Here is a 54281-nt window from a genome sequence, read left to right on the forward strand (position 1 = left end):
AATCCGCATCGCTACCAGCGACAATTTCTGGGCGATGGGCGATACCGGCCCTTGCGGTCCCTGCTCGGAGATTTTTTTCGACCATGGTGATCACATTCCAGGTGGCCCTCCCGGCAGTCCCGATGAGGACGGCGACCGCTTCATCGAGATCTGGAATCTCGTCTTCATGCAGTTCGAGCAACTGACGAAGACCGAGCGCGTGGAGCTTCCCCGCCCGTCCATCGACACCGGCATGGGGCTGGAGCGTGTCGCCGCCGTCATGCAGGGCGTTCACGACAACTACGACATCGACCTGTTCAAGGCGCTGATCCGTGCCTCGGAAGAGGCGACCGGCGTGAAGGCCGAAGGCGCCAACCGCGCCAGCCACCGCGTCATTGCCGATCATCTGCGCGCGTCCAGCTTTCTCATCGCCGATGGCGTCCTGCCGTCGAACGAAGGGCGCGGTTATGTGCTTCGCCGCATCATGCGCCGCGCCATGCGCCATGCGCAATTGCTGGGGGCTGCCGATCCGCTGATGTGGCGGCTGGTGCCGGCGCTGGTGCGCGAAATGGGCCAGGCCTATCCCGAATTGGTGCGCGGCGAGGCGCTGATTGCCGAGACGCTGAAGCTTGAAGAGAAGCGCTTTCGCAAGACGTTGGCGCGCGGCCTTGGCCTGCTCAACGAGGCGACCGAGGGCATGTCCAGCGGCGGCCGTCTCAACGGCGAGACGGCGTTCAAGCTCTACGACACCTATGGCTTCCCGCTTGATCTCACTCAGGATGCGTTGCGCCAGCGCGGCGTTTCCGTCGACATCGAAGGCTTTGACGCCGCCATGGCGCGCCAGAAGGCCGAGGCGCGGGCGCACTGGTCCGGCTCCGGCGAGGCGGCGACGGAGGCCGTCTGGTTCGGCGCGCGTGAAAAGGCCGGCGCGACCGAATTCCTGGGCTACGCCACCGAGCAGGCCGAAGGCATCGTCGAGGCGCTGGTCAAGGACGGCGCTGTCGTCGATAGCGCGGTCACGGGCGACGCGATCGCCGTCGTCGTCAACCAGACACCGTTCTACGGCGAGTCCGGCGGGCAGATGGGCGATGCCGGCACTATCTCCGGCGAGGGTTTCGTCATCGAGATCACCGACACGCAGAAGAAGGGCGACGGCCTGTTCGTGCATTTCGGCAAGGTCGCCAAGGGCACGGTCAAGACCGGCGCTGCGGTCGAACTCAAGGTCGATCATGCCCGCCGTACACTGCTGCGCGCCAACCATTCAGCCACGCATCTGGTCCACGAGGCGTTGCGCGAGGTGCTCGGCACCCATGTCGCGCAAAAGGGCTCGCTGGTAGCACCCGAGCGGCTGCGCTTCGATTTTTCCCATCCAAAGCCGATTTCCGCTGAGGAACTGGAGCGGGTCGAGGCCATGGCCAACGCCATCGTTGTCCAAAACAGTCCTGTCACCACCCGTTTGATGAGCGTGGACGACGCCATCGCCGAGGGTGCGATGGCGCTGTTCGGCGAAAAATACGGCGACGAGGTCCGCGCCGTGTCGATGGGCACGGCGATTCTCGGCGAAAAGGCGGGAAAGCCCTATTCAGTGGAACTGTGCGGCGGCACCCATGTCGGCGCGACCGGCGATATCGGCCTGATCCGGCTGGTGTCGGAGGGGGCGGTGGCGGCCGGCGTGCGGCGCATAGAAGCGATGACGGGTGACGCCGCGCGAAAGCACCTGGACGAGCAGGACAAGCGGCTCAAGTCGGCGGCCTCGGTGCTGAAGGTCGCGCCTTCCGATGTTCCGGCCCGCGTCGAAGCGTTGCTCGACGAGCGCAAGAAGCTTGAAAAGGAACTGACGGAAGCGCGCAAGAAGCTCGCGCTTGGCGGCGGCTCGACCGCCGACGGCGCGAGCGAGAACGAAATCGTCGCCGGCGTCGGCTTTCTGGGCAAGGCGGTCAGCGGCGTTTCGCCCAAGGACCTGAAGCCGTTGGCGGATGCCGGCAAGCAGGCGCTCGGCTCCGGCGTGGTCGTGTTCGTCGGTGCCGGCGAAGACAACAAGGCGAGCGTCGTCGTGGCCGTCACGGACGATTTGACCGACCGCTTCAGCGCGGTCGATCTGGTGCGCGCCGCTTCCGCAGCGCTTGGCGGGCAGGGCGGCGGTGGCCGGCCGGACATGGCGCAGGCAGGCGGCCCGGACGCCTCCAAGGCCGGTGAGGCAATCGCGGCGGTCAGGGCAGCGCTTCAGGCGGCCTGAGTCAAACGGGTCAGGTTTTGGCGGATCAGGTTTTGGGTTCGGTGGCTGCGTAGGTCGGCAGTTCGCTCAAGCGCTGCCACCAGTCGGTAATAGCCGGGTGCTCGGCGACGAGCGCCCTGCCTTCTGGCGCTTTTAGAAAATAGCCGATGATCGGGCCGGCGTGCAGGTCGGCCAAGGTGACATGGTCGCCGAGGAGCCACGACCCCGGACGTTTCAACTGCGATAGAACCTTCAGGACCGTAGCGGCAGTGCGCAGCCCGGCGGCGATCAGAGCTTCATCGGGTTTCGGCTTTTCCAGTCTTTCGACGGCTACGTCCCAGACCATCGCGCGGTAGGCATAGGCGTCGAGCAGGCCGATGATCTGGTTCATGACCGCGCGGTCGCGCGCGCTCGACGGCTGCAAGGCAGGCCCGGCAAAAGCTTCGTCGACATAGTGGCTGACGGCGCTGGTTTCGAAAAATTTCAGGCCGTCATGCTCGAAAGCTGGAATGCGGCCGAAAGGATGGATCTCGAGATACCATCCAGGCGGCCCATCGGCTGCAAAGACGTCGACCGGAACGAGGTCGTAGCCGACGCCCTTCTGTTCAAGGGCAAGCCTGACGATCCGTACATAGACGCTGTAGTCTGCGCCGAATACGACAGGCTTGCTCATTGGAGTTCTGGGGAGTTCTGGCTTACGCCATCGCCTTCTGCAGGTTCTCGTCGATCTTGTCGAGGAAGCCGGTGGTCGACAGCCAGGGCTGGTCGGGGCCGATCAGCAGCGACAGATCCTTGGTCATGAAACCTGATTCCACCGTCTGGATGCAGACCCTTTCCAGCGTTTCGGAAAAGCGCTTCAGATCGGCGTTACCGTCCAGCTTGGCGCGGTGCGCCAGGCCACGCGTCCACGCGAAGATCGAGGCGATGGAGTTGGTCGAGGTTTCCTGGCCCTTCTGGTGCTGTCGGTAGTGGCGGGTAACGGTGCCGTGCGCGGCCTCGGCTTCCACCGTCTTGCCGTCCGGCGTCATCAGCACGGAGGTCATCAGGCCGAGCGAGCCAAACCCTTGCGCCACCGTGTCGGACTGCACGTCACCGTCATAGTTCTTGCAGGCCCAGACATAGCCGCCCGACCATTTCAGCGCGGATGCCACCATGTCGTCGATCAGGCGGTGTTCGTAGGTAATCTTCTTTTCCTTGAACGCATCCGCGAATTCCTGATCGAAAACCTCCTGGAAAATGTCCTTGAAGCGGCCGTCATAGACTTTCAGGATCGTGTTCTTGGTCGAGAGATAGACCGGATAGCCGCGCAGCAGGCCGTAGTTCAGCGAGGCGCGGGCGAATTCGCGGATCGATTCGTCCTGGTTGTACATGGCCATGGCGACGCCTGAACCCGGCGCGTCGTACACTTCGTGCTCGATGGTCTGGCCGTCTTCGCCGACGAACTTGATCGACAGCTTGCCCTTGCCAGGAAAGCGGAAATCGGTGGCCTTGTACTGGTCGCCGAAGGCATGGCGGCCGACGATGATCGGCTTGGTCCAGCCGGGAACCAGGCGGGGCACGTTCTTCATGATGATCGGCTCGCGGAAAATGGTGCCGCCCAGAATGTTGCGGATGGTGCCGTTCGGCGACTTCCACATCTTCTTGAGCTTGAATTCCTCGACGCGCTGCTCGTCGGGCGTGATCGTGGCGCATTTCACGCCGACGCCGTGCTTCTGGATGGCGTGGGCGGCGTCGATGGTGACCTGGTCGTTGGTGGCGTCGCGATGCTCGACACCGAGATCGTAGTAGTCGATGGTCAGGTCGAGATAGGGGTGGATCAACTTGTCCTTGATGAACTGCCAGATGATGCGGGTCATCTCGTCGCCGTCGAGTTCGACGACCGGGTTCGCCACCTTAATCTTCGCCATGGAATAATTGCCTCGCTGCAGGAATGAAACGGCGTCGTCCAGATTGGCTTCGGCCGGGATGCGGTTCGTATAGCAAAGGGTTCCAGCAGGCGCAAACGCTGGAAACGCAGCTTCTGGGCCATCTCGGTCGAGGCCGGCCGGTGCCGCCTTTCTGGTTGTTCGACGGCATCGGGAGACATGGCTGGCGGCGCCTTTTGCGCGCCGGTGCTAGCGAAAGCTTCATTTTCGCGGCGAAATATGGCAGGGACGCTGAAATGCCGCAAATTGCAGTTCATTGACCATCATGGCCCCCATCGCAAATCCTGCCCCAACGCCGCACCCCGGTTCGGCCATCACCCCGGCGATTGTCCTTGTCGAGCCGCAGCTTGGCGAAAATATCGGCATGGTGGCGCGCGCCATGGCCAATTTCGGCCTGTCCGAGCTTCGCCTCGTCAATCCGCGCGACGGCTGGCCTAGCGACAAGGCGCTTGCCGCCGCCAGCAACGCCAACCATGTCATCGAAGCCACGCGGGTGTTCGACAGCCTGGAAACCGCGATTGCCGACCTGCAATTCATCTTTGCAACGACCGCCCGCCAGCGCGACGGCTTCAAGGAAGTGCGCGGGCCGGTCGAGGCGGGCCGGATGCTGCGGACGCGCAGCGTGTCGGGCCAGCGCATCGGCATCCTGTTCGGGCGCGAGCGCTTCGGCCTGTACAACGAGGAAGTGGCGCTGGCCGACGAGATCGTCACCTTTCCCGTCGATCCGAATTTTGCCTCGCTCAACATCGCCCAGGCGGTGCTGCTGATGTCTTATGAATGGATGAAATCCGGTCTGGAGCGGGAAACGGCGACCAACTTCGCCGCGCCTGAAATGGCGCCTGCCAGCAAGGAGCAGTTGCACGGCCTGTTCCGCCACCTGGAGGCGGCGCTCGATGCACGCGGCTACTTCCGGCCACTGCCCAAGAAGCCGAAGATGGTCGACAATCTGCGCTCGGTGCTGACGCGTCCCGGCTTTGCCGAGCCGGAATTGAAAGTGCTGCGCGGCGTCGTTGCCTCGCTCGACTATTTCTCGCCGAAGGAACCGCGCGGGGCCGGCTATCCGAAGCGCAAGGAAGAGGTCGACCGGCGCATGCGCAAGGGCGGTGGCGGCAGAAGCGACGCAGCCGGGAAGACTGGCGACGCAGCCGGGAACAACGGCGAGGCGGGCAATGACTGAGCGGCCGGTGCTGCTCTTCGATTCTGGCGTCGGCGGCCTCACCGTGCTGCGCGAAGCACGCGTGCTGATGCCCGAACGCCGCTTTGTTTATGTCGCCGACGACGCCGCGTTTCCCTATGGCGACTGGGAAGAGGGCGCGCTGCGGCAGCGGATTGTCAAGCTGGTGGGTGAATTGATCGCCGCTCACGACCCCGAACTGTTCGTTATCCCCTGCAATACGGCTTCCACGCTGGTGCTGGCCGACGTGCGCGAAGCCTATCCCGACACGCCGTTCGTCGGCACCGTTCCCGCAATCAAGCCGGCGGCCGAGCGCACGCGGTCCGGGCTGGTGTCGGTGCTGGCGACGCCGGGAACGGTCAAGCGCCAATATACGCGCGACCTGATTACGCAATGGGCGTCGAAATGCCATGTGCGCCTGGTCGGCAGCGGAAATCTGGCGCGTCTCGCGGAAGCCTATATGCGTGACGGTTTCGTCGACGAGGAACTCGTGCGCGGCGAAATAGCGCCTTGCTTCATCGAACAGGACGGGCGGCGCACGGACATCGTGGTGCTAGCCTGCACGCATTATCCGTTCCTGGTCAACCGCATGCGCAAGACCGCGCCCTGGCCGGTCGACTGGCTGGACCCGGCCGAAGCGATTGCGCGGCGCGCTCTGTCGCTGCTGGGCGGGCGCGGCAATACGAGCAACGCCCAGGTCGGCGAGGATATCGCCATCTTCACCTCGGGAGCGCCGGATTTCGCGACGTGCCGGCTCATTCAGGGGTTCGGGCTGAAGCCGGTCTGATTTTCTGCGGAACGGTGCGCTGGCCAGGGCGTTTCCTCCCTTCAACAGCAAGGGAGAAAACCCATGCCAGCCACTTCCAAGGCACAGCAGAAAGCCGCCGGAGCGGCCCTTTCGGCCAAGCGCGGCGAGACGAAGAAGAGCGAACTCAAGGGCGCATCGCGCGAAATGTACGATTCCATGAGCGAAAAGCAGTTGGAGGAGTTCGCCGAAACCAAGCGCAAGGGCTTGCCCGACAAGAAGGGTGACTGAAGGGCTTGATGCCCTGCCGTGTAGAATGCGGCAGGGCAATTTCAGGGTAATTTAGGAGGCGGCGGGTGCGGTGAACTTGCCCGCGTTCTCCGTCAGCCAATCTCCGAAGGTACGTGGCTTGCGCCCGGTTAGAGCTTCGAAGTCCTTGGAATCGCCATCCAGATGGCCCGCCTTTATGGCGGCGTCGAATGATCCGAGAACAGTCGCCACCGGGGCCGGGATGCCGGCACCGATCATGCCTTGGATCAGGCCTTCAAGCGGTACATGAACGACGCCCAGCGGCTTGCCTGTGGCCTTGCTGACAAGCGCTGCTATTTCGTCGGTCGTGTATGAACCCGACCCGGACAGGGTCAGCGTACGCTGTCCCTGAAAGCCATCGGCAAGAGCGGTCGCTGCGGCGAGCGCCTGATCTTCGCGCCAGATATGGGCGAGCTTGCCCTGGCCAGCCGCGCTGTACCATTGGCCGGACGCCAGCGCTTGCGGTATCGAATGAAACAGGTTCTCGAAATACCAGCTGTTGCGCAGCATGCTCCAGCCGGGGACGCCGCTTTGCGCGATGGCGGCTTCCGTGCCGGCATGGTCCGGGGCGAAGGTGACAAGCGACGTCTCGACGTTTGGCAGCGAGGTGTAGGCGATGTGGTCGACGCCGGCCTTGGCGGCGGCTTTCACAGCTGCCTTGTGCTGCTTGAGGCGGGTGCCTTCGGCATCCAACGCGTCGGTGCTGATGATCAGCAGGCGTTTTACGTCGGCAAAGGCCTGATCCAGCGAGGCGGCGTCGTTGAAATCGGCGGCACGGATGGCGACGCCGCGCGCCGCCCAGGCGGATAGCGTTTCCGGTTTCCGGCTCGCGGCGGCAATGCGGCCGGGCTCGATCTTCAGCGTCGTGATGAGATGGTGCAGAACGCTCTGGCCAAGATGGCCGGAGGCGCCGGTAACGAGAAAATCGGTCATTATGCGAATCCTGTTGACGGTGGTCTCAAAATGAGAGCAAGTTTACTATATGCACGTTGGTGCTCTGCCAAAAGAAGGCAGTTTTTGAGAACCAGGTTACTTCGAGGGAACCGCCATGAGCGAGCAGGCGCGGATAGCAAAAACCATCAAGGCAAGCGTTGCCATCGCCGATGGCCTGGCCAACTGTCCGATCCGGGATGTGCTCGACCAGATCGGCGACAAATGGAGCACGCTGTTCATCTCGCTGCTCGGCGAAAAGTCGCATCGTTTCGGCGAATTGCGCCGCGCCGTTCCCGATATCTCACAGCGCATGCTGACACAGACGCTGCGCGACCTGCAGCGCGACGGGCTTGTCAGCCGGCATGTATACCCGACCGTGCCGCCATCCGTGGAATACAGGCTGACGCCGCTCGGTCAGTCCCTGCTGGAGCCCTTGTCGCATTTGATCCGCTGGGCTGAGGTCCACCACTCCCACATAAAAGCGGCGCGTGGCGAGTTCGAACTGCAGAGCGCCTGAAAGCTCCGCGAGCGAATATAAGAAACACGAACATGCTTTCGGTTTCAAAAAAGACGACGCTCGAAAACGCCGCTTTTCTAAGCTGCCAAAGCTTTGAGCTTATCTTACCGGGTGGCAGCGCCGTACGTTGTAGCGGACGACTTGCTTGCGGTGGTGGCGCCAAACCACCTTCTTTCTCACGACCGTGCGGCAGACCTGACGGTGGTGACGCTTGCCTCGGTAATCTGGCCGATGGTGCTGCGACTGGTAGTGATCGCCGGGGCGAGCCATGGCCGGCGCGGCAGCGAGCGACGTGCCCGCCATCATCGCGACGCCGGCAAGAACCAGAAAGAATTTTCTCATATGTAGTCTCCTCGAATTAGCCGTGTATCGCGATAATGTTCGCAACCATCGCCGCGACCTGATTTAACGGCGGGGCACATGAATGGTTGCTGAACCGTTTTTCCGGAAACGGGAGCCGGAACTTGACACCGGCCACCCATCGGTCTATCCACCCGCCAACACCGGGCGGCGACGCTCGGTGCTTTCTTTTGACGTGTCCCGTGGGTTATTTTCCGCTTCGCGCGGAGAAAACCCTGTCAGGCTTCGAAAACGGAGCCAGAGGAGGGCGCGTTTCCTTCACCTGGACCATGAGGTTCCGGGTGCTATTTTTTGAAAAGGGAATGCGATGAGCAAGCGCGAATCCGCGAAATACAAGATCGATCGCCGTCTTGGCGAAAATATCTGGGGCCGCCCGAAGTCCCCGGTCAACAAGCGTGAATACGGCCCCGGCCAGCACGGCCAGCGCCGCAAGGGCAAGCTTTCCGATTTCGGCATTCAGCTGCGCGCCAAGCAGAAGCTGAAGGGTCACTATGGCGACATGTCGGAAAAGCAGTTCCGCAAGGCCTATGACGAAGCCAACCGCCGCAAGGGCGATACTTCCGAAAACCTGATCGGCCTGCTCGAATCGCGCCTGGACGCCGTCGTCTACCGCGCCAAGTTCGTTCCGACTATTTTTGCCGCGCGCCAGTTCGTCAACCATGGTCACGTCAACGTCAACGGCAAGCGCACCAACATCGGTTCGTACCGCTGCAAGGCGGGCGACGTCATCGAGGTCCGTGAGAAGTCCAAGCAGTTGACGATCGTGCTGGAAGCGGTCGGCCTGGCCGAGCGCGACGTGCCGGACTACATCGAAGTCGATCACAACAAGATGGTCGCGACCTACTCGCGCGTTCCCGTCCTGTCCGACGTGCCGTTCGCGGTGCAGATGGAACCGAACCTGGTCGTCGAATTCTATTCGCGCTGACCCTTCGTTTTAGTCCAGAATTCGAAAAGGCCGCCCTCGAGGCGGCCTTTTCTTTGGTTCGCAGGTTCGTTAAGCCGTACCGATGAAATTGTGGACCCCACGGAGCCCTGGCGCTCCATCATTTGCCGGCGATCCGTCATGAATATAATTGCTGAACCGCCAGTCGCCGACACGCTTGCCGAGGGTGGCTGCCACCCGATGTTTGCGCAAGCGCGCTCCTCGGTCGAGTTCAACAAGCTGCGCAAGCGACTACTGCGCCAGACGCGGCAGTCGCTCGAGGATTTTGCCATGGTCAAGCCCGGCGAGCGCTGGCTGGTGGCGCTGTCCGGCGGCAAGGATTCCTACGGCCTGATGGCGCTGCTGCTCGACCTCAAATGGCGCGGCCTGCTGCCGGTCGAACTTTTGGCCTGCAATCTGGATCAGGGCCAGCCGAATTTCCCGAAACACATCCTGCCGGATTATCTCGACGCCAATGGCATTGCCCATCGTATCGAGTACCAGGACACCTATTCCATCGTGACCGACAAGCTGCCGGAAAACAGCACCTATTGTTCGCTGTGTTCCAGGCTCCGGCGCGGCCATCTTTACCGGATCGCGCGCGAGGAGGGGTGTTCCGCGCTGGTTCTCGGCCATCATCGCGAAGACATTTTAGAAACCTTCTTCCTGAACCTGTTCCATGGCGGAAGGCTCGCCGCCATGCCGCCGAAACTCCTCAACGACGAAGGCGATGTGATGGTGCTGCGGCCGCTCAGCTATTGCGCGGAGGCTGATATGGCGAAATTCGCCAACGCCATGAATTTCCCGATCATCCCGTGCGATCTCTGCGGCAGCCAGGACGGCCTCCAGCGCAACCTCTTGAAGGCGATGCTCGACGACATCGAAAAGAAGATGCCGGGCCGCAAGGATACGATGATCCGCGCGCTCGCCAATGTGCGGCCCTCGCACCTGCTGGACAAAAGCCTGTTCGATTTCGCCGGGCTTGCGCTGCCCGGCTGATCGCATAGCCGGCGCTGTTAGACAGCCGGCCCCGTCATACCGCTGGATTATGCGGCTGGAACAGCTTGCCGCGCTCGGCGATGAACACCATCAGCAAGGCCACGATCGAGACGCCGCAGAAGCCGGCGGCCAGCGGCATGACCGTATCGTCGTACATCTGGCCGATGAAGGTTCCGATGATGCCGCCGCCAAAGGTCTGCGTGAAGCCAAGCACGGAGGAAGCCGTGCCGGCGACATGACCGAGCGGTTCCATGGCGAGTGCGTTGAAGTTCGAGCCGAGTAGGCCGAACAGCATCATATCCAGCGTGAACAGGGTGACGAATATCGCGAAGGGGATCGGCCCGACAAGCGACAACACAAACCACAAGGTGCTGACGGCGATGAAGCCGATCAGCGCGCCCTGGGACAGACGCCGCATGCCGATGGCGCCAACGAGCCGCGAATTGAGATAGTTGGATGCCGCCATCAGACTGGCGACGGCGGCGAAGACAACCGGAAACCACGCGCCCAGCCCATAAAGCTCGACATAGACCTGCTGCGCCGAATTGATGAAGCCGAACAGCGCCCCGAACGTCGCCATGCCGGCCAGCGTGTAGCAAAGCGCGGCACGGTTGGACAAGACGATAAGGAACCCGCCCGTTATCGCCGCCCGCGTAAAGGGGCGGCGATATTCCGGGTGCAAAGTCTCGGGCAGCCGCAAGAAGGCCCATGCCGTGACGACGAACGCTCCGACGCCCATGGCGACGAAGATCCAGTGCCATGACAGGAAGATCATGATGATCTGGCCGAGCCCCGGCGCGACAACGGGCACAGCCATGAACACCATGAACACCAGCGACATGATTTCCGCCATGCGCCGCCCGCCGAACGAGTCGCGGATGATGGAGACCGAGATGACGCGGGTGGCCGCTGCGCCGATGCCCTGCATGAACCGGCAGAGAAGAAGGGTGGCGAAATCCGGCGCGACCGAAGCCGCGATGGCCGAGACGATGTAGATGACGAGGCCGACCAGCAGCGGGCCGCGCCGCCCGAAACGGTCGGAGACAGGACCGAACGCCAGTTGCGCGATGCCGAACGAGAGAATGTAGGCCGTGATGATATACTGGCGATGGTTGGCGTTCTCGACACCGAGCGCCGCGCCCATCTGCTGGAGGCCGGGCAGCATGATGTCGATGGCCAGCGCGTTGAGCGCCATCAACGCTGCGCACAGCGCGATGAATTCCCAGCGCGGGATAGGCAGTATCATGTCCTGCTTCGGCGCGTGCGGTCGTTGATCCATGACGGGTCCGATCGTTCAAACGAAAATGCGCCGGTTGGCCGGCGCATCGTTGTCTGTTGTCCCCTGCAGGGGAAGCGAAGTGGCAATCGGGCGGGGCGGCCCGATCATGCAATGTTCAGGCGGCGCCTTTGACGCTGACGCCCTTTTCAACGAGGAACGACTGCAATTCGCCAGCCTGGAACATCTCGCGCACGATGTCGCAGCCGCCTACGAATTCGCCCTTTACATAGAGCTGCGGAATGGTCGGCCAGTTGGAGTATTCCTTGATGCCCTGCCGCAGTTCGGCCGAATCGAGCACGTTGACGCCCTTGTAGTCAGCTCCGATGTGGTCGAGAATCTGCACGACCTGGCCGGAAAAGCCGCATTGCGGGAAGCCGGGCGTACCCTTCATGAACAGCACCACGTCGCTGCTCTTCACTTCGCTGTTGATGTAATCGTTGATGGCGCTCATATCGAAATTCCCTTGTTATCCGGATTCAAGGTCCGAACCGCATTGTTGCCCCCTAGATAACATGCAGGCAGGGTATTTCCATAGTGTTTTGCCAATAGCTCGATCAAAATAGCTGAAGAGTCGGGCGATGCGGCGATTGGTGGCGGACGCGGGCAGGGTTTCCGCGATAGGTGATCATGCCGTTTTCTCCGGCATCGCGCCGCGCCGCCGGCCGTTGCTTTCGACCGCGAAAGAGGCGAGATAGCGAACGCGGCGCGTTTGGGAATCTTCGAGAAAATTCCGCGCATGCGGCGGTTCTGAGGCGCTTTTGCCGATACCCGAGACAAGAAGAGACGGATGCCCGAGATCAGGAAAAGGCCCGAGATCAGGAAAAGGGTTGTTTTGCATTTTCCGGGCTTCGAGCCGCTGGATGCCGAGGCGCATCGTAGCCGCTACGCGCGCTCGGCCATGCAAAGCGCCCAGGTTTGGAATTGCCGGATCGAGGCCGGACCGCTCGGTGGCGACAAGAATGCGCCGGCCTTTTCGGTCCAGGCGTCGGGGCCGGATTGGCGCACGGAAAGCCATGTCCATCTTTTCGATCACGATGGCCTGATCGCCACGCTGAAGGCCAGATCGCCGCTTGCCCGGCTGGCCGCGGGCTATCGCAGTGCCGTGCGGGTGGTCTGGCATGGCGGGTTGGTCGGCTATTTTCGCCACGCCTGGCGCTTCGGGCTGTTCTTCCTGTTTCCGTTCCTGTTCGTCGCAGCCGGCTTTGCCGCGCTCATGGGCGCCGCATCGCTGCCCGTCCTGTTCGGCTTGCCGGTGTGGAATTTCATCTGGAGCCTGCCTGCGGCCCTGCTGATATTCTTCAGGCTTTTCCTGCCCTGGGCTGAGCGTATGCACGCGCTGCACCAGTTCGACGATTGGGGGCTGGCGGTTTCGCTTGCCTGCATGGATGATGCAGCCGCAAACGCCCGGCTGGAAGAATGCGTTGCCGCCGCCCGCGCGGCCTTTCGAGAGGCGGCGGACGAATATCTGGTCACGTCGCACAGCATGGGATCATCCGTCGCCGTGCATGTCATCGGTGCGCTGCTGGAACGGGAGCCGGACATTCTCGCCGGCAAGACCGTCGTTTTCGCAACGCTCGGTGGCGCGGTCCTGCAATGTTCGGTGCTGAAACCCGCAAAAGTGTTGCGTCGCCGCGTCGGCGTCATCGCGCGCTGTCCCGATATTTTCTGGCTGGACGTGCAGTGCCTGACCGATGTGATCAACTTCTATCGGGCCAAGGTCGTGGAAGCGGCAGCCTTCGCGGAATTGCCGCAGGCGCGCATCCTGTTCATCCGCTTCAAGCACATGCTCACGCCCGAGCGCCATAACAGGATCAAGCGGGACTTCCTGCGCATGCACAGGCAGTATGTGCTGGGGCCGGACCGGCGCGCGGCCTACGATTTCAGCCTGATGACCGCAGGGCCGTTTCCTGCAAGCGATTTCGCCGGGTTCAGCCCTGATCGTATGGCGCCGCTTGGGCAGGACGGCGCCATCGGATCGGCCGCTCCGTAGCGGGTCAGTCGGGGTTAAGCTGTCAGTCCGGCGCGCTGGTCTGTAGCGCCAGCGCATGCAGCACGCCGCCCATATTGCCCTTCAACGCCTCATAGACCATCTGGTGCTGCTGCACGCGGCTCTTGCCGCGAAAGCTTTCCGCCACCACTTCCGCCGCATAATGCTCGCCATCGCCGGCAAGGTCGCGGATCGTCACCTGGGCGTCCGGAATGCCTTCCTTGATCATTTTTTCGATGTCGTGCGCGTCCATGGCCATGCTTTTTGTTCCTTGCTCAGGTTCCCATGAAGCGGGGGAACCATGATTCGTGAGCTGTGGTCAGTTCGCCGACAGGTATCGCACGCGCATTGCCGAGTTTCAATTCGCTGCCGCCGGACGTGCCGATTTGCGGAGCGGATATGCCCAGTTCCCGGGCCTGCGCCTGCAGCGCTTCGAAACGTGCGTCAGTCGCCGGGAAGGCCAGAGTCACCAGATAGCGGCCCTGATCCTCGCCGAAGAATTGCGGGATCGGATCGCCGTCGTTGAACTGGTCGACGACCGCGCCGATGCCCGACGCCATCGCCATTTCGGCAAGCGCCACGGCCAGCCCGCCATCGGACAGGTCGTGGACGGCGGTTGCCTGGCCGGAGCGGATCAGGCCGCGCACGAAATCGCCGGCCTTCTTCTCATGCGCGAGATCGACCGGCGGCGGCGGACCGTCGGCGCGACCATGAATGTCGCGCATATAGATCGACTGGCCGAGATGCGCACCCAACCAATCCGGCGCGCCGACGAGCAGGATCGTCTGGCCCTCGCCGGCAAAGCCGACGCGCGCCATATGCGCCCAGTCGTCGATGAGACCGACGCCGCCGATGGTTGGGGTCGGCAGGATGCCCTGACCGTTGGTCTCGTTGTAGAGCGAGACGTTGCCCGACACGATCGGGAAGTCGAGCGCGCGGCAGGCTTCGCCGATGCCTTTGATCGCGGCAACCAGTTGCCCCATGATTTCAGGCCGTTCCGGGTTGCCGAAATTCAAATTGTCGGTGGCCGCCAGCGGTAGCGCACCGGTCGCGGTCAGATTGCGCCAGCATTCGGCCACCGCCTGCTTGCCGCCTTCGAACGGATCGGCCTCGCAATAGCGCGGCGTCACATCGGAGGAGAACGCCAGCGCCTTGGTCTGATGGCCCTCGACGCGCACCACGCCGGCGTCGCCGCCGGGCAGTTGCAGCGAATTGCCCTGAATCAGCGTGTCATACTGCTCCCAAACCCAGCGCCGCGAGGAGAGGTCCGGTCCGTTCAGCATCTTCAGCAGCGCATCGGCGACATCGGCCTGCGGCACGTCGTCGGCGGCGAGCGGTGCCGGCTTCTTCGGTTCGACCCATGGTCGGTCGTATTCGGGGGCCTTGTCACCCAGATCCTTGATCGGCAAATTGGCGACTACCTCGCCCTGATGCGTGACGCGAAAACGCAGATCGTCGGTGGTCTTGCCGACGATGGCGAAATCCAGGCCCCATTTGACGAAGATGGCCTTGGCTTGCGCTTCCTTTTCAGGGCGCAGCACCATCAGCATGCGTTCCTGGCTTTCGGAAAGCATCATCTCGTAGGCGCTCATGCGTTCTTCGCGCACCGGCACGGTGTCGAGGTCAAGCAGGATACCGAGATCGCCCTTGGCGCCCATTTCCACCGCCGAGCAGGTCAGGCCGGCAGCGCCCATGTCCTGGATGGCGATGACCGCGCCCGACGCCATCAGTTCGAGGCTGGCTTCGAGCAGGCATTTTTCGGTGAAGGGATCGCCGACCTGAACGGTCGGGCGCTTCTCGTCGATCTTGTCGTCGAATTCGGCCGAAGCCATGGTCGCGCCGCCGACACCGTCGCGGCCGGTTTTGGCGCCGAGATAGACCACCGGCAGGCCGACGCCCTTTGCTTCCGACAGGAAGATGGCGTTGGTCTTGGCTAGGCCCGCCGCAAAGGCGTTGACCAAAATATTGCCGTTGTAGCGCGCATCGAAATTGACCTCGCCGCCGACCGTCGGCACGCCAAACGCGTTGCCGTAGCCGCCAACGCCGGAAACGACGCCCGCCACCAGATGTTTCGTCTTGGGATGATCGGGCGCACCAAAGCGCAGCGCGTTCATCGCCGCGATCGGCCGCGCGCCCATGGTGAACACATCGCGCAAGATGCCGCCGACGCCGGTCGCCGCCCCCTGATAGGGCTCGATATAGGACGGGTGATTGTGGCTCTCCATCTTGAAGACGACGCAGTCACCGTCGCCGATATCGACCACGCCGGCATTCTCGCCCGGCCCCTGGATGACCACGTCGCCGGTGGTGGGCAGCGTGCGCAGCCATTTCTTAGATGATTTGTAGGAACAGTGCTCGTTCCACATGGCCGAAAAAATGCCAAGCTCGGTGTAGGTCGGCTCGCGCCCGACCAGATCGAGGATGCGCTGGTATTCGTCGGGTTTCAGCCCGTGCGCGGCGATCAGTTCAGGGGTGATCGGGAGAGTATTGGAAATCGTCATCGCAAGGGTCGCGTCCAGCTTGTGTGTCCGCGTCCTCATAGCGTATGCGCCGGGCGGATACACCCCCGATGGCTGGAGAAATGACTGAAACCGACCCGCAGGGGCGTTTGTCCCGTCATGTATTCCGCTGCATCCAGACGCCGAAGCACGCCAGATAAAAATAGGCGAAAAACTCCACCACTTCTTCCGTGCCCATCACGCCGTACCTTTCGCTGATCTCCGCGCTGATGAGGAGCAGGGCCGAAATCCAGATCGGCCAGAACACATGGATTCTCTGGATCGAGAACACGGCGAAAAAGTGCCGTCGTCTGATGAACAGCGCGATGGCCGCGATGGTCAAGAATAGCCCTATGGTAACGTTTTTCCATTGCTGATCGGGAAAGCACATGCCGCCATCGTAGAATGAACTGTCGCAGCGTGGTGTTTCGCGCACGATCGCGCTCGCCAAAACCAGGGCGATTGGAATGCACATCGTGCCGATCGGGTCGTTGGAACGTGCCGCGCGAAAGACGAACAACGCTGCCGCCGACGTCAGTGCGACCATCTCAAGCGTCTCGACCGGGCCGTTCTCGCTGAAAACGGTGGCGATGAGTTCAGGGTAAGGCTGATACCACCATCCGATCAGCAATCCGACGCCGAACAGCATTGCCCCGGCGGTCAGCCACGGCACAGCTTTCGGATGAATGGTCTGTTTGGACGCCACTTGCAAACCCTAACCAGCAAACCCCGATACGGATTTGCACTCAACAGCGTTGATTCGGGAAGTCGGCAAACGCCTTTTACGCTGGTAAAGCTGTTGCGGGCCGGTGCGCCGAAAGCATCAGGCCCGTGCGGAAAGAGCTATACGGTCGCACCGCAGTCACTGCTGCCGCTCTGCCAGCGGGCGATGTCGGAGCCGATGCGCCCGCCCAGCGGCTCGCTCATCAAGGGGCCGAACACCTCGACGCGGCTCGAACTACCGGTAGCCTGCACCACGAGCAGCGGCTTTCCGCCATAATGCTTGGCCGGCACCAGCAGGAAGCGCGGCGTGCCGCCGAAATTGTTCAGTTCGTTGGCCATGCTGTAGGCCTTGAAGGCGGGGTCCTTCGAGGCGATCCAACATCGGTGCGCGGCAATCGCCACCTGTTCCATGGCTTTCAGCGATGCGCTTTTGCCCGAACTGGCCGCAGGCGTCTTGGTGCCCGACTGGCACGAGGCCAGCGCCAGGCCGGCAACAGCCAGGAGCGCGGCGCGGGCGATGGCTGAAAGTGTATTCATGCGTCCGTACCGTCTCTTGAAGGGATGAATAAGGGCGATGCGGTCAGGCGGCGATGCCAAGCGCGCTTTCAAACAGCGCGCGTCCGTCCGAACCGCCATGGGCCGCTTCGATCAGGTTTTCCGGATGCGGCATCAGGCCAAGCACGTTGCCGCGCGCATTGACGATGCCGGCAATGTCGTTGATCGAGCCATTGGGGTTGGTGCCTTCGGCATAGCGGAACACCACCTGGCCTTCGCCTTCGATGCGGGCAAGCGTCTCGGCATCAGTGAAATAATTGCCGTCGTGATGCGCGACCGGGCAGGAGATGACCTGGCCCGGCTGGTAGTTGCGGGTAAAGGCGGTGTTGGCGTTGGCGATTTGCAGCTTCACCTGCCGGCAGACGAATTTGAGCGAGGCGTTGCGCATTAGCGCTCCGGGCAGCAGGCCGGCTTCGACCAGGATCTGGAAGCCATTGCAGACGCCGATGACCATGACGCCCTTGGCCGCTTTTTCGGCGACGGCCTTGAGGACCGGCATGCGCGCCGCAATCGCGCCGCAGCGCAGATAGTCGCCATAGGAAAAGCCGCCGGGAATGGCGATGAGGTCGACATCGGGAATTTCCGTGTCGGTCTGCCACACGGTGAGCGGCGGCGTGCCGGAAATCTTGGTCAGCGCCGCGATCAGGTCGCGGTCGCGGTTGAGGCCAGGGAGGAGGACAACGGCTGATTTCACCTCAGGCGATCTCCACCGCGTAATTCTCGATCACCGTATTGGCCAGCAGCTTGTCGCACATGGCTTTCAGGTCGGCTTCGGCCTTGGCCTTGTCGGTGGCGGCAAGCTCGAGGTCGAACACCTTGCCCTGCCGGACCTGGCCGACGCCGTCGAAGCCGAGACCGGACAGGGCATGCTCGATCGCCTTGCCTTGCGGGTCCAGCACGCCATTCTTGAGGGTTACGGTGACGCGGGCTTTTATCACTTGACGCGGTGCTCCTGCATTTTACGCGCAAAAATTATCAGTGCGGCTTGCCTTTCGGGCCGTCGGTCGAGGCGACCAGCACCGGCCCGCTCGGGCGCGGCGGCTCGTTCTCGTTCATGATGCCGAGGCGGCGGGCCACTTCCTGATAGGCTTCGACCAGCCCGCCCATGTCGCGGCGGAAGCGGTCCTTGTCGAGCTTGTCCTGCGTCGCCACGTCCCACAACCGGGCGCTGTCGGGCGAAATCTCGTCGGCCACCACGATGCGCATCATGTCGCCCTCGAACAGGCGGCCGCATTCGATCTTGAAATCGACGAGCTGGATGCCGACGCCCATGAACAGGCCGGAAAGGAAGTCGTTGACGCGGATGGCCAACGCCATGATGTCGTCCAGTTCCTGCGGCGAGGCCCAGCCGAAGGCGGTGATGTGCTCTTCGGAGACCATCGGGTCGTCCAGCGCATCGGCCTTGTAGTAGAACTCGATGATCGAGCGCGGCAGCACGGTGCCTTCCTCGATGCCGAGGCGCTTGGCCAGCGAGCCGGCGGCAACGTTGCGCACCACGACTTCCAGCGGGATGATCTCGACTTCCTTGATCAGCTGCTCGCGCATGTTGAGCCGGCGGATGAAGTGGGTCGGGATGCCCATGCGGTTGAGATGGTTGAAGATGTGCTCTGAGATGCGGTTGTTGAGCACGCCCTTGCCGTCGACGATTTCGTGCTTCTTGGCATTGAAGGCGGTCGCATCGTCCTTGAAGAACTGGATAAGGGTTCCCGGTTCCGGCCCTTCATAGAGGATCTTGGCCTTGCCTTCATAAATGCGGCGGCGATTTTTCATATGAATTTTCTCTGAAATCTGAGCGGGCACTCGGCAATCTGCGTAGCGCCCTGCATGAACTAAGGCTGCGGCGGAAAGTTTCAATCCGGGGTCTATCGCAAACGCGCCGTTTGCTCAATCGGCAAATCCGCTCGACCACCGCTTTCACGGCTTCTTGCTGACGGAACATATTGACCGATCGTTGCCCTTTTGGTTTGTGCATAAGGTACACATATCTATCGTCATCGAATCGGCATTTTGACCCGGAGGGCCACCCCATGAGCAACATGAAAGACCGTCAGGAAGGGTTCGAGCGCAAGTTCGCGCTGGACGAGGAGCAGAAATTCCGCGCCGTAGCACGCCGCAACAAGTTGCTTGGCCTGTGGGCCGCCGAAAAGCTCGGCAAGAGCGGGGCCGATGCTGATGCCTATGCCAAGGAAGTGATCAATTCCGACTTCGAGGAAGCCGGCGACCATGACGTGTTTCGCAAGGTCCGCAAGGATTTCGATGCAGCCGGCGTCGAACAGTCCGACCATCAGATCCGCCGTACCATGGACGAACTGATGGCAACCGCTGCCGAGCAGGTCAAGAACAGCTAAGGCCGCATAAGGCGCAATCGCTGGACCAATCGACCGTCCGCTTCTCGCGGACGGTTTTCTTTGCCTTTCCAGCGGTTTCCGGGTGATGCTGGAATCGATGAGCGAGGAATTGTCATGCCCCTGAAGGCCCGTCTGTCTGCCGATGAAACGCTATGCACGGCCTGGTCGGGCGTGCCGGATGCCTTGACGGTCGAGATCGTCGCCAGGCAAGGCTTCGATGCGGTCACGCTCGACATGCAGCATGGCGGCCACGGCGAGGACAGCGTCTTGCGCTGCATCGCGCCCATCCAGGCGGCAGGCAAGCCGGCGCTGGTGCGCATTCCCGTCGGCCGCTTCGACATGGCCAGCCGCGCGCTCGATTTCGGTGCTGAGGCGGTGATTGCGCCGATGGTGAATTCGGTCGCCGATGCAAAAGCCTTCGCGACGGCGATGAAATATCCGCCGCTTGGGCAGCGTTCGTGGGGGCCGACCTACGCCTTCCCGCGCCACGGCAAGGGAAGCCAGGCCGAATGGCTGCATGAAAGCAACCAGCGCACGCTGGCCTTCGCCATGATCGAGACCCGCGCGGCGCTGGATGCGCTCGACGACATCCTCGACGTGCCCGGCATAGACGGGATTTTCGTCGGCCCCTCCGATTTCTCCATCGCCTGGACGAATGGCGGCCAGGTCGATTCGACGCTTGAGGACATGATGGGGGCGGTCCAGTCCATTGTCGAACGCACCCGCAAGGCCGACAAATACGCCGCGATCTACATCATGGACCCGGCGATTGCGGGACGCATGGTGAAGATGGGCTACCGGCTGCTTGCCTTCGGTTCCGAACACAGCCTGATCGCGGCCGGCGCAAAAAGCGCGCTCGCCAATGTGAGAGCGTCTATCGACGCGTAGTTCGTTGAGCGCGTGATGTTGCGCGCGTTTCGTCCAGCACCCCTCATCCGTCGCCTGCGGCGCCACCTTCTCCCACAAGGGGAGAAGGAATAGAATCGCGCGCCAGTCTTGCCTTCTCCCCTTGTGGGGCCGAAGGGCGGGCGAGGCCCGTGACTCGCCCAGGGTGGTGGATCGACGCGTAGCGGCGAGACGGATGAGGGGTGTTGGCTGAACCCTAAAGCTTGCTCAGAAAGCTGGCGAAGGTCATCGATCCTTCCGGCCATGGGCCGTGGCCGGAATCGGCGTTGATGTGGCCGGCTTCGCCCGCGTCGATCAGCAGCGATCCCCATGTTGAAGCAAGGTTTTCCGCTACGTCGAAGACGCAGAACGGATCGTTGCGGCTGGCGATCAGCATGGATGGAAACGGCAGTTTTTCGAGCGGATAGGGGCCGAAGGTCATCAAATGCTTCGGCCTAAGTTTCGGATTGGCGACATCGGGAACCGCCACCAGGAATGCGCCAGCGATCGGCTTCACGAATTCCGGAATGGCCTGGATCACCGCCGGTACGCCCAGCGAGTGGGCGATGAGGACGACTGGCTTTTCCGCGGCGTTCACCGCCTTCGCCACATTGGCCACCCAGTCCGCGCGCACCGGCTTCGACCATTCGGCCTGTTCCACGCGCCGCGCGCTCGACAACCTGCCTTCCCAGCGGGTCTGCCAGTGGTCGGGGCCGGAATTGGTATAGCCCGGCACGATGAGGATATCTGCGTCCTTGACTTTCATGCTTCGCATGTAGCGAGCCGCGCCGCCGCTTGCAACGGGCGAGGCACCAGCGTCGGTACGGAATTGTGAACACCATGTTCGATTTTTGCTGTCTTGTGTGAACGATGGCGATCACCGATCTTCAGGCAGACAAACGAGCGCTCGTTGCCAACGACGACAATGCGTTCGACACGACGAACAACCCCCGGCAGCGCCGGCTTTCCGATCACGGAAGCATAAGCGGGTGCCGCGCCAATGGAGCCTGACATGGACAAACTGCCTTTTGCCGCCACGACCCCGGTGAGCGTTTCACGCGTCGGCCTGAAAGCCCGCGACGCGGACGCGCTCGCCGCCTACTACCGCAGCGTCGTCGGTCTGCAGGAGCTTTCCCGCGACGCCGGGTCTATTACGCTGGGTGCGGCCAACCGGCCGTTGCTGGTCATTGAAAACGACCCCGCCGCCAAGCCGGACGATCCGCGCAGCGCCGGCCTGTTCCACACCGCGTTCCTGCTGCCGGAGCGTGCCGATCTCGGCCGCTGGATCAACCACGCCATCGCGGAAAAAATCCAGATCGAGGGCGCCTCGGACCATATCGTCAGCGAAGCGCTCTATTTGACCGACCCCGAAGGCAACGGCATCGAAATTTACGTCGACCGACCGCATGAAAGCTGGAAATGGACCGACGGGCAGGTCGCCATGGCGACCGACCGCATGGATATTCCGGGCGTCGTCGGCTCGGTCCCGGCCGGAGACGCCGGCTGGCAGGGCGCGCCTGAAAACACCGTGGTCGGCCATGTCCACCTGCGCGTCGGCGACTCGCGCGCGGCGGAAGCGTGGTGGCACGAGCAGTTCAACTTCGACACGGCGGCGAAATACGGCTCGCAGGCGGTGTTCCTGTCCTCGGGTGGTTATCATCACCACATCGGCGCCAACACCTGGCACAGCGCCGGCGCAGGACCGCGCGATGCAGGCCGAACCGGCCTGTCATGGGTCGAGATGCGCTCGGCCAACGCGACAAGCGCATCGACGTCCCAGGACCCTTGGGGGACGGTTATTCGCACGGTGCCGGACAAGGCGGCTTGAGGTTTTACTCAAGCTGAATTTCCTGAGCCGGTTTTGCTGCCTTTGATGCCGCGACGCTTCCACCAAATGCGACGGAGGCCTACGCTTCCCCGAACACCCGCTTGAAAATCGTATCGACATGCTTGGTGTGATAGCCGAGGTCGAATTTCTCGCGGATTTTGGCTTCGGGCAGGGCGGCCGTCACTTCCTTGTCGGCCAGCAGTTCCTCAAGGAAATCAGCGCCGTGCTCCCATACCTTCATGGCATTGCGCTGCACCAGCCGGTAGGAGTCCTCGCGGGAAACGCCGGCCTGAGTCAGCGCCAGCAGCACGCGCTGCGAATGCACGAGGCCGCGGAACTTGTTCATGTTCTTCAGCATGTTGTCGGGATAGACCAGCAGTTTGTCGATGACGCTGGTCATCCGCGCCAGCGCGAAATCGAGCGTCACCGTCGCGTCCGGCCCGATCATGCGTTCGACCGAGGAATGCGAAATGTCGCGCTCGTGCCACAGCGCCACGTTTTCCATGGCCGGCAGGGCGTAGGAGCGCACCATGCGGGCTAGGCCGGTCAGGTTTTCGGTCAGCACCGGGTTGCGCTTGTGCGGCATGGCCGACGAGCCTTTCTGGCCCGGCGCGAAATACTCTTCCGCTTCCAGCACCTCGGTACGTTGCAAATGGCGAACTTCGATGGAAAGCCGCTCGATGGAAGAGGCGATGACGCCGAGCGTGGCGAAGAACATGGCGTGGCGGTCGCGCGGGATCACCTGCGTCGACACCGGCTCCGGCTTCAGACCGAGTTTTGCAGCGACATGCTCCTCCACATAAGGGTCGATATTGGCGAAAGTGCCGACAGCCCCGGAAATCGCGCAGGTGGCGATGTCTTCGCGCGCGTGAACCAGCCGCTCGCGGGCGCGGGAAAACTCCGCATAGGCTTGCGCCAGTTTGACGCCGAAGGTGGTCGGTTCCGCGTGGATGCCGTGGCTGCGGCCGATAGTGACGGTGTCCTTGTGCTCGAAGGCGCGCCGCTTCAGCGCCGCCAGTAGGCCGTCGATATCGGCCAGCAGAAGGTCGGCGGCCCGCGTCATTTGCACGGCCAGGCAGGTGTCTAGCACGTCCGACGAGGTCATGCCCTGGTGGATGAAGCGCGAATCCGGCCCGACAAATTCGGCCAGATGCGTCAGGAAGGCGATGACGTCATGCTTGGTGACGCTTTCGATCTCGTCGATGCGGGCAACATCGAATACCGCGGCCCCGCCCTTCTCCCAGATCGTCCTTGCCGCTTCCTTGGGGATCACGCCGAGTTCGGCCAATGCGTCGCAGGCATGCGCCTCGATCTCGAACCAGATGCGGAAGCGCGTTTCCGGTGACCAGATGGCGACCATTTCGGGCCGCGAATAGCGAGGGATCATGGCGGGCGTGTCCTTGGTGGAGGGATCGTGGCCGCGTCCTATCAGAGGGGAGCAAAATGCTCAACGCGGCTGGCGCGCAAACCAGATGCCGGCCGCAAAAAGCGCGATGAAACCGACGGGGAAATACAGGCGAACGCCCAGGACAGCGAATTGAGCCGCTGCCGCCACGGCTGTGAATACCATCTCCAGGAACCAGACGAAGGAAAGGGCCGGCGCATGCCATTCGGCATAATAGAGGCGGTATTGCAGGGCATACAGGCCGCAGGTAATGGCCACGGTACAGACCAGCAGCGACAGGAATGCCGCCGCGAAGGCGGTTTCGCTGCCTCTGCCGGCAGAGATCAGCCGTGCAAAAAACAGGCCAGACGGGAAGGCGAGCGCCCCGCCTGCCGCAAACAACAGCGCAAGAAAGCGGATGTTCGCCAATGTCTGCCAGTCGTCCATCAGCAGGACGGTCAACGCGCTGGCGCCCATCGCGGCCGCCCATAGCACCGCGCCGAACAAGGCTGTGGAAAGCGAGGGCAGCGCCCGCCCTATCGCTGTTCGCAAGCGGCCGCGCCTGCCAGGCGCAAGGCGGGCTTCCCCGGCGGATCGAACTAGCGGTTCCACACTATTTCCATGCATCCAATTCCAGCATCATCCGTTGACTTGCGGAATTCCAACGGAGAACCATCATGACCGATACATCGAAAATCCGCGAGCGTATGGAAGTAATCGGCGCCGACGGCGTCCATGTCGGCACCGTGGACCATATCGAGGGCGACAGGATCAAGCTGACGCGGCAAGACAGCGGGCAGGGCAGTCACAAGGGCCATCACCACTATATTCCAGCCAGTCTGATCGCAGAAGTCGAGGGCGACAAGGTACGCCTTTCTGCCAATTCCGATGTCGTGGCGAACGAGTTCGAGGAAGAAAAATCCGACCGGACCTGATCGGCCGCGCTCACCGCGACGACCACACCGCAAACAAATCGTTTTCATCGGCCGTGGCGGAAAATACGCCGCGGCTGATGGCGCGCGCCATCGTGGCTCCGGCCTGCGCATAGAGGTCAATGGCATCGTTTTCCGATAGCACGATGCCGCTTTTGCCTGTCGCCAGCGCAAAGACCAGGTCGCCGTCGAACGGCGTGTGCGTTGGCCAGATGGCGCGCACGAACCCGTCATGGGCTGCCATGGCCAGCCGCTTGGCCGCCGCCTTGCTCAGCACGGCATCGGTGGCGATGACGGCAATCGTGGTGTTTGCGCCCGATTGCGTCCCGGACTGGGTGGTGTCCCAGAATCGCTTGTCGCGAAATTTCAGGATCACGTTTTTCGCATCGTCAGGCATGGGCGACGGGTAGGAAAGCCCGCCGAATTCGGTGCCGATCTCAAAGGGCGCGGCCCAGAAATGCCGTGTTTTGCCGACCGTGACCGAGCCGACCGGGTTGACCGCGACCAGCGCCCCGATGGTAACACCGCCGGCAAGCACACTCGAAGCCGAACCCAGCCCGCCCTTGAGGCCGGCCGTCAGCGCGCCGGTGCCGGCACCCGCTGTTCCGATAGCAAAATCCGTGCTTGCATTGCACGCGGCCTCATACCCCAATTCGCGATAGGGCGGGTAGCGGCCCCATTCCTTGTCGCCGCCATTCTTGAGGTCGAACAGGATCGCCGCCGGCACGATCGGCACGCGAAAGCCGCCGACCTCGAAACCTACTCCCCGCTCGCGCAACCGCGCCTGAGCGCCCGACGCGGCATCGAGCCCGAATGCCGAACCGCCCGACAGCACGACGGCATGGATTGCCTCGACCGTGTTGTGCGGCTCCAACAGATCGGTTTCGCGCGTGCCCGGCGCTCCGCCCAGCACCTGCACGCCGGCCGTGGCCGGTTCGTCGCACAAAATGACGGTGACGCCCGATTTCAGTCGTGGGTCGGAAGCGTTGCCGACCTGCAGGCCGGCAACGTCGGTGATGAGATTTCTGGGACCGGCCCGAATCATCAGTTTGCCTCCACCGGCACGAAGCGCGTCCCGTCGAAGCGGAACAGCCGATAGGGGTTCTGCGACAGGTCGCCTTTTTCATTAAAGCGGATCGGCCCGATGGCGGTCGAAAAGTCCTGGCTGCCCAGCAAATCGGTGATTCTTCTGGCCGAGCCTTGCGCCGCTGCATCCGCCGCCACGGCGATCTGCACCGCGGCATAAGCCGGCAGCACGTAGCCTTCCGGGATAATATCGGCGGCGGCGAACGCGTCCAGCACGGGTTTGTCGGCCATTTCCGCCCATTCGGGCGGCGCGATCATCAGCGTGCCGGGCGCATAGGGCAAATCGTCGTGGTCGGCGCGCAGCGCCTCCGCGCCGGCGAACACTATGTTGGCGTCAAGCTTGGCTGCGTCGCGGCCCATCACCGCCACATCGGAGCCGTCGCCGCCGACGAATACGCGCGTCGCGCCCGCTTTCTTCAACCGTCCGATCAACCCGATCTGGTTGTCCATCTGCGGTCGGAAATTATCCATGAACACCGGCTTCAGCGCGGCCTGTTCGGCCACGGCGCGCAGCGTTTCGGCCAGTTCGCGGCCATAGATGGTGCCGTCATCGACGATGGCGAACAGTTCGCCGCTCCAAAATTTTGTCAGGAGTGCGGCAGTGGCATTGCGCTCGTCGTCGCCACGAGGCCCGAGCCGGAACACCGGCCAGCCGGTTTTTTCACGCCCATCGGTCAGGCTGTCGGTGCGCACGCCGACGGTGACGACCGGTATGCCGGCGTCCTTCAGCACGGGCAGGGCCGCTTCGATGGCTTCCGTGCACAGGAAGCCGACGACGACGCCGACCTTGGCCGCAACGAATTTTTTGGCGGCGTCCGTTCCGCCATCCGCCGAGCAGGCGGTATCGGCAACGGTAAGCGAAGCGCCGTTCGCCTTGGCGGCCAGCGTCGCTCCGGCCACGACCTGTTGGCCAAGCGGCGCGGATGAACCGGAAATTGGAGCGGCCACGCCGATGGCGAGCGGCTCAGCCTGCGCGCCCGCTGTCAGCAAAAATCCGGCTATGACAGCCAATGTGGGGATCGTTAATCGCATCCGGGTGTAAAAACCCTTTTCGCACCGGTGTTCATCCGCCTCACCGCTTCATGCCGATAGCTGAATTCCGATCCAGCCCTAAAGGCTGGCTCGCCCTCGTGCAACACGGCAATGTTGCTTTACCATATGCGCAGTTTGCTTGCCGCCCGCGCCATCCGTCCATATATAGCGGTAGGGTTCGTGGCCTTGGGTAATCGTTAATGCTGAAAAAGAATGACATAGGGCCGCAGGCTTATCGCGACGCAATGAGCCTGTTTGCCGGCCACGTCCACATTGTGACGACCGATGGCCCGGCCGGAAAGCGCGGGACCACGGTGATCGCCGCCTGCTCGGTATCGGATGCGCCGCCGACCATCCTTGTCTGCCTGAACCGCGAGAATGCCAAAAACGAGTTGTTCGTGCAGAACGGTTGCTTCGCGCTCAACACCTTGTCCTCGCACCACAAGGCGCTGTCGGTCGGCTTTTCGGGCATTACCGGCCTGTCGATGGAAGAGCGCTTCGCGCTCGGCAAATGGGACACCATTTCGACCGGCGTGCCCACCCTGGCTGACGCACTTGTCGCGTTCGACTGCGAAGTGATCGACACCAAGGACCTGGCGACTCATCGTGTGCTTTTTGGCAAGGTGACAGGCCTGCGCACCGGGGATAACCTCAAGCCGCTGATCTATCATGGCCGGGACTATCACGTCCTGTAGGACGGCGTCCGGGAGAAGAAATGACCGAATCCAGACCGCGTGGCGTACCGCAGTCGATCGACGAGACACTCGCTCTTCTGACCGGCGCGGATTATGTGGCCGACCGCTCGCTGGCGACCGTTTTGTTCCTGTCGCTGCGCATGAAGCGGCCGCTGTTCCTCGAAGGCGAGGCGGGCGTCGGCAAGACCGAGATCGCCAAGGTGCTGGCGCAGGCGCTTGGCCGGCGTCTGATTCGGCTGCAATGCTATGAAGGTCTCGACATCTCGTCGGCGGTCTATGAGTGGAATTATGCCGCGCAGATGATCGAGATCCGCATGGAGGAGGCCTCCGGCAAGGTCGAACGCTCCGCCATGGAACGCAATGTCTTTTCCGAAAAATACCTGATTCGCCGCCCCGTGCTCGATGCGCTGACCGGCAAGGCGGGCGAGGCGCCGGTGTTCCTCATCGACGAACTCGACCGCACCGACGAGGCGTTCGAGGCGTTTTTGCTGGAAATCCTGTCCGATTTCCAGGTCACGGTGCCGGAACTGGGCACGATCAAGGCGGAAGAACCGCCCATCGTCATCATCACCACCAACCGCACCCGCGAAATCCACGACGCGCTCAAGCGGCGCTGCCTCTACCATTGGGTCGATTATCCCGACGCCCAGCGCGAACTGGAAATCGTGCGCACGAAGGTGCCGCAGGCCAACAGCCGACTTTCGGCCGAAGTGGTTTCCTTCGTGCAGCGCTTGCGCCAGATCGACCTGTTCAAGGTGCCCGGCGTTGCCGAAACCATCGACTGGGCCGGCGCGCTGACCGAACTCGACAAGATCGCGCTCGACCCCGAAACCGTTTCCGACACCATCGGCGTGCTCTTGAAATACCAGGACGACATCGCCCGCATCGGACAAGGCGAAGGCCGGCGCATCCTCGACGAGGTCAAGGCCGAGCTTGCAGCGGCGGAATAGGCGATGACCGGGCAGCATCTTGATCCGAAGCAAGCCGCCCCCGAAGGCCGCATCGCCGACAATATCGTTTATTTCGCCCGTGCGCTGCGCAAGGCGGGCATGCGGGTCGGCCCGGCCTCGGTCAAGGACGCCATCGAGGCGGTGCTGGCCGCCGGCATCGGCTCACGCGACGATTTTTACTGGACGTTGCACGCCGTTCTGGTTTCGCGCCACGAGGACCATGCCACCTTTGACGAGGCGTTTCGCCTGTACTGGAAGTCGCGAGAATTGATAGAAAAGATGCTGGCGATGTTTTCGCCAGTCGCTCCTGACAACCGCGAGCAGGTCAAGCCGCGCGCGGCGGAAAACCGCGTCAGTCAGGCGCTGTTCGAGGGCCATCAGAAGAATCAGCCCATTCGCGAAGTGCCCGAAATCGAGGTCGATGCGCGGCTGACTTTCTCCGGTAATGAGGTTTTGCGGGGCAAGGATTTCGCTCAGATGGATGCCGCCGAAATGGCGCAAGCCAGGAAGGCGATCTCGCAACTGCGCCTGCCGTTCGATCTGGTCGCGACGCGGCGTTTCAAGCCCGATCCGCATGGCCGCCGCATCGATCCGCGCGCCATGATGCGGGCGTCCGCGCGCACCGGCGGCGAACTGATCCTGCCGAAATTCCGCTCGGTGCGCGAGGTGCATCCGCCGCTGGTCGTGCTGGCCGATATTTCCGGCTCGATGAGCCAGTACACCCGCATCTTCCTGCATTTCCTGCATGCGCTGACCGAAAAGCGCCGGCGCGTCCATACCTTCGTCTTCGGCACACGGCTGACCAATTTGACCCGCCAGATGCGCCACCGCGATCCCGACGACGCGCTGGCCGATTGTTCCGCGACGGTCAAGGACTGGTCGGGCGGCACCCGCATCGGTGACACGCTTTACGAGTTCAACCGGCTGTGGTCGCGGCGCGTGCTGGGGCAGGGCGCGGTGGTTCTTCTCATTACCGACGGGCTGGAACGCGACGATGTCGATGGCCTGTCGGAGGAGACGGAGCGTCTGCACAAGTCTTGCCGGCGGCTGATCTGGCTCAACCCGCTGCTGCGTTTCGACGGGTTCGAGCCAAAGGCGCGCGGCGTGCGCGCCATGCTGCCGCATGTCGACGAGTTCCGTTCGGTGCATAATCTCGATGCGCTGGCCGATCTGTGCGCTTCACTGGACAAGAAATCGGTGCGCTCCGTCGATCCGCGCCGCTGGATGGATGCGAAGCGCGTCGCATAATTTTTGGAGTAGAAAAATATGGAAAACGCCCTGGATGAAGCCCGCGATCCGCTGGTGATCGCGGAAGGCTGGATGAACGCCGGCAAGCAGGTCGCCGTCGCCACCGTGGTGCAGACCTGGGGTTCCGCCCCACGCCCGGTCGGCTCCCATCTGGTCATCGACGCCGAAGGCAATTTCGAAGGCTCCGTCTCCGGCGGCTGCGTCGAGGGCGCGGTGGTGACGGAGGCGATGGAAGTGCTGGAAAGCGGCAAGCCGCGCATGCTGGAATTCGGCGTAGCCGACGAAACCGCCATCCAGGTCGGCTTGTCGTGCGGGGGAACGATCAAGGTTTATGTGGAGCGGGTGGGATGAGCAAAATGCGGGAGGGCGGACTGCAAATCGCGATATTCTGCGCTTCCGGTGCTCACGTACCCGAATGTACGCTCCGCTCCGGTTCTCGAATCTCCCGATTCTCGCCATGCCCTGACGTATTTTGAAATGGTGCCAAGATGGATATTTCCAAGCTGAAAACCCTCAACGCCGAGCGCCGATCCCGTCGCGCGGTCATGCTGGTTACCGACCTTGACGAGGGCAGCGACCGGATCGTGCACGAGGCCGACGCCATCGAAGGCGAGCTTGGCGAGGCCGTAAAAAAAGCGTTCCAGAGCGGCAAGTCGGGCACGGTCGAAGCCGGCGGCAAAAACTATTTCCTCAACGCCCATTTGCCGCATGCTCGCCTGGTCATCATCGGCGCGGTGCATATCAGCCAGGCGCTGGCGCCGATGGCCAAGATCGCCGGCTTTCCGGTCGAGATCATCGATCCGCGCACCGCCTTCGCCAGCCCGGAACGGTTTCCCGATATCACGCTGCATGCCGAATGGCCGCAGGATGTGCTGAAGCACAGGCCGCTCGACACCTTCACCGGACTGATTCTCGTTACGCACGATCCGAAGATCGACGATTTCGCGCTGAAGGCCGGGCTTGATGCCGGCTGCTTCTACATCGGTGCGCTTGGCAGCCGCAAGACGCACGCCAAGCGCGTCGAGCGCATGCTGGCGATGGGTGCCACGCCCGAACAGATCGAGCGCATCCACGCCCCGATCGGCCTCGATATCGGTGCGGCCAGCCCGGCTGAAATCGCGGTTGCCGTGCTGGCGCAGGCGATCCGGGCGCTGCGCACGCGCGGCCTCGACGGGCAGCGGCCGGCGAAGGGAGAGGCGGCATGAAATTCGGGCCGGTTGCCATCGGCGAGGCGGAAGGCTCGATCCTCGCGCATTCCACGGTTGCCGGCGAAAAGCGCTTCCGCAAGGCGCATCTGCTGACGGGCGAGGACGTTGAAGTCCTGCGCGCCGCGGGCTTTGACGAGATCATAGTCGCCGTCCTCGATGCCGACGACGTCGAGGAGAACGACGCCGCTGCCCACATTGCCGAGGCGTTGCGCTTTTCCGCGGCGACAGCCAAGCCGGCCGCCACCGGCCGCGTCAACATTTTTGCCGATGGCGACGGGGTCTTTACCGTCGACAGGGCGCTGGTCGATGCCGTCAACCGCGTCGATCCCGATGTGACGCTGGCGACGCTGGCCGAATTCGCGCCGGTGATCGCGGGCCAAATGGTGGCGACGGTCAAGATCATCCCCTTTGCCGTCGCAAGACCGGTCATCGACACTATCCTCGATTTGGCCGGCAGCCGGCAGGCTTTTGCCGTCCACGCCTACAAGCCATTCTCCGTTGGCATCGTGCAGACCATGCTGCCCAGCCTCAAGATGAGCGTGCTCGACAAGGCGCTGCGCGTGACCGAGGAGCGGCTGGCGCGCTCCGGCAGCACCGTTCTGGCCGAAATGCGCACGCCGCATGTCGCTGCCGACGTGGAAAAGGCCATCCGGGAACTCAGCCCCCAAAGCGACATGGTGCTGGTGTTCGGCGCTTCCGCCATGAGCGATCCCGACGACGACGTCATTCCCGCGGCCATCAAGGCCTCTGGCGGCCATGTCTATCGCTCGGGCATGCCGGTCGATCCGGGCAATCTGTTCGTGCTGGGCGAGCGCGACGGCAAGCCGGTGCTGGGCGCGCCGGGCTGTGCGCGCAGCCCCAAGGCCAACGGCTTCGACTGGGTGCTGGACCGCCTGATTTCCGGTATCGGCGTCACCGCCGACGATATTGCCGGCATGGGCGTCGGCGGGCTTTTGATGGAAATCCCGACCCGCCCGCAGCCGCGCGAACCGCTGCCGGTGCCGTTGCACCCGCAAGTGCCCGTGGTGCTGCTCGCCGCCGGGCGCTCCAGCCGCATGGGCGGGCCAAACAAGCTTCTGGCCTCTTTCGACGGCAAGCCGCTGATCCGCCGCGCAGCCGAATGCGCGCTGGCCTCGAAGGCATCGGGCACCATCGTCGTCACAGGCCACCAGCATGAGCGGGTGGAGGAAGCATTGGCCGGGCTGGACCTTTCTTTCGCCGACAATCCCGATTTCGCCAGCGGCCTGTCGTCGTCGCTGAAGACCGGCATCGCCAGGGTTTCGGGCGAGGCAGCGGGCGCCATGATCCTGCTTGGCGATATGCCGGGCGTCTCGACCGCCGACCTCGACCGGCTGATCGAGGCATTCCGCGCCGCTCAGGGCAAATCTGTGGTGCGCGCTACGCATGAAGGCCATCGCGGCAACCCGGTCATCCTGCCGCGCTCGCTGTTTGCGGCGGTTGCGCATCTGGAAGGCGACACCGGCGCGCGCCATCTGGTCGAGGCCGAAGGGCTGGACGTGATCGACGTGGAAATCGGCGCGGCGGCGGCGATCGACGTGGATACGCCCGACGCGCTCAGCCGCGCGGGTGGGGTGTTGCAGGGGTGATGGTGGTTTTGCCGAAGGTTTTCGCTCGACGAAGGATCGTGGCGGCGGCCATTTCTACGCTGCTGACCCTATCACCGGCACCCGCATCCGCCGAAACCTTGACCCTCAAACCCTACAAGGACGCCCTGTTCGCCTATCCGGCCGAATTGTCGAATGGCGACGGCGGCAAATATCGCGTCATCGACTACCGCGAATTGCGCGACATCAACGGGCGTGACCAGATACCTGAACGCCGGGCGCAGGCGAAATACGTCACGACCTCCGTCCGCTCGGTCCAGCAGGATCTCGTCCTCAACACCGATGCCGGCGCCATCCATCATGTCGCGGTTGGCAAGACCGCCGGTGCCGGCGTCATCGTGCTTTACCTGCACGGGCAGGGCGGCTCGCGAAAACAGGGCGTTGATGACTTCACCTTCGGCGGCAATTTCAACCGCATCAAGAACCTGATGGCGGCAAATAACGGCCTCTACCTGTCGCCCGATTTTTCCGATTTCGGCGACAAGGGCGCGGCGCAGGTGGCCGCCTTGATCGGCCACTACGCCGACCAATCGCCGGGCGCAAAAATCGTCGTCGCCTGCGGCTCGATGGGCGGCGCGCTATGCTGGAAGCTTGCCGGACGCAAGGATACCGGCAACCGCATCGGCGGGCTGATGCTGCTGGGTTCGCTATGGGACGAAGGCTTCTTCGCCAGCCCCGCCTTCAAGCGCAAGGTCCCGGTATTCTTCGGGCAGGGCAGCAAGGACCCGGTTTTCCCGGTCGAAAACCAGGAAGCCTTCTTTCGCTCGATCCTCGCCAGATCGAAAAATTATCCGGCGCGTTTCGTGCGCTTCGAGACCGGCACGCATGGCACGCCGATCCGCATGACCGACTGGCGCGAAACGCTCAACTGGATACTGTCGGCTGCTCCCTGAAGATCACGGCGCTGTATTGTAGTCGAGCACCGACTGCGGGTTGATCTCGCCGTCATAGGACGCATCGACATCGAATTGCACCAGCGAGAATTGACCGTGGCGGAACAGCCAGACGCCCGACGTTCCCGCATCGCCGGCGCCGCGCCATTTAGCGTGCGAGGTGATCGACTGGGTGCCATCGTCATAGCTTGAATTGACGAGTTGTTCGTCGGTCTGGTAACCGATGATGCTGACAGCCTCGACCTTTTCCTGGTTGTCGGCGTTTTCGTAGCGGACATCGAGTTCGGGCGTGGCGAATTGCACCTGCCGCAGTGCGTCGGCGTCGGGCGACAGATAGTAGACCGCGCTCTCATTATACGCGCCCGCCGAGCAGAAGAAGCGGAACAGCCGGGCCGCCTTTTCGCCGCCATCGGTGTCGGAATAGTGGATGACATGCTCTTCCGGTTCGCCGCGCGCCTCGCCGCCGGGAAGCGTCGGGTCGCATTGCGCGCCATAGCCGGCGGCGAAAAGCGCCTTGGCCTTTTCCAGCAACGCGTCGCTTTTTGGCGGCGGCGGTCCGTCGCCGCAGCTTGCCGGCACGGCCTGTTCGAAGGCTTCGGTGGAGGGTTTCAGTTCGCCCTTTTCGATATGGATGGGGTTGAAGGGCGGCTCCTGGATTTGCCCGTTCACCTGCCGCAGCGTGTAGCAACCGGCAAAGACCTTTTCGCTGCCGTCCGTGGTAACGGCGCGGATCGCCACCGGCACCGTGAAATAGACGCTGCCGGCCGCCCCTTCGCTGGCCTCGCCGCCGGTTTCGACATCGACATGATCGGTGCCCTCGAAGCCCTTGACGAAGGCGTCGAAATCCTTGGCCGGCTTGGCCTCTCCGAAATAGTCCCAGGCGCGCGCATATTCGTGGCGGTTGACCGCATTGTAGAGTGATTTCATGACGGCTTGCGCGCTTGAGCGATCATCCAGATAGGTAGGTTCAGCCGAAAAGGCGGGCGCACTTGCCAGTGCGCAAAAAATGGCTGCGGCGAATGGGGCTTTTCTCATCGCGAATCTCCGCTCGACTCGGGTGTGATCGTAACAGGGATTGCGGCATGCCCGTGGCGCTTGAAAAATCGCTGGCGAAGGCGCTACCTCGCAACACGGTAATTCTAACCGTTTCAGGAGAAATCAACGTGTCCATTTCCATGTACGAGGCATCAGTGCCTGTGTTTTCAACGCGCTTGAAGGCGCTGTCCGGCGTGCTTGCGGCGGCCGAGAAAAATGCCGCCGAGCGCAAGATCGATCCGCAGGTGTTCGTGACGGCACGGCTGGCGCCAGATATGTATGCGCTGGCCAGGCAGGTGCAGATCGCCACCGATCACGCCAAGGGTGCCCCCTCGCGCCTGGCTGGGCGCGAGGTGCCGAAATATGACGACGACGAGGCCAGCTTCGCCGAGCTTCAGGCCCGCATCGACAAGACGCTCGCCTATCTGGCGACGTTTTCCGCAGCGGAATTCGAAGGCTCTGACGACCGGACGGTCCAGATCAGGCTTGGCGGCAACGACATGGCATTGAGCGGTTTGCGCTATCTGCTCGATGTCGCCATGCCGAATTTCTATTTCCACGTCACCACCGCCTACGACATCCTGCGCCACAATGGCGTGCCGCTGGGCAAGGCCGTGTTCCTGCGGGGCCATTGATACGATCTCAGCGCATCGCCACCTGGCGGGCGATGCGCGGGAAATCGGCCGGCTTGACGGCAGGGTCAGTGCGCTCCGCGTGGCTCATGGCATGAAGGAGCGCCAGCGAGGATCGGTAGTGTGCCTGTTCCGGCAGACGGGGGCGGGAAAACAATTCAGTCAAGAACCCCATGGTCAGGCTCCTTTGTTGTTCCTCCCGCAGAATGGATACCGCTGAATCGTGACAATTGTGCGGTGCAATATTCCGTGTGCCGTCCTGCAATTGCCTAAATTTCGAGCGACCCACGGAAAGTAATTTTAACCTACGGCGCTTAGTGTGTGACCAGGGCGCATCGGTGTCGTGCGTCGCTGAAAAAGAGCGGGAGGCGGGAAATCGCCAGCGGGGTCAACAGGAATTTCGCGGCTGTGCTCGACGATCTTTACGCCGCGTCCGAGCCGCTGGAAGATCGGGGACGCAAGCCGTCCATCCCCTTCGACTATCTGGCGGTGGCCGAAGAGCTTCATTCGGGCCGCATCAAGGTATCGGGCGAGGCATTCGGAGCCGAACAGCGCGAGTACCGGGAGGCGACGCTCGATCCCGCATCGGAATTCGCCGAGATTCTCGACAAGGCCGAACGCGCCGCAGCCGCGCTGGAGGCCGAGCAGACGCTGCCGCCGGCGGACCCGGTGTCGATTGCCGCCGAATTGCGGCTGGATGCCACGTCGACGGTCGCCGATTTCAGCCGTCTTCGCCGCAGCTTCGCCTTCTCCAACCACCCGGACCGGGTGGCCCCGCATTTGCGCCAGCGCGCCATCGAGCGGATGCAGATCGCCAACATGTTGATCGACGATGCACGGCGCAAAGCGCTGGCTGCCACGAAACGCTAAATCGCTGAAATCCGGCGCGCTGGTATCGGCGCTTGGCCTGCCCCGCGAAACGCTCTATCCAGATGGGAGAAATCTCATTTGCCGGAGCGGCCATGCTGAGAGCGGAAAAGGTCAAGATCGACGACATCTACGTGCCGACCGCGCGCAGGAAGACGTTGCACCCCGAAACGGTGCGGCATCTGGCCGAGGATATCCTGGAAAACGGCATGAAGATGCCGATCCAGGTGCGCCATGACGGCAAGCGCCACATTCTGGTCGAGGGTCTGCATCGGCTGGAAGCGGCGAAGTGGCTGGGCGAAACCACCATCGACGCTTATCTTGTGCAGGCCAAGCGGCACTGAGTTTTTGCCTCATCAGGATTATCGAGATGGTCCACCTCCTCCTTGTTGCCGCTGGCGGTGCAATCGGCGCCGGCCTTCGCCATCTGGCTAATCTCGGCACACTGCGCCTTGTCGGTCCGAATTTTCCGTGGGGCACGATCGCCATCAACATCGTTGGCTCGTTCGTCATGGGCTTGTTCATTGCCCTTCTCGGGCGGCGGTTCGGCGGCTCGAACGAACTGCGCATGTTCGTCGCTACCGGCATATTGGGTGGCTTCACTACCTTCTCGTCGTTCTCTCTCGATTTCGCCACGCTGTGGGAGCGTGGCACGCCGCTTCCGGCAATGGGCTACGCGCTCGCCAGCGTCATCGGTGCGATCGTTGCGGTGTTTCTGGGACTTTGGCTCGCAAGAACCGTTTCTTAGTGCTATCCCCGCGCTTCGAAACGAGTAGAAGAAGCAAATGGCAGGCGTTGAACAGATAACGGTGGAAGCCGGCGAGGCGGGCATGCGGCTCGATCGTTGGTTCAAGACCCATTTTCCGGGGCTCGGCTTCGGTCATTTGCAAAAGCTGCTGCGCTCCGGCCAGATCCGCGTCGATGGCGGCCGGGTCAAGGCCGACACGCGCATCGAGCCCGGCCAGCAGGTGCGCATTCCGCCGCTGGAAGTCGACAAGAAGGGCGGCGTCGGCGAACACCTCACCGGCCATTCGATCCGCAATCAGGACGATGGCGACGTTCTTTCCAAGATGCTGATCTATGAGGATGAAAAGGTTTTCGTCTTCAACAAGCCACCGGGGCTGGCCGTGCAGGGCGGTTCCGGCGTCACCCGCAATGTCGATGACATGCTGGAGGCATGGCGCAGCAAGAAGGGCGAAAAGCCGCGCCTTGTCCATCGGCTCGACCGCGACACGTCCGGCGTGCTGGTGATTGCCCGCACGCGGCTTGCCGCCATGAAGCTTGCCGAGGCTTTTCGCGCGCGGGAGACCGAGAAAACGTATTGGGCGCTGGTCAAGGGCGTGCCGCCCAAGCGCGAAGACAAGATTTCCACCTGGCTGATCAAGGAGCCGACGCCGGACGGCGACCGCGTGCGCGTCGCGAAACATGGCGAAAAAGGTGCCGATCACGCGGTGTCCTACTACCGCATCATCGAACAGGCGGCGCAGGCGCTGACCTGGCTGGAGATGCAGCCGCATACCGGCCGCACCCATCAGCTGCGCGTCCATGCCGCTTATCTGGGCTGTCCCATCATCGGCGATCCGAAATATTTCGAGGCCGACACCAACTGGGATTTTCCAGGCGGCATGCAAAACCGCCTGCATCTGCACGCGCGCCGCATCCGCATTCCGCACCCCGACAAGGGCGTCATCGACGTCACCGCGCCGATGCCGCAGCATATGCGCCAGAGCTGGAACCTGATCGGCTTCGACGATGCGAGCGCCGAGGACTGATCCCGGTTCAGATAAGATCACGCTTCGAGTGAGAAAATTGAATTTGAGCGTGGTTCCCAAACGTGGGAACCGCTTTTCAGGCGGCGCTCAAATGAAGCGATCGGTTCCGCTTCCGTCGAATGGAACAGGTGTGAAATCATGAGCAGCACAACCGGGGTGTTGGATCGCCGCGACGCGGTCGATACGGCCGCCGCCCTCATCATGATCGGCCTGACCTTCTCCTGGGGGCTGAACTACGTCGCGGCCAAGCTTTCCTACACCGGCTTCGACCCGGTCTTCTTGTCGATTGCTCGCTCGGTCATCGGCGGCGGCCTTGTCTTTGTCTGGTGCCGCTGGCGCGGCATCGTCCTGTTCAGGCGGGACGGCACGCTGTGGGCCGGCGTGCTAGTCGGCGCGCTGTTCGGGCTGGAATTCCTGTTTCTCTATATCGGCCTGGAACGCACAACGGTCGTGCGCAATACGTTGCTGGTCAACGCCATGCCGTTCTGGATGCTGCTTGGCGGGCATTTTCTGCTCGGCGAACATTTTACCGCGAAAAAACTCTTCGGCCTGCTTCTGGCCTTCGCCGGCCTCGTCGTCGTCTTTTCCGACAAGGTCGGTGGCGGCGGTGGCGACGCCACGCTGGTCGGCGACCTTTTGAGCCTTGCTGCCGGCATTTTATGGGCGCTGTCGAACATCGTCATCAAGCGCTCGAAAAAGCTGGAACAGTCGAGCGCCGAAAAATTGCTGCTCTACCAACTGGCAGGTGCCGCCGTGATCGGGTTGCTGGTGATGCCGTTTTCCGGCCCCGCCATTCGCGACCTGACGATCGTGCCTGTGCTGGCGCTGGCGTTCCAGGGCATCTACATCGTTGCTTTCACCTATGTGCTGTGGTTCTGGCTGCTGCGGCGCTATCCCGCATCCGGCCTGACCAGCTTTGCTTTTCTAAGCCCGGCCTTCGGCGTATTGTGCGGTGCGGTGTTCCTCGGAGAACCGCTGACGGCACGGATATTCCTGGCGCTGGCCCTGATCGCCGCCGGGCTTATCATCGTCAACCGGCCGGTGCGCCGGACAATCCCGCTATGATGACAATTCCGACCTGTTGAGGCCGCTATGCGCGACATTCTGAACGATCTTGAAGCCGGAAAATATCTGTCCGACCCGGACCCGGTGCGCCGCGCGCAAATCCAGATGAAGACGCATCTGCCCAAGCGCTTTTACAAGGCCGCTTCGGTGGCCCCGGTGGACGAAGGCTTTGTCGTCCATCTCGACGGCAAGCCGGTGCGCACGCCGGCCAGGGCGCTGCTGGCGGTGCCGACCGAAAAGGCGGCGGGCCTCGTCGCGGAAGAATTTGCAGCGCAGGTCGACGTCATCGATCCAGTCAAAATGCCGGTGATGCGGCTGGTCAACACGGCGCTGGACGGTGTCGTCAACGACCCGCAGGCGGTGCTGGAAGACATCTTGCGCTTCGCTTCCACCGATATGCTCTGCTACCGCGCCGACGCGCCTCAGGGGCTGGTAGACCGTCAGAATGAGCACTGGGACCCGGTTCTCGACTGGGCGCGCTCAACGCTCGGCGCCCGCTTCAATCTCGCCGAAGGGGTCATCCATGTCGACCAGCCGCGCGAATCGATTGCGGTGCTGGGCGTCCACCTTTCTCAGCGTGCCGAGCCGATGCGGCTGGCGGCACTTCACCTGATGACATCGCTGACCGGCTCCGCATTGCTGGCGCTGGCGGTCGATTTCGGCGAACTCGATGCCGAAGCGGTGTGGCTTGCCGCCCATGTCGACGAGGACTGGCAAATCGAACAATGGGGCCAAGACGCCGAGGCCGTCGCCCGCCGCAACGCCCGCCACCGCGATTTCCTAGCCGCCGTAGCGCTGCTCGAGGCGCTGCGCGACTGACAGTTCGGCCCTTGCCGTAACGAACAAGCAAAGACCCCGGCGTTTGTCTCGCCGGGGGGCTTTTTATTGAGTCGAAAAAATCAGACCGAATAGTACATGTCGAATTCGACCGGGTGCGGCGTCATTTCAAAGCGCATCACTTCGGCCATCTTCAACTCGATATAGCTGTCGATCTGGTCGTCGTCGAACACACCGCCGGCTTTCAGGAAGCCGCGATCCTTGTCGAGGCTCTGCAGCGCTTCGCGCAGCGAACCGCACACGGTCGGGATCTTTTTCAGTTCTTTCGGCGGCAAATCATACAGATCCTTGTCCATCGGCTGGCCGGGGTGGATCTTGTTCTTGATGCCGTCGAGACCGGCCATCAAAAGGGCCGAGAAGGCGAGATAGGGGTTCGCGCCCGGATCGGGGAAGCGGACTTCGAGGCGCTTTGCCTTGGGCGAGGTGCCGAACGGGATGCGGCAGGAGGCCGAGCGGTTGCGCGCCGAATAGGCCAGCAGCACCGGCGCTTCATAGCCCGGCACCAGCCGCTTGTAGGAGTTTGTCAGCGGGTTGGTGAAGGCGTTGATCGCCTTGGCGTGCTTGATGACGCCGCCGATGAAGAACAGGCAGGTTTCCGACAGCCCGGCATATTCGTTGCCGGCAAAGGTCGGCTTGCCGCCCTTCCAGATCGACATGTTGACATGCATGCCAGAGCCGTTGTCGCCAAAAATCGGCTTCGGCATGAAGGTGGCCGTCTTGCCATAGGCGTTGGCGACCTGGTGCACGACATACTTGTAGATCAGGATCTTGTCGGCGTTGCGCACCAGCGTGTCGAACTTGATGCCGAGTTCGTGCTGGGCGGCGGCAACCTCGTGATGGTGCTTTTCGACGTGAACGCCCATCTCCTGCATCACGGTGAGCATTTCCGAGCGCATGTCCTGGCACGAATCGACCGGCGGAACCGGAAAATAGCCGCCCTTGACGCGGGGGCGGTGGCCCAGATTGCCGGTTTCGTAGTCGGTGTCGTCGTTCGAAGGCAGTTCCGAGGAGTCCAGCTTGAAGCCGGTATTGTAGGGATCGCACTTGTACTTCACGTCGTCGAAGATGAAGAACTCGGCTTCCGGTCCGATATAGATGGTGTCGCCGATGCCCTCGGCCTTCATATAGGCTTCCGCCTTCTTGGCGATGCCACGTGGGTCGCGGTTATAGGCCTCGCCGGAGATCGGATCGAGGATGTCGCACAGGATGACCATGGTCGACTGCGCGAAGAACGGGTCCATATGGACCGATTCCGGGTCGGGCATCAGTACCATGTCGCTTTCGTTGATGGCCTTCCAGCCCTGGATGGAGGAGCCGTCGAACATGACGCCATCGGCGAAGGTGTCTTCCTCGATCTCCCCGATGTCCATGGTTACATGGTGCAGTTTGCCCTTGGGGTCGGTGAAGCGCAGGTCGACGAATTTAACGTCGTTGTCCTTGATCTGCTTCATGATGTCGGCGGCTGTCGTCATGTTCTGTTTTTCCTGTAATGACGTTTGAAACTTGATCGGAACGGCTCAGACGGCGTCCATGCCGGTTTCGCCGGTGCGGATGCGCACCACTTCCTCGATGTTGGAAACGAAAATCTTGCCGTCGCCGATGCGCCCGGTCTGTGCGGCCTTGCGGATGGCTTCCACGGCGGCCTCGACGGAATCGTCGCCCAGCACCAGTTCGATCTTCACCTTGGGCAGGAAGTCGACGACATATTCCGCGCCGCGATAAAGCTCGGTGTGGCCCTTCTGGCGCCCGAAACCCTTGGCCTCGGTGACGGTGATGCCTTGCAGACCGGCTTCCTGAAGGGCCTCCTTCACTTCGTCCAGCTTGAACGGCTTGATGATCGCTTCGATTTTCTTCATGCCTGAGGCCTCCAGTTCGAAATGACGGGTTTTGCCCCGCTTGCCCAGTTAAAGCAGGAACCGTGCCAGTTGTGCTAAGCGGGTTGCGCTGCGGGGATTTTCGGGACACGCACCGCTTCCGTGAGGGATTTTACGCCAAGAGAGCCGAAGACGCGAGCGGCGCGCCGGGCGCCCATAATTTCGCCTGCCTATTATTTGTGCAGGAAGCCTGTTTCGCGGGCGTTTTCGAACCTGCGACCCCGTCGTCCCGAACGACATGTGCTTCCAGGATCGTTGCCCGGTCGTTGCCTCCGGCCGAAAACTGGTCGATGTTCGCTTGAGAAGAAACGGATCGCCCATGCACATTGAACTTCTTACCCCCGCCGAAATGGCAGGCGCCGACCGGCTGGCAATTGAATGCGGCCCGCTCGACGGCATCGGCCTGATGCGTCGTGCCGGCGAGGCCGTCTCCTGCGTCGTGCTGGCGCGGTATCCGGCGGCAAGGCCCGTGCATGTTCTGTGCGGTCCGGGCAACAATGGCGGCGACGGCTATGTGGTCGCGCGGCTTTTGCGCGCGATCGGCGTCAATGTGTCCGTATGGGCATCCGGCACGCCGAAGCCGGGCAGCGATGCAGCACTTGCCGCCGGCGAATGTCCGGTCGATCCCAGGCCGTTGGCCGAATTTGATGGGCAGGCGGGTTCGCTCGTCGTCGATGCACTCTACGGTGCAGGACTATCAAAGCCCATGGCCGGCGATGCCGCTCGCGCAGTTGAAGTCACAACGGCGCGGAGATTGCCGGTCGTCTCTGTCGATCTGCCGTCCGGCATTTCCGGCGAGAGCGGCAGGGTTTTGGGAAGCGCCTTTCGCGCGGAAATTACGATAACGTTCGCGCGCAAGAAGCCCGGTCACCTGCTGTTGCCGGGCCGCGAATGCTGCGGCGAGACCGTGCTGGCCGATATCGGCATCGCTGACGCCGTCATCGAGCAACTTGCCGCCAAAACCTTCGAGAACACGCCGGCCCTGTGGCAATCCGATTTTCCGGTGCCGGCCGTCGATACGCATAAATACAAGCGCGGCCATGTCGGCGTCTTTTCCGGCGGGCCGTCAGCGACGGGTGCGGCACGGCTCTCCGCACTCGCTGCCGCGCGCAGTGGGGCAGGGGCGGTCACCGTGCTTTCGCCGGCCAACGCCATGCAGGTCAACGCCGCGCATCTCACCTCGATCATGCTGCGCAAGGTGGGCGATGCCGCCGATCTCACTGCTTATCTCGACGACAAGCGCCCGTCCGCCTCCGTCCTTGGCCCCGGTTTCGGTGTCGGCGAAGAAGCGCGAAATTTTGCGCTTTCCGTGCTGGGCGACGGGCAGGGGCGAGAAAATGGCGTCAAAGGGTTGGTGCTCGACGCCGACGGCATCACCTCCTTTCGCGATGCGCCGGCCTCGTTGTTCATCACCGCTGGGGCGAAAGGCGCGCCAGCGCTGGTGATGACGCCGCATGAGGGCGAATTTTCACGCCTCTTTTCCAACCTTGCCGGCGATGAAAGCCTATCCAAGCTGGAAAAAGCCCGAAAAGCCGCCCAGCGCTCGCATGCGGTCATCGTCTACAAGGGTGCCGATACGGTGATCGCAGCCCCCGACGGCCGCGCTGCCATCAACGCCAACGGTGCGCCCTGGCTGGCGACCGCAGGCTCCGGCGACGTGCTTTCCGGCATCATCGCCGGCCTGCTGGCGCAAGGCATGCCGGCCTTCGAGGCCTCCTGTGCGGCGGTGTGGCTGCATGCTGAAGCCGGCCGCCGCTTCGGGCCGGGCCTGATCGCTGAGGATTTGCCTTTGGCGTTGCTGCCGGTATTGCGGGAACTTGTAGGCGCGTCTCGCGGTTGACTTGGCCACGGCCTTCCGATTTACCGTGACCTCAAAATCCCCGACAGCGCGGACACCTTATCCCATGCTTGAAAAAACCTACGACGCCAAAGCCGTCGAGCCGAAAATCGCCAAAATATGGGAAGAGGCCGATGCTTTCCGGGCCGGCGCGGGTGCGGAAGAGGGCGCCGAGCCCTTCACCATCGTCATCCCGCCGCCCAACGTCACCGGCTCGCTGCATATGGGCCATGCGCTCAACAACACGCTGCAGGACATTCTGGTGCGTTTCGAGCGCATGCGCGGCAAGAACGTCTTGTGGCAGCCGGGCATGGACCATGCCGGCATCGCGACGCAGATGGTGGTCGAGCGCAAGCTGGCGGAAAAAAACATCCGCCGTCGCGACCTTTCCCGCGAAGAATTCATCGATAAGGTCTGGGAGTGGAAGGCCGAGTCCGGCGGCGCGATCTTCAACCAGTTGAAGCGCCTGGGCGCTTCCGCCGACTGGTCACGCGAACGCTTCACCATGGACGAGGGCCTGTCCAAGGCCGTTCTGGAAGTGTTCGTAACGCTCTACAAGGAAGGGCTGATCTATCGCGGCAAGCGGCTGGTCAACTGGGACCCCAAGTTCGAGACGGCCATTTCCGACCTCGAAGTGGAGAACCGCGAAGTCGACGGCCATATGTGGCACTTCAAGTACCCGCTGGCCGGCGGCGAAACCTATACCTATGTCGAAAAGGATGCCGACGGCAGCGTCACCTTCCAGGAGGAGCGCAACTACATTTCCATCGCCACGACCCGGCCCGAGACGATGCTGGGCGACGGCGCGGTCGCGGTCCATCCGTCGGACGAACGCTACCAAGCCATCGTCGGCAAGCTGTGCGAAATCCCCGTCGGCCCGAAAGAGCATCGGCGGCTCATCCCGATCATCACCGACGAGTATCCGGACCCCACCTTTGGCTCCGGTGCGGTCAAGATTACCGGCGCGCATGACTTCAACGACTACCAGGTCGCTCGTCGCAACAAGATCCCGCTCTACCGGCTGATGAATACCGTCGCCGCGATGCGCGACGACGGCGAGCCCTATGCCGCATGTGCTGCCCTTGCAGCCGAGATCGTCCGCACCGGCGAACTGCCGAACGAATCCGATGTGGATGCGATCAATCTGGTGCCGGACGAGTATCGCGGTCTCGACCGCTACGAGGCCCGCAAGCGCATCATTGAGGCCATCAACGCCGACGGCCTGGCCGTGACCGTCAAGGATGCGGACGGTAACGACGTCCCCCATGTCGAGAACAGGAAGATCATGCAGCCCTTCGGAGACCGGTCTGGCGTGGTCATCGAGCCGATGCTGACCGACCAATGGTTCGCTGACGCCAAGACGCTCGCCCAGCCCGCCATTGCATCCGTGCGCGAAGGCCGCACCAATTTCGTGCCGAAGAACTGGGACAAAACCTACTTCCAGTGGATGGAAAACATCGAGCCGTGGTGCATCTCGCGCCAACTCTGGTGGGGTCATCAGATTCCGGCCTGGTACGGGCCGGATGGCGCGATCTTTGTCGAAAAGACCGAGGAGGCGGCGCTTGAAGCCGCGATCCAGCATTATCTGGCGCATGAAGGACCATGGAAGGCCTGGGTCGAGGAAAAGCTCGAGAATTTCGAACCGGGCGACATCCTGACCCGCGACGAAGACGTGCTCGATACGTGGTTTTCTTCCGCCCTGTGGCCATTCTCGACACTTGGCTGGCCCGACAAGACGCCGGAACTGAAGACCTATTACCAGACCGATGTACTGGTCACCGGCTTCGATCTGATCTTCTTCTGGGTCGCCCGCATGATGATGATGGGCCTGCATTTCATGGACGAGGAGCCGTTCCATACGGTCTACATGCATGCGCTGGTGCGCGATAAGACCGGCGCGAAAATGTCGAAGTCGAAGGGCAACGTCATCGATCCGCTCGATCTCATCGATGAGTATGGCGCGGATGCGCTGCGTTTCACGCTGGCGATCATGGCGGCGCAAGGGCGCGACGTGAAGCTCGATCCGGCCCGCATCGCCGGCTACCGGAATTTCGGCACCAAGCTGTGGAATGCCACTCGCTTTGCCGAGATGAACGAAGTCGCGAGAAACGACGATTTCTGGCTGAACGATGCCAAGCTGGCGGTCAACCGCTGGATCCTGACCGAACTGACGCGCGCGGCACATGCCATCACCGAGGGCATCACCACCTATCGCTTCAACGAGGCGGCAAGTACGGCCTATCGCTTTGTCTGGAATACGGTCTGCGACTGGTATCTGGAACTGTTGAAGCCGGTGTTCATGGGCGACGACGAGGCCGCGAAAGCCGAAAGCCGCGCCTGCGTCGCCTTTGTGCTGGACGAGATCTACAAGCTGCTACATCCGTTCATGCCGTTCATGACGGAGGAGCTTTGGGCGGAAACGGCGGGCGAGAGCGGCGAGCGGCAATCGCTGCTGTGCCATGCGGCATGGCCGTCGCCGGATTTCGAGGATGCCGAGGCTGCAAGCGACATCAACTGGCTGATCGACCTGGTCACCGGCATTCGCTCGGTGCGCTCGGAAATGAACGTGCCGCCGGCCGCCATTGCGCCGCTTGTCGTCATCGGAGCCAGCGACGTCACCCGGCAGCGGCTTGAACGGCACGACTCGGCGATCAAGCGGCTGGCCCGCATCGGCGAGGTTTCGCTTGCCGCGACCGCGCCGAAGGGATCGGCCCAGATCGTGCTCAACGAGGCGACCATCTGCCTGCCGCTCGGCAGCCTGATCGACACCGCCGCCGAGGCCGCTCGTCTGCAAAAGGAACTGGCCAAGGCCACCGAAGAGATCGCACGCCTGCACAAGAAGCTGTCGAACGACAAATTCGTCGCCAACGCGCCGGAAGACGTGGTTGCCGTCGAGCGTGAAAAGCTGGCCGAATACCGCGAGACGCAGGAAAAGCTTTCGACCGCCCTGGCGCGGGTCCGCGACGCCGGCTGAGATCGGCATGGCGTTTCCCGTCTCCGCGGCGCGTCGCCGCTAGGCGGGAGCACGCGGCTTTCAGGCGCAGAAGACTCGGTGGTGATTCTAGCTGCATGCGGCGGTCGGTTACCGCCCTGAAGCGGTTTCCCGGCTTGGCAAACATTCATGCCGTTGCGTCAGCTTTGACGTAAGCGGAAAAATCTGCCGTATTGTTGCCGTAATGTAACAAACCCGGGTTTTTCCGGTAAAAGCCGGCGATTCTGGCTGTTTTTTGCAACCGTCGCGCTGTTTTCGCCAAAATCGGCATCCGCATCACAGCTTTTTGATGATTTTCGACGGGCGTCCGAATCCTGGTTCGGTTGGCGAAGGTGCGCGCGGATGCACAGTTCCAAATCGTTATTGCTCCGTTAACCAGAAGCCGCTCTATTTTTTAATCAGTTACTTTTCGGGGAGACTGGTTAATGAACAATTCGCGTTTGAAGGCGCTCTTTGGCGTCAGTGTCCTGTCGCTGGCAATGGGCGGAACAGCCTATGCGGGCGGCTTCGCGCGTGGCACCGCCGACACCGACCTCATCTACGAGGACGGCAATTTCAACATGCGCTCCGGCGTGACCTATGTGTCCCCGCGCCGCGAATTCAGCGGGAACCCGAACCCGACTCTCGTCGGCACCAGCTATACCGAGGATTACGTCATTCCCTCGGCGGCGATCAAACTCAACCTGACCGATAATCTTCGCTGCGTCGGAACGATGGTCCAGAACAATGGCGGTTCGACCAGGTACGATGTGCCGACAGTCAGCGGCAAGATTCTGGAAGAGTTCACCACCTACGAGACGGCGGCAACCTGCGGCGTCAGCTTCGATGCGGGGCAGGGCAAGTTCTGGCTGCTCGGTGGCGGCTATGTCGAGACGTTCGGCTATCACCGCGAGAATTTCTACGGCCCGCTCGGCGGCGCGAAGCTCGATCTCGATGGCCGCAAGTTCGGCTACCGTATCGGCGCCGCGTACGAGATTCCGGAAATCGCGCTGCGTGGTCAGATCATGTATCGCTCCGGCACCAGCTATGGCGCCGATGGCATGATTTCGGCTCCGGCCGGCGTTCTTGCAGCCGCTACGGCGGGCACGCCGTTGGCCGCGCAATTCAACCAGATCGTCGGCCTGTACGGCCCGACCTTCCAGGTTCCGGTTGACGCGCTCGGCGTCGGTCGCCTGCCACAGAGCGTCGACCTCAAGTTCCAGACCGGCATCGCGCCTGGCTGGCTGGCTTTCGGCTCCCTCAGATGGACCGATTGGAGCCGCACCACCACGCTTGACGTGCGCGCCGCCGCAACGGGCACGCCGATAACCGTCGACAAGTTCTACTGGAAGGACGGCTGGACCGTCACCGGCGGCGTCGGCCACTCGTTCAACGACACCGTTTCGGGGCTGGTCAGCCTGACCTGGGACCGCGGCGTGGGCACCGGGTGGGACCTGATGAGCGACACCTACACCGTCGCCACCGGCGTCTCGCTGAAGGATGTGCTGGGCGGCGAGCTGCGCGGCGGCGTCGGCTACACCTACATCTCGTCGGCGGCTGAAACCAAATATGGCGCGAACCCCGACATTACCGATTTAGGCGATCAGTCGGTCAAGGCCGGCCATGCCTTCGCTTTGAACCTCGGTTACAGCGTCAAGTGGTAAGAGATTCAATCTGCTAGCAAAAAGGCCGGGCGCGTCCCGGCCTTTTTTGTGTCCGCGTGCCGGAATTATCGGCGCGACGCGGCTTCGATCGGCAGTGGGGACACAAAATTGTGATGTTTCCGCAACAGTGGGTAACCATCCAGCCAGCTGCCGCCGGGCGGAGTCGAATTTGCCCATTTCCCGCCATAAACCCGGGGCACCTCGAATGTGTCTCGGGACACGCGCCATCCAGGCGGGGCGAGGAGATGGGCCGCATCGTCGGCGGCAGGGACCAGAATGCACGCACCAGCGACTGTCAGGATCGAATTGCCATGCTGTGCGGCACGCACGCACGCAGGTCGTACTTTGAACGAAATGCCGGTTCAGGGTGTCGCCAGAGGTCTTCCGGCCATGGCCGCGCGATCCGTCCTGTCACGCATCATCCGTATGCACGCTAAAAGGCAGGGCCGCGTGATGGCGGCAGGAGACGCCAAATCGGGTGTGCACAGGTTCATGCAGGTGTCCGGGTTCACGAGGTCATTGGTTTTTTCCGCGCTTGTCGCCGGCGCGACGCTTGGCGCGGTCGGCAGCGCCGCGGCCTTCGATGACAAGGTTTTCGACGACAAGACCGGCGTGAAGCCTGAATCCAGCCCTTGGGCGGTCTTCCAGTTCGGCTTTTCCGCTTACAAGAGCGGCCACAAGGAACAGGCGGTCGAGGCCTACAAATATGCGGCCGAAAATGGCCAGATCGGCGCGACCTGGAAACTTGCCCGCATGTATGCGCAGGGCGATGGCGTGGCGCAGGACGACTACGCCGCCTACAAATTCTTCAGCGAAATCGTCGATCAGGACGTCGAGCCGGGCTCGCCGGAGGAAAGCTACGTCTCCGATGCGCTCGTAGCCCTTGGCGGCTATTCGATGAACGGCATCCCCGGTACGCCGGTCAAGCCGGATTCGGTTGCCGCGCAGGAATATTACATGCGCGCCGCCGCCAACTACCGCAATCCCGATGCCCAGTATGAAATGGGCAAGATGTTCCTGAAGGGTGAAGGCGGCGTCAAGGCAAGCGTCAAGCAGGCGGGACGCTGGTTCCAGCTTGCCGCCGAAAAAGGCCATGCCGGCGCACAGGCGACGCTGGGCAATCTACTGTTCCAGAGCGGCAAGCTGGTGCGCGGGCTGACCATGATGACGGTGGCGCTGGCGCGCGCGGCGCCCGGCGACCTGCCATGGATTCGCGGCATGCAGGAAGAGGCCTTCGCCGTCGCGCCCGAAGCCGACCGCCGCACCGCCATTTCGCTGGCCGACGGCATCCTCACCAAGGGCACAAGCCAGTAGGCTCGTCGGGTCCGCTCACGCAGGCCCGCCGACCGATCAGTTTGCGGCTGGTTCGGCCGGCTTTTCTCCGGGTTGGGCAGGCTCCGGCGCGGGTTTTTCCTTGCCCTGCAGTGCGTCGGAATTGCCTGGCACACAGCCCTCGTGCAGCTTCGTCCATGACGTGTTGTTGAGCACGATTTCGCATCGTGCGAGATGATCCTTGCCGGAAACGCTCAGGCAGGCTGTCTGTCCGATCGCGAAGGATTGGCCGTTGGCCAGGCACTTCGGCGCGGCAGAGGCGGGCGCGGGTGCCAGAAATACCGCCGCCAGCGGCCAGAATGCGACGGCGGCCCGCATCAATTTCGACCCCGAATCATGGCGCCGACAGCGCCAGTTCGATGGCGACCGGCACATGGTCCGACGGCTTTTCCCAGCCCCGGACGTGCTTTTCGATGTCGGCGGATGAAAACCGGTTGGCGGCTTCCGGCGACAACAGCAGATGGTCGATGCGGATGCCGTTGTTCTTCTGCCACGCACCCGCCTGATAATCCCAGAACGTATAGACGTCGGCCGCGTCGGTGGTGGCGCGCACGGCCTCGGTGAAGCCGAGATTGATCAACCGTCGGAACGCCTGCCGCGTCTGCGGCTGGAACAGTGCGTCGCCCAGCCAGTTTTCGGGATGTTTCGCGTCGATGGGTTCGGCGATGACGTTGTAGTCGCCGGCCAGCACCAGCGCCTCTTCCAGTTCCAGGCGCTGCGCCGCCCAGCGCTCCAGCCGCGCCATCCACGACAGCTTGTAGGGGAATTTGCGCTCGTCCTCGATGGGATTGCCGTTCGGCAGATAGAGCGAGACGACGCGCAGCGCGCCCTTGGTCGTGGAAAAGACGCCTTCGATAAAACGCGCCTGCTCGTCCGTTTCGTCGCCGGGCAGGCCGCGATTGACCTCGTCGAAGGGCAACTTCGACAGGATCGCGACGCCGTTAAAACCCTTCTGCCCGTGCGTCTCGACATTGTAGCCCAGCGCCTCGATCTCGCCGCGCGGGAACTGCTCGTCGACGGACTTGATCTCCTGCAGGCACACGATGTCGGGTGCGCTCTCCGTGAGCCAATGGGTGAGATTGCCGATGCGCGCCCTGACGCCGTTGATGTTCCAGGTAACGATCTTCATGAAAAACACGCGACATTTTCAAAGAGTTCTTGATGGCGTTTTGGCCGGTTACGAACGATCCTGCACCATTGCTCCGGGAGAGGAAACCCGATTCTATTCGGATGGAGCGAAAAAGGGAGGGACTTGAATGTCTTCTACGACGCATCCCGTCAACGAGATGTTGCCGGCGCCACGCCTGTTTGCGCTTGGCCTGCAGCACGTCCTTGTCATGTATGCCGGCGCCATCGCCGTCCCGCTCATCATCGGCCGCGCGCTCCAGCTTGAACCCGCCGATGTGGCGTTCCTGATTTCCGCCGACCTGTTCGTCTGCGGCATCGCCTCGATCCTGCAATCGATGGGGGCTACGCAATGGTTCGGCATCAAGCTGCCGGTGATGATGGGCGTCACCTTCGCCGCCGTCGGGCCGATGGTATCGATGGCGGTGGCGCATCCGGGCACCGAGGGCGCGCGCATGATCTTTGGCGCGATCATCGGAGCGGGGATCGTCACCGTGCTGATCGCGCCATTCATGAGCCGCCTGCTCAGGCTGTTTCCGCCGGTGGTCACCGGCACAATCATTTTGGTCATCGGCGTGTCGCTGATGAAGATCGGCATAAGCTGGATATTCGGCCTGCCGGTCGGCCCGACCGCGCCGAAAATCGTCAATCCCGAATATGCCGCATGGCTGAAGGCGATCACCGACGCCACCCATGCCGCGAATTCGGGCATGCCGCTCGCGCCCTCGGGTCTTTCTCTTGCGCCGAGCGTGCCCAATCCGGCCTATGCGCCATTGTCCCACATCGTCCTGTCGCTGGTCGTTCTCGGCGTCATCGTCTGTGTCGCGCGCTACACCAAGGGCTTCCTCAGCAACGTCGCGGTGCTGATCGGCATCATCGTCGGCGGCGTCATCGCCGCTTCGCTCGGTATGATGCATTTCGAAAAGGTGGCGAATGCGGCCTGGCTTGCCCCGATCTTGCCGTTTCATTTCGGCGCTCCGATCTTCGATCCCGTTCTCATCCTCACCATGGTTCTGGTGATGATCGTGGTGATGATCGAATCGACCGGTATGTTCCTGGCGCTGGGCGAGATGACCAACGTGAAGGTGACGCAGCCGATGCTTTCGTCCGGCTTGCGCATGGACGGCCTCGGCACGCTGCTCGGCGGCATCTTCAACACCTTCCCCTATACCAGCTTCTCGCAGAATGTCGGGCTGGTCGGTGTAACCGGCATCCGCAGCCGCTTCGTCTGCGTCGCCGGCGGGGCCATCATGGTGGTGCTCGGCCTCATCCCCAAGATGGGCGCGCTGGTCGAAGCCTTGCCGACGGTGGTTCTGGGCGGGGCGGGCATCGTCATGTTCGGCATGGTCGCGGCAACCGGCATCCGCATCCTTGCCGCCGTCGACTTCAAGGAAAACCGCAACAATCTGTTCCTGGTCGCCATCGCGCTCGGTTTCGGCATGATCCCGGTCGTCGCCCCGGACTTCCACATGTGGCTGCCCAAGTCGATCGGGCCGCTGGTGGACTCAGGCATCCTGCTGGCATCGGTCGCAGCCGTTCTGCTCAACCTCGTCTTCAACGGCGCGAGCGGCGAGGCGGACGACCTGCGCAAGGCCGCGATGTCGGCGGAAGTTTGAGCGACAAAGAAAAAGGACCGCTCGAACGGCCCTTCAACCTCCGTCATGCTCGGACTTGTCCCGAGCATCTGCGCACATCGGAGTTATTCTGGTGACGACGGGTGCGGCTACGTTGCCCTGAAAAAGAATCAGAGAGAAAAGCTGGTGCCGCAGCCGCAGGAGGCGACCGCATTGGGGTTCTTGATCTGGAACGACTGGCCCATCAAATCGTCGACGAAATCGATAACCGAGCCGCCCAGATAGACCACGGACATATCGTCGATCAGTACGGTCGCGCCGTCTTTTTCGAGCGCGATATCGTCGTCGTTGCGCCCTTCGACCAGGTCGAATTTGTAGGAAAAACCCGAACAGCCGCCACCCTCGACGGCAACCCGCAACGCGGTCTTGCCCGGATCGGCGGCGACGATCTTGGCGATGCGCTTGAAGGCGGCGTCGGTAACGTCGATTTTCATGGCAGTCTTTGCATCAGCGCCCATGGGCGTCACCTTGCTTTCGGTTATTCATGATAGGTATGAAGCGCGAGGGGCCAAGTCAACTGGCAGCACGATGCCAAACGCGTGCTGCGACTGGAGGCACGATGGAAACGCTGTCGGAAAGAGATGTCCTTCTGCTGGCGCGCGGCGAGGGCCGAGCCTACGAATGCGGTGCGATGCGGGCGGTGTTCAAGGCCGACGAAGGCGAGACGGGTGAACGCTATTCCGTTTCCGAATGGTGGCTGCAGCCGGGCTGTACGGGGCCGGGTGCCCACAGCCATGAGGCGAATGACGAGATATTCTATGTTCTGGAGGGTAGGGCAGCCATCCTCACGGGCGAGACATGGGTCGAGGCTTCCGCCGGCGCGTTCGTGCGCATCCCGGCGGGCGTCGTCCACGATTTCCGCAATACGACGGATGAACCGGCGGGCCTGCTCAATGTCTTCCTGCCGGGTGGGTTCGAGCGCCACATGCCGAAAATCGTCGAGTGGTTTGCTGAACGCGGCACTGAATGAGGCAAACTGAATGAGGCAAGATGACTGACGAGAATGCGAAGCTTGGCGATATCGGCTTCGGCTATCGGCCGCGCGCCGCCTACGCCACCGATCCCGCGCGCTCGCGCGGCCGCCTTTTTCCCGAGCCAGAAAGCCCGACCCGCACGCCCTTCCAGCGCGATCGCGACCGTATCGTCCATTCCACCGCCTTTCGCCGGCTGAAGCACAAGACGCAGGTATTCGTCGCGCATGAGGGTGACCATTATCGCACGCGGCTGACCCATTCGATCGAGGTGGCGCAGATCGCACGCGCTTTGTCTCGCGCGCTGCGCGGCGACGAGGATCTGACCGAGGCGGTGGCGTTGGTCCATGATTTCGGCCACACGCCCTTTGGCCACACGGGCGAGGACGCGCTGAACGGGAAGATGGCGCTATGGGGGGGCTTCGATCACAATGCCCAGTCGTTGCGCATCGTAACCAGGTTGGAGCATCGCTACGCCGAATTCGACGGCTTGAACCTTTGCTGGGAAACGCTGGAGGGACTGGTCAAGCACAACGGGCCGCTGGCCGATGCCAGGGGAGAGGGGCTGGATGGGCCGATCCCGCCGACCATCCGCGCCTATAATGAATTGCACGACCTCGAACTCGACCGCTTCGCCGGCATTGAGGCGCAATGCGCGGCGATTGCCGACGACATCGCCTACAACACCCACGACATCGACGACGGCTTGCGCTCCGGCCTGCTGAAGCTGGAGATGCTGGAGGAGCTTGCGTTGCCGGGTTCGATCCTCAAAGCCGTGCGCGAGCGTTACCCGACGCTCGACAAGGTCCGCACCGGCCACGAACTGATGCGCCGCCAGATCACCCGCATGGTCGAGGACGTGATCGTCACGACCCATGAAAATCTTGCGCGGATCAACCCGCAAAGTGCGAACGACGTCCACGGAGCCGGGGAAACGATGGTGCGGTTTTCATCGGAAATGGCGGTCGCCGAGAAGGAACTGAAGGCGTTTTTGTACCAGCATCTCTACCGCCATGAGGATGTGATGCGGGTGCGCGAAGACGCCGAGCGGATCGTCAACGACCTGTTCGATGTTTATTTCGCCGACCCTCGCGCCATGCCCGACGGTTGGCGCGAAGGGCTCGACCGCGCCGAGGACCGGGTCAAGGCGCGCCATGTCGCCGATTTCCTGGCCGGAATGACCGACACTTATGCCATCAGGGAGCACCAGCGCTTGTTTGACCATACGCCGGATTTGCGTTAGCGCTGCCCGAAAATCACGTTTGACGTGAGTTTCAATTTTCCTGAAAATTCGTCGCACTTTCCGGCGCATTTACGAAAGCCTGCCATGAACATCTTCGCCGACTTCACCGCGCGGATCATCAAGACCGTCGAAGCGCTTGATCTGAAAGACAAGGACGGCGCTTCACCCGACCTGTCGCGCATCGCCGT

60 protein-coding genes (2 of these 60 cut by a window edge) are annotated in these 54281 nt (G+C 62.5%); 34 read left to right on the forward strand and 26 right to left on the reverse strand.

The genetic code is table 11. From position 1 onward, the window contains the following. A protein-coding gene (gene alaS / locus ACX3P1_RS11760) for an alanine--tRNA ligase (RefSeq protein WP_459079751.1) crosses the window boundary here: on the forward strand, window positions 1-2215 show its 3' portion. The gene continues 452 nt to the left of window position 1, outside the view; only the last 2215 of its 2667 coding nucleotides appear in the window; the start codon falls outside the window, past its left edge; the stop codon is at window positions 2213-2215. 25 nt (window positions 2216-2240) lie between these two features. Here the strand turns inward: alaS and ACX3P1_RS11765 are convergent, their stop codons facing one another. Both ACX3P1_RS11765 and ACX3P1_RS11770 read right to left on the reverse strand, forming a co-directional pair. After that, complete coding sequence (locus ACX3P1_RS11765) at window positions 2241-2867, reverse strand: glutathione S-transferase family protein (protein ID WP_459079752.1); 627 nt, start codon at window positions 2865-2867, stop codon at window positions 2241-2243. Between the two features lie 22 nt (window positions 2868-2889). Beyond that, entirely contained in the window at window positions 2890-4101 is a 1212-nt protein-coding gene (locus ACX3P1_RS11770; RefSeq protein ID WP_459079753.1) for an NADP-dependent isocitrate dehydrogenase, read from the reverse strand. Window positions 4102-4384: 283 nt separating this feature from the next. Between ACX3P1_RS11770 and ACX3P1_RS11775 the strand changes: the two genes are divergently transcribed. The 3 genes from ACX3P1_RS11775 (at window position 4385) to ACX3P1_RS11785 (ending at window position 6329) form a co-directional block, all read left to right on the forward strand. Next, window positions 4385-5296 (forward strand): RNA methyltransferase, encoded by a 912-nt coding sequence (locus tag ACX3P1_RS11775; RefSeq protein ID WP_459079754.1) that lies wholly within the window; start codon window positions 4385-4387, stop codon window positions 5294-5296. After that, a complete protein-coding gene (murI, locus tag ACX3P1_RS11780) occupies window positions 5289-6080 on the forward strand; it encodes a glutamate racemase (protein ID WP_459079755.1) in 792 nt (263 codons plus the stop codon). The genes ACX3P1_RS11775 and murI overlap by 8 nt, the downstream gene beginning before the upstream one ends. Before the next feature lie 63 nt (window positions 6081-6143). After that, the gene (locus ACX3P1_RS11785; RefSeq protein ID WP_459079756.1) at window positions 6144-6329 is read left to right on the forward strand and encodes a DUF3008 family protein; all 186 of its coding nucleotides are present in this window, start codon (window positions 6144-6146) and stop codon (window positions 6327-6329) included. Between the two features lie 51 nt (window positions 6330-6380). Here the strand turns inward: ACX3P1_RS11785 and ACX3P1_RS11790 are convergent, their stop codons facing one another. Then, entirely contained in the window at window positions 6381-7280 is a 900-nt protein-coding gene (locus ACX3P1_RS11790; RefSeq protein WP_459079757.1) for an SDR family oxidoreductase, read from the reverse strand. A 115-nt stretch (window positions 7281-7395) separates the two neighbouring features. On the opposite strand from ACX3P1_RS11790, the gene ACX3P1_RS11795 reads away from it, so the two are divergent. Further along, window positions 7396-7797, forward strand: coding sequence for a winged helix-turn-helix transcriptional regulator (locus tag ACX3P1_RS11795; RefSeq protein WP_459079758.1), 402 nt, complete (start codon window positions 7396-7398; stop codon window positions 7795-7797). A 99-nt stretch (window positions 7798-7896) separates the two neighbouring features. On the opposite strand, the gene ACX3P1_RS11800 is transcribed toward ACX3P1_RS11795, so the two are convergent. Further along, entirely contained in the window at window positions 7897-8139 is a 243-nt protein-coding gene (locus ACX3P1_RS11800) for a hypothetical protein (protein ID WP_459079759.1), read from the reverse strand. 325 nt (window positions 8140-8464) lie between these two features. On the opposite strand from ACX3P1_RS11800, the gene rpsD reads away from it, so the two are divergent. Then, entirely contained in the window at window positions 8465-9082 is a 618-nt protein-coding gene (rpsD, locus tag ACX3P1_RS11805; RefSeq protein ID WP_459079760.1) for a 30S ribosomal protein S4, read from the forward strand. Window positions 9083-9220: 138 nt separating this feature from the next. Next, window positions 9221-10078, forward strand: a complete 858-nt coding sequence (ttcA, locus tag ACX3P1_RS11810; protein WP_459079761.1) for a tRNA 2-thiocytidine(32) synthetase TtcA — start codon at window positions 9221-9223, stop codon at window positions 10076-10078. 34 nt (window positions 10079-10112) lie between these two features. Here the strand turns inward: ttcA and ACX3P1_RS11815 are convergent, their stop codons facing one another. Together ACX3P1_RS11815 and grxD are read right to left on the reverse strand one after the other, a co-directional pair. Next, window positions 10113-11312, reverse strand: coding sequence for a multidrug effflux MFS transporter (locus tag ACX3P1_RS11815; protein ID WP_459079841.1), 1200 nt, complete (start codon window positions 11310-11312; stop codon window positions 10113-10115). 160 nt (window positions 11313-11472) lie between these two features. Beyond that, window positions 11473-11808 (reverse strand): Grx4 family monothiol glutaredoxin, encoded by a 336-nt coding sequence (gene grxD / locus ACX3P1_RS11820; protein ID WP_459079762.1) that lies wholly within the window; start codon window positions 11806-11808, stop codon window positions 11473-11475. Between the two features lie 336 nt (window positions 11809-12144). On the opposite strand from grxD, the gene ACX3P1_RS11825 reads away from it, so the two are divergent. Then, entirely contained in the window at window positions 12145-13347 is a 1203-nt protein-coding gene (locus ACX3P1_RS11825) for a hypothetical protein (protein WP_459079763.1), read from the forward strand. A gap of 22 nt (window positions 13348-13369) precedes the next feature. Here ACX3P1_RS11825 and ACX3P1_RS11830 read toward each other — a convergent pair whose 3' ends face one another. The 7 genes from ACX3P1_RS11830 to purC all read right to left on the reverse strand — a co-directional run bounded on the left by ACX3P1_RS11830 (window position 13370) and on the right by purC (window position 18890). Continuing rightward, complete coding sequence (locus ACX3P1_RS11830; RefSeq protein ID WP_459079764.1) at window positions 13370-13603, reverse strand: BolA/IbaG family iron-sulfur metabolism protein; 234 nt, start codon at window positions 13601-13603, stop codon at window positions 13370-13372. A 16-nt stretch (window positions 13604-13619) separates the two neighbouring features. Continuing rightward, on the reverse strand, window positions 13620-15845 hold the full coding sequence (purL, locus tag ACX3P1_RS11835) for a phosphoribosylformylglycinamidine synthase subunit PurL (RefSeq protein ID WP_459079842.1): 2226 nt from the start codon (window positions 15843-15845) through the stop codon (window positions 13620-13622). A gap of 115 nt (window positions 15846-15960) precedes the next feature. Next, complete coding sequence (locus ACX3P1_RS11840; protein ID WP_459079765.1) at window positions 15961-16548, reverse strand: hypothetical protein; 588 nt, start codon at window positions 16546-16548, stop codon at window positions 15961-15963. 137 nt (window positions 16549-16685) lie between these two features. Further along, entirely contained in the window at window positions 16686-17102 is a 417-nt protein-coding gene (locus ACX3P1_RS11845) for a hypothetical protein (protein WP_459079766.1), read from the reverse strand. 43 nt (window positions 17103-17145) lie between these two features. Next, window positions 17146-17814: a phosphoribosylformylglycinamidine synthase subunit PurQ gene (purQ, locus tag ACX3P1_RS11850; protein ID WP_459079767.1), complete on the reverse strand. Its 669-nt coding sequence runs from the start codon at window positions 17812-17814 to the stop codon at window positions 17146-17148. Between the two features lies 1 nt (window position 17815). Further along, window positions 17816-18058, reverse strand: a complete 243-nt coding sequence (gene purS, locus ACX3P1_RS11855) for a phosphoribosylformylglycinamidine synthase subunit PurS (protein WP_459079768.1) — start codon at window positions 18056-18058, stop codon at window positions 17816-17818. A 37-nt stretch (window positions 18059-18095) separates the two neighbouring features. Next, window positions 18096-18890 (reverse strand): phosphoribosylaminoimidazolesuccinocarboxamide synthase, encoded by a 795-nt coding sequence (gene purC / locus ACX3P1_RS11860; RefSeq protein WP_459079769.1) that lies wholly within the window; start codon window positions 18888-18890, stop codon window positions 18096-18098. A 257-nt stretch (window positions 18891-19147) separates the two neighbouring features. Here purC and ACX3P1_RS11865 point away from each other — a divergent pair, with 257 nt between their 5' ends. Together ACX3P1_RS11865 and ACX3P1_RS11870 are read left to right on the forward strand one after the other, a co-directional pair. Beyond that, a complete protein-coding gene (locus tag ACX3P1_RS11865; protein ID WP_459079770.1) occupies window positions 19148-19468 on the forward strand; it encodes a DUF1476 domain-containing protein in 321 nt (106 codons plus the stop codon). Window positions 19469-19582: 114 nt separating this feature from the next. Beyond that, window positions 19583-20356, forward strand: a complete 774-nt coding sequence (locus ACX3P1_RS11870; RefSeq protein WP_459079771.1) for an HpcH/HpaI aldolase family protein — start codon at window positions 19583-19585, stop codon at window positions 20354-20356. Between the two features lie 214 nt (window positions 20357-20570). On the opposite strand, the gene ACX3P1_RS11875 is transcribed toward ACX3P1_RS11870, so the two are convergent. Both ACX3P1_RS11875 and ACX3P1_RS11880 read right to left on the reverse strand, forming a co-directional pair. Then, a complete protein-coding gene (locus ACX3P1_RS11875; protein ID WP_459079843.1) occupies window positions 20571-21119 on the reverse strand; it encodes an RBBP9/YdeN family alpha/beta hydrolase in 549 nt (182 codons plus the stop codon). Next, complete coding sequence (locus tag ACX3P1_RS11880; protein ID WP_459079772.1) at window positions 21116-21373, reverse strand: hypothetical protein; 258 nt, start codon at window positions 21371-21373, stop codon at window positions 21116-21118. Before ACX3P1_RS11880 ends, ACX3P1_RS11875 begins: the two co-directional genes overlap by 4 nt. Between ACX3P1_RS11880 and ACX3P1_RS11885 the strand changes: the two genes are divergently transcribed. Beyond that, on the forward strand, window positions 21366-22181 hold the full coding sequence (locus tag ACX3P1_RS11885) for a VOC family protein (RefSeq protein ID WP_459079773.1): 816 nt from the start codon (window positions 21366-21368) through the stop codon (window positions 22179-22181). The two genes, ACX3P1_RS11880 and ACX3P1_RS11885, sit on opposite strands and share 8 nt — an antisense overlap. A 79-nt stretch (window positions 22182-22260) precedes the next feature. Here ACX3P1_RS11885 and purB read toward each other — a convergent pair whose 3' ends face one another. Together purB and ACX3P1_RS11895 are read right to left on the reverse strand one after the other, a co-directional pair. Next, window positions 22261-23568: an adenylosuccinate lyase gene (gene purB / locus ACX3P1_RS11890; RefSeq protein WP_459079774.1), complete on the reverse strand. Its 1308-nt coding sequence runs from the start codon at window positions 23566-23568 to the stop codon at window positions 22261-22263. Window positions 23569-23628: 60 nt separating this feature from the next. Beyond that, window positions 23629-24117: a hypothetical protein gene (locus ACX3P1_RS11895; RefSeq protein ID WP_459079775.1), complete on the reverse strand. Its 489-nt coding sequence runs from the start codon at window positions 24115-24117 to the stop codon at window positions 23629-23631. Between the two features lie 125 nt (window positions 24118-24242). On the opposite strand from ACX3P1_RS11895, the gene ACX3P1_RS11900 reads away from it, so the two are divergent. Next, the gene (locus ACX3P1_RS11900; RefSeq protein WP_459079776.1) at window positions 24243-24500 is read left to right on the forward strand and encodes a DUF2171 domain-containing protein; all 258 of its coding nucleotides are present in this window, start codon (window positions 24243-24245) and stop codon (window positions 24498-24500) included. 10 nt (window positions 24501-24510) lie between these two features. Here ACX3P1_RS11900 and ACX3P1_RS11905 read toward each other — a convergent pair whose 3' ends face one another. Further along, window positions 24511-25542 (reverse strand): P1 family peptidase, encoded by a 1032-nt coding sequence (locus ACX3P1_RS11905; protein WP_459079777.1) that lies wholly within the window; start codon window positions 25540-25542, stop codon window positions 24511-24513. Continuing rightward, a complete protein-coding gene (locus ACX3P1_RS11910) occupies window positions 25542-26615 on the reverse strand; it encodes an ABC transporter substrate-binding protein (RefSeq protein ID WP_459079778.1) in 1074 nt (357 codons plus the stop codon). Before ACX3P1_RS11910 ends, ACX3P1_RS11905 begins: the two co-directional genes overlap by 1 nt. Before the next feature lie 200 nt (window positions 26616-26815). On the opposite strand from ACX3P1_RS11910, the gene ACX3P1_RS11915 reads away from it, so the two are divergent. From ACX3P1_RS11915 to ACX3P1_RS11945, 7 genes are all read left to right on the forward strand, one after another. Continuing rightward, a complete protein-coding gene (locus tag ACX3P1_RS11915) occupies window positions 26816-27310 on the forward strand; it encodes a flavin reductase (protein ID WP_459079779.1) in 495 nt (164 codons plus the stop codon). Window positions 27311-27330: 20 nt separating this feature from the next. Beyond that, window positions 27331-28260, forward strand: coding sequence for an AAA family ATPase (locus ACX3P1_RS11920; RefSeq protein ID WP_459079780.1), 930 nt, complete (start codon window positions 27331-27333; stop codon window positions 28258-28260). A 3-nt stretch (window positions 28261-28263) separates the two neighbouring features. Continuing rightward, window positions 28264-29508 carry a vWA domain-containing protein gene (locus ACX3P1_RS11925; RefSeq protein WP_459079781.1) on the forward strand — a complete coding sequence of 415 codons (1245 nt, stop codon included), beginning with the start codon at window positions 28264-28266 and terminating at the stop codon, window positions 29506-29508. Window positions 29509-29526: 18 nt separating this feature from the next. Next, window positions 29527-29859, forward strand: coding sequence for an XdhC family protein (locus tag ACX3P1_RS11930; RefSeq protein ID WP_459079782.1), 333 nt, complete (start codon window positions 29527-29529; stop codon window positions 29857-29859). 137 nt (window positions 29860-29996) lie between these two features. Continuing rightward, window positions 29997-30713, forward strand: a complete 717-nt coding sequence (locus ACX3P1_RS11935; protein WP_459079783.1) for an XdhC family protein — start codon at window positions 29997-29999, stop codon at window positions 30711-30713. After that, window positions 30710-32323, forward strand: a complete 1614-nt coding sequence (locus ACX3P1_RS11940) for an NTP transferase domain-containing protein (protein WP_459079784.1) — start codon at window positions 30710-30712, stop codon at window positions 32321-32323. Before ACX3P1_RS11935 ends, ACX3P1_RS11940 begins: the two co-directional genes overlap by 4 nt. Next, the gene (locus ACX3P1_RS11945; RefSeq protein ID WP_459079785.1) at window positions 32323-33234 is read left to right on the forward strand and encodes an alpha/beta hydrolase family protein; all 912 of its coding nucleotides are present in this window, start codon (window positions 32323-32325) and stop codon (window positions 33232-33234) included. Before ACX3P1_RS11940 ends, ACX3P1_RS11945 begins: the two co-directional genes overlap by 1 nt. Window positions 33235-33237: 3 nt before the next feature. On the opposite strand, the gene ACX3P1_RS11950 is transcribed toward ACX3P1_RS11945, so the two are convergent. Further along, entirely contained in the window at window positions 33238-34269 is a 1032-nt protein-coding gene (locus tag ACX3P1_RS11950; protein WP_459079786.1) for a DUF1176 domain-containing protein, read from the reverse strand. Window positions 34270-34397: 128 nt separating this feature from the next. On the opposite strand from ACX3P1_RS11950, the gene ACX3P1_RS11955 reads away from it, so the two are divergent. Further along, window positions 34398-34904, forward strand: coding sequence for a DUF1993 domain-containing protein (locus ACX3P1_RS11955; RefSeq protein ID WP_459079844.1), 507 nt, complete (start codon window positions 34398-34400; stop codon window positions 34902-34904). Between the two features lie 7 nt (window positions 34905-34911). Here the strand turns inward: ACX3P1_RS11955 and ACX3P1_RS11960 are convergent, their stop codons facing one another. After that, window positions 34912-35076, reverse strand: a complete 165-nt coding sequence (locus ACX3P1_RS11960) for a hypothetical protein (RefSeq protein WP_459079787.1) — start codon at window positions 35074-35076, stop codon at window positions 34912-34914. Between the two features lie 233 nt (window positions 35077-35309). Between ACX3P1_RS11960 and ACX3P1_RS11965 the strand changes: the two genes are divergently transcribed. From ACX3P1_RS11965 to ACX3P1_RS11990, 6 genes are all read left to right on the forward strand, one after another. Continuing rightward, window positions 35310-35771 carry a hypothetical protein gene (locus ACX3P1_RS11965; protein ID WP_459079788.1) on the forward strand — a complete coding sequence of 154 codons (462 nt, stop codon included), beginning with the start codon at window positions 35310-35312 and terminating at the stop codon, window positions 35769-35771. A 92-nt stretch (window positions 35772-35863) separates the two neighbouring features. Next, complete coding sequence (locus tag ACX3P1_RS11970) at window positions 35864-36112, forward strand: ParB N-terminal domain-containing protein (protein ID WP_459079789.1); 249 nt, start codon at window positions 35864-35866, stop codon at window positions 36110-36112. Between the two features lie 26 nt (window positions 36113-36138). Next, window positions 36139-36516, forward strand: coding sequence for a fluoride efflux transporter CrcB (crcB, locus tag ACX3P1_RS11975; protein WP_459079790.1), 378 nt, complete (start codon window positions 36139-36141; stop codon window positions 36514-36516). A gap of 37 nt (window positions 36517-36553) precedes the next feature. Further along, window positions 36554-37540, forward strand: coding sequence for an RluA family pseudouridine synthase (locus ACX3P1_RS11980; protein ID WP_459079791.1), 987 nt, complete (start codon window positions 36554-36556; stop codon window positions 37538-37540). A 138-nt stretch (window positions 37541-37678) separates the two neighbouring features. Continuing rightward, the gene (locus ACX3P1_RS11985; RefSeq protein WP_459079792.1) at window positions 37679-38605 is read left to right on the forward strand and encodes a DMT family transporter; all 927 of its coding nucleotides are present in this window, start codon (window positions 37679-37681) and stop codon (window positions 38603-38605) included. 27 nt (window positions 38606-38632) lie between these two features. Beyond that, window positions 38633-39424 (forward strand): ATP12 family chaperone protein, encoded by a 792-nt coding sequence (locus ACX3P1_RS11990; protein ID WP_459079793.1) that lies wholly within the window; start codon window positions 38633-38635, stop codon window positions 39422-39424. 80 nt (window positions 39425-39504) lie between these two features. On the opposite strand, the gene glnA is transcribed toward ACX3P1_RS11990, so the two are convergent. Beyond that, a complete protein-coding gene (gene glnA, locus ACX3P1_RS11995) occupies window positions 39505-40914 on the reverse strand; it encodes a type I glutamate--ammonia ligase (protein ID WP_459079794.1) in 1410 nt (469 codons plus the stop codon). A gap of 45 nt (window positions 40915-40959) precedes the next feature. After that, entirely contained in the window at window positions 40960-41298 is a 339-nt protein-coding gene (locus tag ACX3P1_RS12000; RefSeq protein ID WP_459079795.1) for a P-II family nitrogen regulator, read from the reverse strand. Window positions 41299-41635: 337 nt separating this feature from the next. On the opposite strand from ACX3P1_RS12000, the gene ACX3P1_RS12005 reads away from it, so the two are divergent. The 4 genes from ACX3P1_RS12005 to ACX3P1_RS12020 all read left to right on the forward strand — a co-directional run bounded on the left by ACX3P1_RS12005 (window position 41636) and on the right by ACX3P1_RS12020 (window position 49102). Further along, a complete protein-coding gene (locus ACX3P1_RS12005) occupies window positions 41636-43156 on the forward strand; it encodes an NAD(P)H-hydrate dehydratase (protein ID WP_459079796.1) in 1521 nt (506 codons plus the stop codon). A gap of 64 nt (window positions 43157-43220) precedes the next feature. Beyond that, window positions 43221-46127 (forward strand): valine--tRNA ligase, encoded by a 2907-nt coding sequence (locus ACX3P1_RS12010; protein WP_459079797.1) that lies wholly within the window; start codon window positions 43221-43223, stop codon window positions 46125-46127. A 443-nt stretch (window positions 46128-46570) separates the two neighbouring features. After that, window positions 46571-47788 carry an outer membrane protein transport protein gene (locus tag ACX3P1_RS12015; RefSeq protein ID WP_459079798.1) on the forward strand — a complete coding sequence of 406 codons (1218 nt, stop codon included), beginning with the start codon at window positions 46571-46573 and terminating at the stop codon, window positions 47786-47788. Between the two features lie 492 nt (window positions 47789-48280). Then, the gene (locus tag ACX3P1_RS12020; RefSeq protein WP_459079845.1) at window positions 48281-49102 is read left to right on the forward strand and encodes a tetratricopeptide repeat protein; all 822 of its coding nucleotides are present in this window, start codon (window positions 48281-48283) and stop codon (window positions 49100-49102) included. Between the two features lie 36 nt (window positions 49103-49138). Here ACX3P1_RS12020 and ACX3P1_RS12025 read toward each other — a convergent pair whose 3' ends face one another. Both ACX3P1_RS12025 and xth read right to left on the reverse strand, forming a co-directional pair. Further along, window positions 49139-49438, reverse strand: coding sequence for a hypothetical protein (locus tag ACX3P1_RS12025; RefSeq protein WP_459079799.1), 300 nt, complete (start codon window positions 49436-49438; stop codon window positions 49139-49141). A 16-nt stretch (window positions 49439-49454) separates the two neighbouring features. Continuing rightward, window positions 49455-50249, reverse strand: a complete 795-nt coding sequence (xth, locus tag ACX3P1_RS12030) for an exodeoxyribonuclease III (RefSeq protein ID WP_459079846.1) — start codon at window positions 50247-50249, stop codon at window positions 49455-49457. Window positions 50250-50376: 127 nt separating this feature from the next. Here xth and ACX3P1_RS12035 point away from each other — a divergent pair, with 127 nt between their 5' ends. Beyond that, a complete protein-coding gene (locus tag ACX3P1_RS12035; RefSeq protein ID WP_459079800.1) occupies window positions 50377-51861 on the forward strand; it encodes a nucleobase:cation symporter-2 family protein in 1485 nt (494 codons plus the stop codon). A 128-nt stretch (window positions 51862-51989) separates the two neighbouring features. Here the strand turns inward: ACX3P1_RS12035 and erpA are convergent, their stop codons facing one another. Next, window positions 51990-52337, reverse strand: a complete 348-nt coding sequence (erpA, locus tag ACX3P1_RS12040; protein ID WP_459079801.1) for an iron-sulfur cluster insertion protein ErpA — start codon at window positions 52335-52337, stop codon at window positions 51990-51992. Window positions 52338-52438: 101 nt separating this feature from the next. Between erpA and ACX3P1_RS12045 the strand changes: the two genes are divergently transcribed. The 3 genes from ACX3P1_RS12045 to argS form a co-directional block, all read left to right on the forward strand. Then, entirely contained in the window at window positions 52439-52849 is a 411-nt protein-coding gene (locus tag ACX3P1_RS12045) for a cupin domain-containing protein (protein ID WP_459079802.1), read from the forward strand. Between the two features lie 20 nt (window positions 52850-52869). Then, on the forward strand, window positions 52870-54093 hold the full coding sequence (locus tag ACX3P1_RS12050; protein WP_459079803.1) for a deoxyguanosinetriphosphate triphosphohydrolase: 1224 nt from the start codon (window positions 52870-52872) through the stop codon (window positions 54091-54093). A gap of 84 nt (window positions 54094-54177) precedes the next feature. Continuing rightward, window positions 54178-54281, forward strand: partial view of an arginine--tRNA ligase gene (gene argS / locus ACX3P1_RS12055; protein ID WP_459079804.1) — the 5' end (the start) only. It continues 1654 nt past the right edge of the window; the window shows 104 of its 1758 coding nt (coding positions 1-104); the start codon lies at window positions 54178-54180; its stop codon lies beyond the right edge, outside the window.

The organism is Mesorhizobium sp. A623, from assembly GCF_054489405.1.

What these genes read in the sequence shown, in the direction of transcription:
- ACX3P1_RS11765 (WP_459079752.1), bottom strand. Translation starts at nt 2,867, where the DNA reads ATGAGCAAGCCTGTCGTATTCGGCGCAGACTACAGCGTCTATGTACGG.
- ACX3P1_RS11770 (WP_459079753.1), bottom strand. Translation starts at nt 4,101, where the DNA reads ATGGCGAAGATTAAGGTGGCGAACCCGGTCGTCGAACTCGACGGCGAC.
- ACX3P1_RS11775 (WP_459079754.1), top strand. Translation starts at nt 4,385, where the DNA reads ATGGCCCCCATCGCAAATCCTGCCCCAACGCCGCACCCCGGTTCGGCC.
- murI (WP_459079755.1), top strand. Translation starts at nt 5,289, where the DNA reads ATGACTGAGCGGCCGGTGCTGCTCTTCGATTCTGGCGTCGGCGGCCTC.
- ACX3P1_RS11785 (WP_459079756.1), top strand. Translation starts at nt 6,144, where the DNA reads ATGCCAGCCACTTCCAAGGCACAGCAGAAAGCCGCCGGAGCGGCCCTT.
- ACX3P1_RS11790 (WP_459079757.1), bottom strand. Translation starts at nt 7,280, where the DNA reads ATGACCGATTTTCTCGTTACCGGCGCCTCCGGCCATCTTGGCCAGAGC.
- ACX3P1_RS11795 (WP_459079758.1), top strand. Translation starts at nt 7,396, where the DNA reads ATGAGCGAGCAGGCGCGGATAGCAAAAACCATCAAGGCAAGCGTTGCC.
- ACX3P1_RS11800 (WP_459079759.1), bottom strand. Translation starts at nt 8,139, where the DNA reads ATGAGAAAATTCTTTCTGGTTCTTGCCGGCGTCGCGATGATGGCGGGC.
- rpsD (WP_459079760.1), top strand. Translation starts at nt 8,465, where the DNA reads ATGAGCAAGCGCGAATCCGCGAAATACAAGATCGATCGCCGTCTTGGC.
- ttcA (WP_459079761.1), top strand. Translation starts at nt 9,221, where the DNA reads ATGAATATAATTGCTGAACCGCCAGTCGCCGACACGCTTGCCGAGGGT.
- grxD (WP_459079762.1), bottom strand. Translation starts at nt 11,808, where the DNA reads ATGAGCGCCATCAACGATTACATCAACAGCGAAGTGAAGAGCAGCGAC.
- ACX3P1_RS11825 (WP_459079763.1), top strand. Translation starts at nt 12,145, where the DNA reads ATGCCCGAGATCAGGAAAAGGCCCGAGATCAGGAAAAGGGTTGTTTTG.
- ACX3P1_RS11830 (WP_459079764.1), bottom strand. Translation starts at nt 13,603, where the DNA reads ATGGCCATGGACGCGCACGACATCGAAAAAATGATCAAGGAAGGCATT.
- purL (WP_459079842.1), bottom strand. Translation starts at nt 15,845, where the DNA reads ATGACGATTTCCAATACTCTCCCGATCACCCCTGAACTGATCGCCGCG.
- ACX3P1_RS11845 (WP_459079766.1), bottom strand. Translation starts at nt 17,102, where the DNA reads ATGAATACACTTTCAGCCATCGCCCGCGCCGCGCTCCTGGCTGTTGCC.
- purC (WP_459079769.1), bottom strand. Translation starts at nt 18,890, where the DNA reads ATGAAAAATCGCCGCCGCATTTATGAAGGCAAGGCCAAGATCCTCTAT.
- ACX3P1_RS11865 (WP_459079770.1), top strand. Translation starts at nt 19,148, where the DNA reads ATGAGCAACATGAAAGACCGTCAGGAAGGGTTCGAGCGCAAGTTCGCG.
- ACX3P1_RS11870 (WP_459079771.1), top strand. Translation starts at nt 19,583, where the DNA reads ATGCCCCTGAAGGCCCGTCTGTCTGCCGATGAAACGCTATGCACGGCC.
- ACX3P1_RS11875 (WP_459079843.1), bottom strand. Translation starts at nt 21,119, where the DNA reads ATGAAAGTCAAGGACGCAGATATCCTCATCGTGCCGGGCTATACCAAT.
- ACX3P1_RS11885 (WP_459079773.1), top strand. Translation starts at nt 21,366, where the DNA reads ATGGACAAACTGCCTTTTGCCGCCACGACCCCGGTGAGCGTTTCACGC.
- purB (WP_459079774.1), bottom strand. Translation starts at nt 23,568, where the DNA reads ATGATCCCTCGCTATTCGCGGCCCGAAATGGTCGCCATCTGGTCACCG.
- ACX3P1_RS11900 (WP_459079776.1), top strand. Translation starts at nt 24,243, where the DNA reads ATGACCGATACATCGAAAATCCGCGAGCGTATGGAAGTAATCGGCGCC.
- ACX3P1_RS11905 (WP_459079777.1), bottom strand. Translation starts at nt 25,542, where the DNA reads ATGATTCGGGCCGGTCCCAGAAATCTCATCACCGACGTTGCCGGCCTG.
- ACX3P1_RS11910 (WP_459079778.1), bottom strand. Translation starts at nt 26,615, where the DNA reads ATGCGATTAACGATCCCCACATTGGCTGTCATAGCCGGATTTTTGCTG.
- ACX3P1_RS11915 (WP_459079779.1), top strand. Translation starts at nt 26,816, where the DNA reads ATGCTGAAAAAGAATGACATAGGGCCGCAGGCTTATCGCGACGCAATG.
- ACX3P1_RS11920 (WP_459079780.1), top strand. Translation starts at nt 27,331, where the DNA reads ATGACCGAATCCAGACCGCGTGGCGTACCGCAGTCGATCGACGAGACA.
- ACX3P1_RS11925 (WP_459079781.1), top strand. Translation starts at nt 28,264, where the DNA reads ATGACCGGGCAGCATCTTGATCCGAAGCAAGCCGCCCCCGAAGGCCGC.
- ACX3P1_RS11930 (WP_459079782.1), top strand. Translation starts at nt 29,527, where the DNA reads ATGGAAAACGCCCTGGATGAAGCCCGCGATCCGCTGGTGATCGCGGAA.
- ACX3P1_RS11935 (WP_459079783.1), top strand. Translation starts at nt 29,997, where the DNA reads ATGGATATTTCCAAGCTGAAAACCCTCAACGCCGAGCGCCGATCCCGT.
- ACX3P1_RS11940 (WP_459079784.1), top strand. Translation starts at nt 30,710, where the DNA reads ATGAAATTCGGGCCGGTTGCCATCGGCGAGGCGGAAGGCTCGATCCTC.
- ACX3P1_RS11945 (WP_459079785.1), top strand. Translation starts at nt 32,323, where the DNA reads ATGGTGGTTTTGCCGAAGGTTTTCGCTCGACGAAGGATCGTGGCGGCG.
- ACX3P1_RS11950 (WP_459079786.1), bottom strand. Translation starts at nt 34,269, where the DNA reads ATGAGAAAAGCCCCATTCGCCGCAGCCATTTTTTGCGCACTGGCAAGT.
- ACX3P1_RS11960 (WP_459079787.1), bottom strand. Translation starts at nt 35,076, where the DNA reads ATGGGGTTCTTGACTGAATTGTTTTCCCGCCCCCGTCTGCCGGAACAG.
- ACX3P1_RS11970 (WP_459079789.1), top strand. Translation starts at nt 35,864, where the DNA reads ATGCTGAGAGCGGAAAAGGTCAAGATCGACGACATCTACGTGCCGACC.
- crcB (WP_459079790.1), top strand. Translation starts at nt 36,139, where the DNA reads ATGGTCCACCTCCTCCTTGTTGCCGCTGGCGGTGCAATCGGCGCCGGC.
- ACX3P1_RS11980 (WP_459079791.1), top strand. Translation starts at nt 36,554, where the DNA reads ATGGCAGGCGTTGAACAGATAACGGTGGAAGCCGGCGAGGCGGGCATG.
- ACX3P1_RS11985 (WP_459079792.1), top strand. Translation starts at nt 37,679, where the DNA reads ATGAGCAGCACAACCGGGGTGTTGGATCGCCGCGACGCGGTCGATACG.
- ACX3P1_RS11990 (WP_459079793.1), top strand. Translation starts at nt 38,633, where the DNA reads ATGCGCGACATTCTGAACGATCTTGAAGCCGGAAAATATCTGTCCGAC.
- glnA (WP_459079794.1), bottom strand. Translation starts at nt 40,914, where the DNA reads ATGACGACAGCCGCCGACATCATGAAGCAGATCAAGGACAACGACGTT.
- ACX3P1_RS12000 (WP_459079795.1), bottom strand. Translation starts at nt 41,298, where the DNA reads ATGAAGAAAATCGAAGCGATCATCAAGCCGTTCAAGCTGGACGAAGTG.
- ACX3P1_RS12005 (WP_459079796.1), top strand. Translation starts at nt 41,636, where the DNA reads ATGCACATTGAACTTCTTACCCCCGCCGAAATGGCAGGCGCCGACCGG.
- ACX3P1_RS12010 (WP_459079797.1), top strand. Translation starts at nt 43,221, where the DNA reads ATGCTTGAAAAAACCTACGACGCCAAAGCCGTCGAGCCGAAAATCGCC.
- ACX3P1_RS12015 (WP_459079798.1), top strand. Translation starts at nt 46,571, where the DNA reads ATGAACAATTCGCGTTTGAAGGCGCTCTTTGGCGTCAGTGTCCTGTCG.
- ACX3P1_RS12020 (WP_459079845.1), top strand. Translation starts at nt 48,281, where the DNA reads ATGCAGGTGTCCGGGTTCACGAGGTCATTGGTTTTTTCCGCGCTTGTC.
- ACX3P1_RS12025 (WP_459079799.1), bottom strand. Translation starts at nt 49,438, where the DNA reads ATGCGGGCCGCCGTCGCATTCTGGCCGCTGGCGGCGGTATTTCTGGCA.
- xth (WP_459079846.1), bottom strand. Translation starts at nt 50,249, where the DNA reads ATGAAGATCGTTACCTGGAACATCAACGGCGTCAGGGCGCGCATCGGC.
- ACX3P1_RS12035 (WP_459079800.1), top strand. Translation starts at nt 50,377, where the DNA reads ATGTCTTCTACGACGCATCCCGTCAACGAGATGTTGCCGGCGCCACGC.
- erpA (WP_459079801.1), bottom strand. Translation starts at nt 52,337, where the DNA reads ATGGGCGCTGATGCAAAGACTGCCATGAAAATCGACGTTACCGACGCC.
- ACX3P1_RS12045 (WP_459079802.1), top strand. Translation starts at nt 52,439, where the DNA reads ATGGAAACGCTGTCGGAAAGAGATGTCCTTCTGCTGGCGCGCGGCGAG.
- ACX3P1_RS12050 (WP_459079803.1), top strand. Translation starts at nt 52,870, where the DNA reads ATGACTGACGAGAATGCGAAGCTTGGCGATATCGGCTTCGGCTATCGG.